Source organism: Streptomyces sp. bgisy159, assembly GCF_057707805.1.
Genome location: NZ_JBYIQX010000004.1, coordinates 1 through 54791, shown reverse-complemented (window position 1 = coordinate 54791; position 54791 = coordinate 1). Strand labels below are relative to the sequence as shown.

Annotated in this window: 59 protein-coding genes (1 of these 59 running past the window's edge); 29 read left to right on the top strand and 30 right to left on the bottom strand. The window is 72.7% G+C overall.

The window, feature by feature from the left end:
• Positions 1 to 277 carry the 5' portion of a helix-turn-helix domain-containing protein gene (locus tag AC3ET3_RS05860; RefSeq protein ID WP_435611820.1) on the bottom strand. The gene continues 503 nt to the left of window position 1, outside the view, so only the first 277 of its 780 coding nucleotides appear in the window; it begins with the start codon at positions 275 to 277; the stop codon falls past the left edge of the window.
• 102 nt (positions 278 to 379) lie between these two features.
• Between AC3ET3_RS05860 and AC3ET3_RS05855 the strand changes: the two genes are divergently transcribed.
• Together AC3ET3_RS05855 and AC3ET3_RS05850 are read left to right on the top strand one after the other, a co-directional pair.
• Positions 380 to 775: a hypothetical protein gene (locus AC3ET3_RS05855; protein WP_432135087.1), complete on the top strand. Its 396-nt coding sequence runs from the start codon at positions 380 to 382 to the stop codon at positions 773 to 775.
• A gap of 335 nt (positions 776 to 1110) precedes the next feature.
• The gene (locus AC3ET3_RS05850) at positions 1111 to 1851 is read left to right on the top strand and encodes an NUDIX hydrolase (RefSeq protein ID WP_432135086.1); all 741 of its coding nucleotides are present in this window, start codon (positions 1111 to 1113) and stop codon (positions 1849 to 1851) included.
• A gap of 12 nt (positions 1852 to 1863) precedes the next feature.
• Here AC3ET3_RS05850 and AC3ET3_RS05845 read toward each other — a convergent pair whose 3' ends face one another.
• A complete protein-coding gene (locus AC3ET3_RS05845) occupies positions 1864 to 3240 on the bottom strand; it encodes an NsdA family TPR-like regulatory protein (RefSeq protein WP_432135085.1) in 1377 nt (458 codons plus the stop codon).
• A 183-nt stretch (positions 3241 to 3423) separates the two neighbouring features.
• Here AC3ET3_RS05845 and AC3ET3_RS05840 point away from each other — a divergent pair, with 183 nt between their 5' ends.
• The 7 genes from AC3ET3_RS05840 to AC3ET3_RS05810 all read left to right on the top strand — a co-directional run bounded on the left by AC3ET3_RS05840 (position 3424) and on the right by AC3ET3_RS05810 (position 9106).
• Positions 3424 to 4215, top strand: a complete 792-nt coding sequence (locus AC3ET3_RS05840) for a 2-keto-4-pentenoate hydratase (RefSeq protein WP_432135084.1) — start codon at positions 3424 to 3426, stop codon at positions 4213 to 4215.
• 85 nt (positions 4216 to 4300) lie between these two features.
• A complete protein-coding gene (locus AC3ET3_RS05835; protein WP_432135083.1) occupies positions 4301 to 5170 on the top strand; it encodes an acetaldehyde dehydrogenase (acetylating) in 870 nt (289 codons plus the stop codon).
• 13 nt (positions 5171 to 5183) lie between these two features.
• Complete coding sequence (gene dmpG / locus AC3ET3_RS05830; protein WP_435611737.1) at positions 5184 to 6203, top strand: 4-hydroxy-2-oxovalerate aldolase; 1020 nt, start codon at positions 5184 to 5186, stop codon at positions 6201 to 6203.
• Between the two features lie 108 nt (positions 6204 to 6311).
• On the top strand, positions 6312 to 6542 hold the full coding sequence (locus AC3ET3_RS05825) for an acyl carrier protein (protein WP_432135081.1): 231 nt from the start codon (positions 6312 to 6314) through the stop codon (positions 6540 to 6542).
• Between the two features lie 8 nt (positions 6543 to 6550).
• Positions 6551 to 7399 (top strand): HpcH/HpaI aldolase/citrate lyase family protein, encoded by an 849-nt coding sequence (locus tag AC3ET3_RS05820; RefSeq protein WP_432135080.1) that lies wholly within the window; start codon positions 6551 to 6553, stop codon positions 7397 to 7399.
• Positions 7396 to 7926 carry a MaoC family dehydratase gene (locus AC3ET3_RS05815; RefSeq protein WP_432135079.1) on the top strand — a complete coding sequence of 177 codons (531 nt, stop codon included), beginning with the start codon at positions 7396 to 7398 and terminating at the stop codon, positions 7924 to 7926. Before AC3ET3_RS05820 ends, AC3ET3_RS05815 begins: the two co-directional genes overlap by 4 nt.
• A 10-nt stretch (positions 7927 to 7936) precedes the next feature.
• The gene (locus AC3ET3_RS05810) at positions 7937 to 9106 is read left to right on the top strand and encodes a GNAT family N-acetyltransferase (protein WP_432135078.1); all 1170 of its coding nucleotides are present in this window, start codon (positions 7937 to 7939) and stop codon (positions 9104 to 9106) included.
• A 43-nt stretch (positions 9107 to 9149) separates the two neighbouring features.
• Here AC3ET3_RS05810 and AC3ET3_RS05805 read toward each other — a convergent pair whose 3' ends face one another.
• The 4 genes from AC3ET3_RS05805 to AC3ET3_RS05790 form a co-directional block, all read right to left on the bottom strand.
• Positions 9150 to 9326 carry a hypothetical protein gene (locus AC3ET3_RS05805; RefSeq protein WP_432135077.1) on the bottom strand — a complete coding sequence of 59 codons (177 nt, stop codon included), beginning with the start codon at positions 9324 to 9326 and terminating at the stop codon, positions 9150 to 9152.
• A complete protein-coding gene (locus tag AC3ET3_RS05800; protein WP_432135076.1) occupies positions 9323 to 9988 on the bottom strand; it encodes a DUF5063 domain-containing protein in 666 nt (221 codons plus the stop codon). Before AC3ET3_RS05800 ends, AC3ET3_RS05805 begins: the two co-directional genes overlap by 4 nt.
• On the bottom strand, positions 9981 to 10580 hold the full coding sequence (gene recR / locus AC3ET3_RS05795; RefSeq protein WP_131563726.1) for a recombination mediator RecR: 600 nt from the start codon (positions 10578 to 10580) through the stop codon (positions 9981 to 9983). The genes AC3ET3_RS05800 and recR overlap by 8 nt, the downstream gene beginning before the upstream one ends.
• An 81-nt stretch (positions 10581 to 10661) precedes the next feature.
• Complete coding sequence (locus AC3ET3_RS05790) at positions 10662 to 11006, bottom strand: YbaB/EbfC family nucleoid-associated protein (protein WP_432135075.1); 345 nt, start codon at positions 11004 to 11006, stop codon at positions 10662 to 10664.
• A gap of 273 nt (positions 11007 to 11279) precedes the next feature.
• On the opposite strand from AC3ET3_RS05790, the gene AC3ET3_RS05785 reads away from it, so the two are divergent.
• Positions 11280 to 12026: an SLATT domain-containing protein gene (locus AC3ET3_RS05785; protein WP_432135074.1), complete on the top strand. Its 747-nt coding sequence runs from the start codon at positions 11280 to 11282 to the stop codon at positions 12024 to 12026.
• Positions 12027 to 12118: 92 nt separating this feature from the next.
• Here the strand turns inward: AC3ET3_RS05785 and AC3ET3_RS05780 are convergent, their stop codons facing one another.
• Complete coding sequence (locus AC3ET3_RS05780) at positions 12119 to 13990, bottom strand: serine/threonine-protein kinase (RefSeq protein ID WP_435611736.1); 1872 nt, start codon at positions 13988 to 13990, stop codon at positions 12119 to 12121.
• A gap of 454 nt (positions 13991 to 14444) precedes the next feature.
• Between AC3ET3_RS05780 and AC3ET3_RS05775 the strand changes: the two genes are divergently transcribed.
• The 6 genes from AC3ET3_RS05775 (at position 14445) to AC3ET3_RS05750 (ending at position 22383) form a co-directional block, all read left to right on the top strand.
• On the top strand, positions 14445 to 15800 hold the full coding sequence (locus AC3ET3_RS05775) for an aspartate aminotransferase family protein (RefSeq protein WP_435611735.1): 1356 nt from the start codon (positions 14445 to 14447) through the stop codon (positions 15798 to 15800).
• Positions 15801 to 15927: 127 nt separating this feature from the next.
• Positions 15928 to 16629: a GntR family transcriptional regulator gene (locus AC3ET3_RS05770; protein ID WP_432135071.1), complete on the top strand. Its 702-nt coding sequence runs from the start codon at positions 15928 to 15930 to the stop codon at positions 16627 to 16629.
• Positions 16626 to 19100: a dolichyl-phosphate beta-glucosyltransferase gene (locus AC3ET3_RS05765; RefSeq protein WP_435611734.1), complete on the top strand. Its 2475-nt coding sequence runs from the start codon at positions 16626 to 16628 to the stop codon at positions 19098 to 19100. The genes AC3ET3_RS05770 and AC3ET3_RS05765 overlap by 4 nt, the downstream gene beginning before the upstream one ends.
• Before the next feature lie 88 nt (positions 19101 to 19188).
• Positions 19189 to 19839, top strand: a complete 651-nt coding sequence (locus tag AC3ET3_RS05760) for a hypothetical protein (RefSeq protein WP_432135069.1) — start codon at positions 19189 to 19191, stop codon at positions 19837 to 19839.
• A 79-nt stretch (positions 19840 to 19918) separates the two neighbouring features.
• Positions 19919 to 21421 (top strand): M48 family metallopeptidase, encoded by a 1503-nt coding sequence (locus AC3ET3_RS05755; protein ID WP_432155932.1) that lies wholly within the window; start codon positions 19919 to 19921, stop codon positions 21419 to 21421.
• Complete coding sequence (locus tag AC3ET3_RS05750) at positions 21418 to 22383, top strand: hypothetical protein (RefSeq protein WP_432155931.1); 966 nt, start codon at positions 21418 to 21420, stop codon at positions 22381 to 22383. The genes AC3ET3_RS05755 and AC3ET3_RS05750 overlap by 4 nt, the downstream gene beginning before the upstream one ends.
• Here AC3ET3_RS05750 and AC3ET3_RS05745 read toward each other — a convergent pair whose 3' ends face one another.
• Both AC3ET3_RS05745 and AC3ET3_RS05740 read right to left on the bottom strand, forming a co-directional pair.
• Positions 22384 to 22575 (bottom strand): DUF397 domain-containing protein, encoded by a 192-nt coding sequence (locus tag AC3ET3_RS05745; RefSeq protein ID WP_432135066.1) that lies wholly within the window; start codon positions 22573 to 22575, stop codon positions 22384 to 22386. It abuts the gene before it with no gap.
• Positions 22572 to 23417: a helix-turn-helix domain-containing protein gene (locus tag AC3ET3_RS05740; RefSeq protein WP_432135065.1), complete on the bottom strand. Its 846-nt coding sequence runs from the start codon at positions 23415 to 23417 to the stop codon at positions 22572 to 22574. The genes AC3ET3_RS05745 and AC3ET3_RS05740 overlap by 4 nt, the downstream gene beginning before the upstream one ends.
• Positions 23418 to 23532: 115 nt before the next feature.
• Between AC3ET3_RS05740 and AC3ET3_RS05735 the strand changes: the two genes are divergently transcribed.
• The 4 genes from AC3ET3_RS05735 to AC3ET3_RS05720 all read left to right on the top strand — a co-directional run bounded on the left by AC3ET3_RS05735 (position 23533) and on the right by AC3ET3_RS05720 (position 25411).
• A complete protein-coding gene (locus tag AC3ET3_RS05735; protein WP_432135064.1) occupies positions 23533 to 23928 on the top strand; it encodes a hypothetical protein in 396 nt (131 codons plus the stop codon).
• A gap of 126 nt (positions 23929 to 24054) precedes the next feature.
• Complete coding sequence (locus tag AC3ET3_RS05730) at positions 24055 to 24621, top strand: hypothetical protein (protein ID WP_432135063.1); 567 nt, start codon at positions 24055 to 24057, stop codon at positions 24619 to 24621.
• Positions 24622 to 24737: 116 nt separating this feature from the next.
• Positions 24738 to 25001, top strand: coding sequence for a hypothetical protein (locus tag AC3ET3_RS05725; RefSeq protein WP_435611733.1), 264 nt, complete (start codon positions 24738 to 24740; stop codon positions 24999 to 25001).
• Positions 24998 to 25411, top strand: a complete 414-nt coding sequence (locus AC3ET3_RS05720) for a PIN domain-containing protein (RefSeq protein WP_435611732.1) — start codon at positions 24998 to 25000, stop codon at positions 25409 to 25411. Before AC3ET3_RS05725 ends, AC3ET3_RS05720 begins: the two co-directional genes overlap by 4 nt.
• 69 nt (positions 25412 to 25480) lie before the next feature.
• Here AC3ET3_RS05720 and AC3ET3_RS05715 read toward each other — a convergent pair whose 3' ends face one another.
• Positions 25481 to 26764 carry an adenylosuccinate synthase gene (locus AC3ET3_RS05715; RefSeq protein WP_432135060.1) on the bottom strand — a complete coding sequence of 428 codons (1284 nt, stop codon included), beginning with the start codon at positions 26762 to 26764 and terminating at the stop codon, positions 25481 to 25483.
• A gap of 194 nt (positions 26765 to 26958) precedes the next feature.
• Here AC3ET3_RS05715 and AC3ET3_RS05710 point away from each other — a divergent pair, with 194 nt between their 5' ends.
• Positions 26959 to 27915, top strand: a complete 957-nt coding sequence (locus AC3ET3_RS05710) for a diacylglycerol kinase (RefSeq protein WP_435611731.1) — start codon at positions 26959 to 26961, stop codon at positions 27913 to 27915.
• Between the two features lie 25 nt (positions 27916 to 27940).
• Here the strand turns inward: AC3ET3_RS05710 and AC3ET3_RS05705 are convergent, their stop codons facing one another.
• Positions 27941 to 28456, bottom strand: coding sequence for a GbsR/MarR family transcriptional regulator (locus AC3ET3_RS05705; protein ID WP_432155929.1), 516 nt, complete (start codon positions 28454 to 28456; stop codon positions 27941 to 27943).
• Positions 28457 to 28530: 74 nt separating this feature from the next.
• Here AC3ET3_RS05705 and AC3ET3_RS05700 point away from each other — a divergent pair, with 74 nt between their 5' ends.
• Together AC3ET3_RS05700 and AC3ET3_RS05695 are read left to right on the top strand one after the other, a co-directional pair.
• Positions 28531 to 29478, top strand: coding sequence for an ABC transporter ATP-binding protein (locus AC3ET3_RS05700; RefSeq protein ID WP_432155928.1), 948 nt, complete (start codon positions 28531 to 28533; stop codon positions 29476 to 29478).
• A complete protein-coding gene (locus AC3ET3_RS05695; RefSeq protein WP_435611730.1) occupies positions 29475 to 31043 on the top strand; it encodes an ABC transporter permease in 1569 nt (522 codons plus the stop codon). Before AC3ET3_RS05700 ends, AC3ET3_RS05695 begins: the two co-directional genes overlap by 4 nt.
• Before the next feature lie 5 nt (positions 31044 to 31048).
• On the opposite strand, the gene AC3ET3_RS05690 is transcribed toward AC3ET3_RS05695, so the two are convergent.
• The 14 genes from AC3ET3_RS05690 to AC3ET3_RS05625 all read right to left on the bottom strand — a co-directional run bounded on the left by AC3ET3_RS05690 (position 31049) and on the right by AC3ET3_RS05625 (position 45146).
• Positions 31049 to 31642 carry a Uma2 family endonuclease gene (locus tag AC3ET3_RS05690; protein WP_432135055.1) on the bottom strand — a complete coding sequence of 198 codons (594 nt, stop codon included), beginning with the start codon at positions 31640 to 31642 and terminating at the stop codon, positions 31049 to 31051.
• An 87-nt stretch (positions 31643 to 31729) separates the two neighbouring features.
• The gene (locus AC3ET3_RS05685; protein WP_432135054.1) at positions 31730 to 32935 is read right to left on the bottom strand and encodes a cytochrome P450; all 1206 of its coding nucleotides are present in this window, start codon (positions 32933 to 32935) and stop codon (positions 31730 to 31732) included.
• Between the two features lie 121 nt (positions 32936 to 33056).
• Complete coding sequence (locus AC3ET3_RS05680; protein WP_435611729.1) at positions 33057 to 33944, bottom strand: alpha/beta hydrolase; 888 nt, start codon at positions 33942 to 33944, stop codon at positions 33057 to 33059.
• A gap of 368 nt (positions 33945 to 34312) precedes the next feature.
• Positions 34313 to 35524 (bottom strand): kynureninase, encoded by a 1212-nt coding sequence (gene kynU, locus AC3ET3_RS05675; protein ID WP_432135052.1) that lies wholly within the window; start codon positions 35522 to 35524, stop codon positions 34313 to 34315.
• Positions 35517 to 36356, bottom strand: a complete 840-nt coding sequence (locus tag AC3ET3_RS05670; protein ID WP_432135051.1) for a tryptophan 2,3-dioxygenase family protein — start codon at positions 36354 to 36356, stop codon at positions 35517 to 35519. The genes kynU and AC3ET3_RS05670 overlap by 8 nt, the downstream gene beginning before the upstream one ends.
• A gap of 174 nt (positions 36357 to 36530) precedes the next feature.
• Positions 36531 to 36944 (bottom strand): DUF3151 domain-containing protein, encoded by a 414-nt coding sequence (locus AC3ET3_RS05665; protein WP_432135050.1) that lies wholly within the window; start codon positions 36942 to 36944, stop codon positions 36531 to 36533.
• Between the two features lie 17 nt (positions 36945 to 36961).
• A complete protein-coding gene (locus tag AC3ET3_RS05660) occupies positions 36962 to 38473 on the bottom strand; it encodes an MFS transporter (RefSeq protein ID WP_435611728.1) in 1512 nt (503 codons plus the stop codon).
• A gap of 120 nt (positions 38474 to 38593) precedes the next feature.
• On the bottom strand, positions 38594 to 39616 hold the full coding sequence (fbaA, locus tag AC3ET3_RS05655; protein ID WP_432135048.1) for a class II fructose-bisphosphate aldolase: 1023 nt from the start codon (positions 39614 to 39616) through the stop codon (positions 38594 to 38596).
• Between the two features lie 144 nt (positions 39617 to 39760).
• Positions 39761 to 40309, bottom strand: coding sequence for an orotate phosphoribosyltransferase (gene pyrE / locus AC3ET3_RS05650; RefSeq protein ID WP_432135047.1), 549 nt, complete (start codon positions 40307 to 40309; stop codon positions 39761 to 39763).
• A 10-nt stretch (positions 40310 to 40319) separates the two neighbouring features.
• On the bottom strand, positions 40320 to 41108 hold the full coding sequence (locus AC3ET3_RS05645; RefSeq protein ID WP_435611727.1) for an aldose epimerase family protein: 789 nt from the start codon (positions 41106 to 41108) through the stop codon (positions 40320 to 40322).
• 32 nt (positions 41109 to 41140) lie between these two features.
• The gene (locus AC3ET3_RS05640; protein WP_435611726.1) at positions 41141 to 42037 is read right to left on the bottom strand and encodes an SRPBCC family protein; all 897 of its coding nucleotides are present in this window, start codon (positions 42035 to 42037) and stop codon (positions 41141 to 41143) included.
• A 52-nt stretch (positions 42038 to 42089) separates the two neighbouring features.
• A complete protein-coding gene (locus AC3ET3_RS05635) occupies positions 42090 to 43772 on the bottom strand; it encodes a polyamine aminopropyltransferase (protein WP_435611725.1) in 1683 nt (560 codons plus the stop codon).
• A gap of 62 nt (positions 43773 to 43834) precedes the next feature.
• On the bottom strand, positions 43835 to 44371 hold the full coding sequence (locus tag AC3ET3_RS05630; RefSeq protein WP_435611724.1) for a DUF2617 family protein: 537 nt from the start codon (positions 44369 to 44371) through the stop codon (positions 43835 to 43837).
• Positions 44372 to 44723: 352 nt separating this feature from the next.
• On the bottom strand, positions 44724 to 45146 hold the full coding sequence (locus AC3ET3_RS05625) for a hypothetical protein (protein ID WP_432135042.1): 423 nt from the start codon (positions 45144 to 45146) through the stop codon (positions 44724 to 44726).
• Positions 45147 to 45347: 201 nt separating this feature from the next.
• Here AC3ET3_RS05625 and AC3ET3_RS05620 point away from each other — a divergent pair, with 201 nt between their 5' ends.
• The 5 genes from AC3ET3_RS05620 to AC3ET3_RS05600 all read left to right on the top strand — a co-directional run bounded on the left by AC3ET3_RS05620 (position 45348) and on the right by AC3ET3_RS05600 (position 48249).
• Complete coding sequence (locus tag AC3ET3_RS05620) at positions 45348 to 45671, top strand: aminotransferase class I/II-fold pyridoxal phosphate-dependent enzyme (RefSeq protein WP_435611723.1); 324 nt, start codon at positions 45348 to 45350, stop codon at positions 45669 to 45671.
• 71 nt (positions 45672 to 45742) lie between these two features.
• Entirely contained in the window at positions 45743 to 46909 is a 1167-nt protein-coding gene (locus AC3ET3_RS05615) for a pyridoxal phosphate-dependent aminotransferase (RefSeq protein ID WP_435611722.1), read from the top strand.
• A gap of 131 nt (positions 46910 to 47040) precedes the next feature.
• On the top strand, positions 47041 to 47355 hold the full coding sequence (locus AC3ET3_RS05610; protein ID WP_435611721.1) for a type I restriction enzyme endonuclease domain-containing protein: 315 nt from the start codon (positions 47041 to 47043) through the stop codon (positions 47353 to 47355).
• A gap of 55 nt (positions 47356 to 47410) precedes the next feature.
• Positions 47411 to 47827, top strand: coding sequence for a prevent-host-death protein (locus AC3ET3_RS05605; protein WP_386019102.1), 417 nt, complete (start codon positions 47411 to 47413; stop codon positions 47825 to 47827).
• A gap of 116 nt (positions 47828 to 47943) precedes the next feature.
• Complete coding sequence (locus AC3ET3_RS05600; protein ID WP_435611720.1) at positions 47944 to 48249, top strand: cytotoxic translational repressor of toxin-antitoxin stability system; 306 nt, start codon at positions 47944 to 47946, stop codon at positions 48247 to 48249.
• A gap of 104 nt (positions 48250 to 48353) precedes the next feature.
• Here the strand turns inward: AC3ET3_RS05600 and AC3ET3_RS05595 are convergent, their stop codons facing one another.
• The 5 genes from AC3ET3_RS05595 to clpB form a co-directional block, all read right to left on the bottom strand.
• Positions 48354 to 48704: a hypothetical protein gene (locus AC3ET3_RS05595; protein WP_435611719.1), complete on the bottom strand. Its 351-nt coding sequence runs from the start codon at positions 48702 to 48704 to the stop codon at positions 48354 to 48356.
• On the bottom strand, positions 48701 to 49186 hold the full coding sequence (locus tag AC3ET3_RS05590) for a prevent-host-death family protein (RefSeq protein WP_432155920.1): 486 nt from the start codon (positions 49184 to 49186) through the stop codon (positions 48701 to 48703). The genes AC3ET3_RS05595 and AC3ET3_RS05590 overlap by 4 nt, the downstream gene beginning before the upstream one ends.
• Positions 49187 to 49426: 240 nt before the next feature.
• Positions 49427 to 50338 (bottom strand): hypothetical protein, encoded by a 912-nt coding sequence (locus AC3ET3_RS05585; RefSeq protein WP_432135036.1) that lies wholly within the window; start codon positions 50336 to 50338, stop codon positions 49427 to 49429.
• 563 nt (positions 50339 to 50901) lie between these two features.
• Entirely contained in the window at positions 50902 to 51438 is a 537-nt protein-coding gene (locus AC3ET3_RS05580; protein WP_432135035.1) for a type III secretion system chaperone family protein, read from the bottom strand.
• A 149-nt stretch (positions 51439 to 51587) separates the two neighbouring features.
• A complete protein-coding gene (gene clpB / locus AC3ET3_RS05575) occupies positions 51588 to 54185 on the bottom strand; it encodes an ATP-dependent chaperone ClpB (protein WP_435611718.1) in 2598 nt (865 codons plus the stop codon).
• 119 nt (positions 54186 to 54304) lie between these two features.
• Here clpB and AC3ET3_RS05570 point away from each other — a divergent pair, with 119 nt between their 5' ends.
• Positions 54305 to 54718: a pyridoxamine 5'-phosphate oxidase family protein gene (locus AC3ET3_RS05570; protein WP_432135033.1), complete on the top strand. Its 414-nt coding sequence runs from the start codon at positions 54305 to 54307 to the stop codon at positions 54716 to 54718.
• Positions 54719 to 54791 lie beyond the last annotated feature (73 nt).

Sequence of the window (54791 nt, the reverse complement as noted above, 5' to 3'; positions counted from 1 at the left end):
ACCAGAGACTGATGGCCTCCTTCTCCCGTTCCATGAACTCCTGCGCCCTCGGCGGAAACTTCTCCCTGCTCAAGTAGTCCTTAGCCGCCCTCAGCAACCCCTCCGCCCCGCACAACTCGTCCGCCACGTCCAGCACTCGGGGCGTCGGCATGCGCGCCCCCTGCTCCATTGCCTTGATCGTGTCCGGGGAGTAGTTGGAGGCGGCGGCCAACTCCTCCCGGGAAACGTTGGCCTTCGTCCGCCAGCGCTTCAACTGGTTGCCGCTGAAGCGCCACATGGGGGGCGACTGGGTCACGGACCGCACCTCCGACCGGTACACCGCGCTGTGTATCACCTGGGTCACTACCGAGCGTAGCCGCGCGACGGCGATCGTGTGACCATGACGAGCACAATGCACCGCCCCGACTGGGTCCCGGCGGCCGGCCACCAACTCCGTCTGGTCGGCGTGTACTTCGACGCGGTACGGGTCGAGGGCCGCAGGGGTGAGGCCGTCGCCGAGTGGCTGGTCGAGCGGTCGGACGGGGACGCGGGCCCGATCGTGTGCGAGGCGGGCGGGAGCCGCTGGGTGTACTTCCTGCTCCCACCCGGCATGTCCCAGGGCTACGACTGGCCCCTGGGCGTGCAGCGGCTCGGCGGCCGGGGCGAGCACACCGTCACCTACCTCGGCATCCCGGCCCTCGACGGCGACACCTGGCCCCTGCGCTGGTACAGCGAGCCGACCCGCACGGCTCCGTACGTCGACCCGCCGGCGCTGCACGCCACCCTGACTCGCTGAGTAACCGTGGGGACCACTTGCTCCTCGGTCGCTGTCGTGATTCGCCGACCCGTGCCAGGGCCGATCTCGCTTCGGTCAGGCAAGCTGGCAGAGGGTCCGAGCGGCGCCCGAGATGTCGATCCACGCCGTCGCCGAGTCCGCGCTCGGAGCTGCGCGTCCGCGCGCCGTGCTGTACACGGTCGGAGGCTCGGTTGTCGGGCGCCGCAGAAGCCGGCGGAAGACTGTACGAGCGAAGCTTCGGAGTCGCGGTTGCCGCGTCGTCGTGTGCCACTCCGCGATGCCGTCCGACGAGAGCTGTCCCCGGCCGGTTGGGCGGCGAGTCCTACGATGAGCCGGTGACCGAGACGCTGCCCCCTGCGGGGGCTGACCTCATCGACGCCGATCAGCTTCAGTTGATCGAGTCCGCGGAGCCGCCGCTGTCTCCGCGGGACGCAGCGGCCCGGGACCGGGTGTGGGATGCGGCGGCCCGGGCCAATCCCGGCCTCTTCGACGGTCCCGTGGTGGCCTGCGGGGGGCTGGAGTGGGCGGGTACGCGCGTCCTCCGCCTGACCTGGGTGCGGGTGACCTACCGGCATTACGCACTGCGCCGGGTTCCGGGCACGACCGCGTTGCCCTCCCTGTTCGTGAACGTCGTACAGCCGACCACTGATGGCCGTGTGCTGGCGGTGAGGATGTCCTCCTCCACGGCGGCCCCGGGCCGCTGGCAGCTCCCGGGAGGGTCTGTGGAGCCTCCCCAGGACGGGGAGGTCCTGGACGAGTCAGCCCTGGCCGGGCAGGGCGCGCGGGAGCTGCTGGAGGAAGTGGGGATCGGCGCGGCTGCCGAGCACCTGAAGCTGTGGGTGGTCACCCGGGGCGAGAACGACAGTGTCGGCCTGACCTATCTGGCTCCCGCCTTGCCCGAGACGGTGCTTCGCGCGGGATTCGCCGCAGCTGCGGACGCCGACCGTGCCCAGGGCCGTACTCCTGAACTCGACGATATGGCCCTGGTGCGCGCCCCGGGTGAGCTGGCCGGCCTGGCCGGTCCACACGCGGACTACCTGGAGCCGATCGTCCGCCGCTACTTCGGGCATCGCTGAGGGTGGGCTGCTTCAGCCGTTGGCGAGGAAGTCGCGTCCACGTTCGTCGAGTTCGTTCACGCACCGCAGGCCACGGGCTCGGAAGCGTGCCAGGTCGCTGCGCATGCGGGCCACGGCCTTGCGGGTGCGGACGGATCGGACGCCGCTCATGTGGTCCATGGCCCGGTGCCAGATGGCGCACGCCTGCTCGATGCTGCCGCGCTTGAGGTGCATCTCCGCACCGGCGACCATGTCCAGGGCGACGATCCGCGCGTAGGTGTCGGCCGGGCGGGCCGTGGCGGCCAGCGCGTAGTGCTCGGCTGCGGACCGATGGTCGCCGAGAGTCTCGTAGACCTTGGCGGCGCGGGAGTGCACGGAGGCGGCCGGCGGTCCCCAGGTCAGTGCCCAGAACTGTGGCTCGTCGCCGGGCGCATCGGTCAGCAGGCCGCGGGCGTGCTCGGTCTCGGCCAGTGCCGCGCGGCGCTTGCCGCTCTTGGCCAGGGTGTGGGCGTGGACGACGCGGAAGAGGGCTTCCGTCTGGGCATCCACGTGCCCTTTGGCCCGGTTCAGGCCGGTCTCGGCAAGGCCCAGGCAGTGCTCGGGGCGGTGGAGCTTGAGGCCCTGCATCGCCATGGTGCGCATGACGAAGCCGTCGTGTCCGCGCAGGCCGGACTCGGCGGCCAGGGCGTAGGACTGGAGGTAGTAGCGCTGGGCCAGTCCCTGTTGTCCGGCGTCGTACGACTTCCAGCCCAGTAGGTGGACGCCGCGGCTGGCGGCGGAGAGCATCTGCCGGCGGACGTCGTCGGTGCTGAACCGGGCCCGGCACAGCGGGGCGACGTCGTCACGGAGGTAGGCGACCAGGGCGCTGCGGCCATGCTGTCCGCCATGGCGCTCGTCCATCTCGGAGAACGCGGTGATCATGTCTCGGACGGCGGCGACCTCGGCCGTGCCGACGGTGTGGCCGGTGCGGGTGACGGCGGTGGTGCGGGCTGCGATGTCCTGGAGGTGATGGAGGGGCAGGGCTGCGGCTGCTACGGAGTAGGCGGAGGCCGTCAGGAGGCTGCGGCGGTCCAACTCGTACCTCCACATCGGCAGCAGGGCGTCCAGCGGGTCACTCGCGAGCGACAGCCCGGTGGCGTCACTTCCAGTGTCCGCCGACGAGGGCAGGCCGAGGTCGGCGGGGGTCAGGATGCGGCCCAGGCGCCGGGAGAGCGCGACCGCGAGGAATACGGGCGTGTGCCCGCGAGGGACAGAGCCGCGGCACCAGTGTTCGATGTTGGACTTGTTGGTGCGTAAGCGCGTGCCGCATTCGGCTGCGACCGCGCAGACCTGCTTGGCCAGCGCCTCGTAAGTGAGACCGGACTCGGCGACAAGAGCCCTGAGCCGGACGTTCGGCGTGCGCGTGGTCATGAGCACCTGCCCCGTATACGCGATATACCGCTTGGTCTGCCCGCCACCGTACCGCCGTGCGGCCTAAGTCGGTTGACTCTTCATCAGGCCCGATGCACGGCGGCGGGCAGCGCCGCCCGGATCTGCTCCCGTGCCCACGACTGCTCCCCGAACAGATGCCGCACGTCCCAGGGAGGGATTGCCATGGATGCCGAGGATGACCGCTGGATCGCCAGTACGGCATCAGCTCTGCTGGCGGCCGAGTACGAGCGAGTCCCGATCGACGCGCTGACTGTCCGACAGCCGGGCCTGGCGTTGGAAGCCGCCTACCGGGTGCAGGCTGCGGTGATCGCACGGCGGGTCGCCGCCGGTGCCCGCGTTGTCGGTCACAAGGCCGGTGTGACCTCGAAGGCCATGCAGGAACAGATGGGCGTCGGCGAGCCGGACTCCGGTGTCCTGCTCGACGACATGGTGCTGCCCACCGGAGGCGTCCTGGAGCGTTCCGTGCTGATGCGGCCACGGGTGGAGGCGGAGATCGCGTTTCGTCTCGGCTGCGACCTCGGGGGGCCGAGAGTAGGCCTGGAGGAGGCCCGGGCGGCGGTTAAGGAGGTGTTCCTCGCCCTGGAGGTGATCGACACCCGGTTCACCGGCTGGCGGATGACGGTCGCGGACAGCATCGCCGACAACGCTTCCTGCGCGCGGGTCGTCACCGGCCACCCGGTGCCGCTGGACACGGGTATGGACCTGGCCGCCGAGCCCCTGGTCGTCAGCGTCGGCGGCGCCGCTGTCGTCACCGGGGAGGGCCGCGCTGTCCTCGGCGATCCGCTTCGAGCCCTGGTCTGGCTCGCCGGACGGCTGCACCGCGTCGGCGGCGGCCTGCGCGCCGGCCAGCTTGCCCTGGCCGGAGCCGTTCACGCCAGCCTCCCCCTGGAGGCCCCGAGCACGGTGCATGCCCGCTCGCAGCATCTGCCGTCGGTGGAGTTGCACGTGCGCTAGCTGTCCTTCGCCCCGCGTCACGTTCGCAGGGCGCCGCACCTCCTACTCAATCTACCTTTCCGTCACCTTGCGAAAGGAGCGGCCGATGGCCGCTGATGAACAGCGTCTGCGTGTCGCCGTACTCGGCGCGGGCCTGATCGGAACAGACCTCGTCGACAAGATCTGCCGGACGGCGAAGCTGGAACTGGCCCTCGTGGCCGGCCGCGACCGGGACAGCCTGGGACTGCGCCGGGCGGCCGAGATGGGTCATCCGACCACCGCGGGCGGAGTCCGTGCCCTGCTGGACTCCGGTCCCTTCGACGTGGTCTTCGACGCTACGAACGCCGAGAATCACGCCGAGCACTGGGCGGCTCTTCGCCCGACCGGCGCAACCCTGGTCGATCTCACCCCCACCGGCTCCGGCACGATCCTCGTGCCCGGCATCAGCGACCACCGCCCGGGAGCCCACCGGCACTTCAACCTGATCAGCTGCGGCGGGCAGGCGGCCATCCCGGTCCTGCACGCCATCGCCCAGCGCTGCACCCCCACCTACATCGAGGTGGTCTCCACCGCAGCGAGCGCGAGCGCCGGCCGAGCCACCCGCCTGAACCTGGACCAGTACATCGCCGCCACCGCCGCCGCCATCCACGCATTCACCGGGACCCGGCAGGTGAAGGTGCTGGTCAATCTCAGCCCCGCGCGGCCCGCCCCGCCGTTCCGGGTGGCCATGACCGTCCTCGCCGACGGCATGAGCCCGGCATCGGTGCGCACCGGCATCGCGGCCGCCGCCGACACCGTGCGCACCTATGCACCCGGGTACCAGGTGACCTCCCTCGCCGTGGAGCCGGGCCGCATCTCGGTCGCGGTGGAGGTGACCGCCTCCGGCCGCCGCCTGCCCCGCCACGCCGGAAGCGTCGACATCATCAACGCCGCCGCCGTCCTGCTCGCCGAACAGTCGGCCGCCGCCCCGCGATGAAAGGACACACCCCATGAACAGCCCCGAGCGGCCCCGGATCCTCCTGCACGACCCGACACTGCGCGACGGCCACCACGCCGTCGGCCACCAGTTGGACACAGACCAGCTCCGCGCCTACGCCACCGCCGCGAACGCCGCGAAGGTGCCCGTGGTGGAAGTCGGCCACGGCAACGGCCTGGGCGCCTCCAGCCTCCAGATCGGCCGCGCCAGGCTCGACGACGCCACGATGCTCACCACCGTCCGTGCGGCCCTCACCTCGTCCCGGATGGGCGTGTTCATGGCCCCGGGCTGGGGTACCTCCGGTGACCTGACGGCCGCTGTCCGCCACGGCGCCGACATCGTGCGCATCGCCGCGCACTGCACGGAAGCCGACGTCACCGAACGCCACCTCGGCGTCGTCCGCGACCTCGGCGCCGAAGCCCAGGGCGTTCTGCTCATGAGCCACATGGCCGGCCCCGGCGAACTCGCCGAGCAGTGCGCCCTGATGGTGGAGTTCGGCGCCCAGGCCGTCGGCATCATGGACTCCGCGGGCCACTACCTCCCTGCCGACGTCACCGAGCGCGTGCAGGCCATCGTCGCCGCCGTCGACGTACCGGTGATCTTCCACGGCCACAACAACCTGGGGCTGGCGGTGGCCAACTCGCTGGCCGCCGTCGATGCCGGCGCATCGGTCATCGACGCGACCGCACGCGGATTCGGCGCCGGAGCCGGCAACACGCAGCTCGAAGTCCTCGTGGCCGTCCTCGAACGCCGCGGCATGGACACCGGGATCGGGCTCCGCGAGATCCTGGCCGCCGCCGACGTCGCCGACGATCGCCTGATGAAGGGCCCGCCGGTCACCGACTCGATCGCCGTCGTCAGCGGGCTGGCCGGGGTGTTCTCCGGCTTCAAGCGGCCGGTCCTGGAGATCGCGCGCACCGAAGGTGTCGACCCCCTCGACCTGTTCCTCGCCCTCGGCGAGCGTCAGGTCGTCGCCGGCCAGGAAGACCTCATCGGCGAGGTCGCCCGACGGCTGAAGACGACCAGCCGATAGCCCGCGTCAGCGCGCCGGCGACGGCCGTCTCCAGCCCGGCCGGACCGCCCCAGGGCGGCCGTCGCCCTGTCCGGCCTCTTCCCTCCACTGCCTCCGAGAGGACCGATCGTGAACGAGGACCTCACCCGCATCCTGCTCGACGACCTCAACCTTCCGGCTGACCGGCTCACCGGCGAAGCCGGCCTCGACCACGCAGGACTCGACTCGCTCGCCGTCGTCGAACTCTCCGTCCTGCTCGCCGAGCGCTACGGCATCGACGTCAGTTACCGGGAGATCGAACACACCGCCACCCTCAAGGAGCTGGACCAGCTCATCACCGCCAAGCGAAGCACGAGGTGACCACCCGCATGACCAGCGTCAGCACCAGCCGCCGCCCCGGACGGGCCTGGATCATCACACCCGGCCTGCGCCGAGACCGCTTCGCCGGCGCACGCACATCCGGCGCCGCGGTCGCCCTCGTCGACATCGAGGACTCCGTCGCCCTCCACGACAAGCAGGACGCCCGCACCGCCGCGGAAGACTTCTTCGTCACCGGCCCTCCGTGCACCCTCGGTATCCGGATCAACGGCCTCACGACGATCGAGGGCATGAAGGACCTGGCGGCCCTCGCCGGCTACACCGCCCGGCCCGGCCTCATCGTGATCCCCAAGGTCGAATCCCCCCGCGACATCGAACTCGTCGCCGCCGCGCTCGACGCCGACGGCTACACCCCCGACATCTGGGCGCTGATCGAAAGCCCCCGGGCCTTCGACACCCTCCCGTCGATCATGCAGGCGCCCCGGCTCGGCGGCGTGATCTTCGGCTCCGCCGACTACGCCGCCTCCGTCCGCTGCGGCCTGAGCTGGGACGCCCTCCACTACGCCCGCTCGGCTCTCATCAATGCCGCCTGCGCCGCGAGCATCCCCGCCATCGACGCCCCCACCTGGGAACTCAACGACCCCGACACCTTGCGCCGCGACGCCGAGCGCGCCAAGGACCTGGGATTCTCCGGGAAAGGCTGCGTCCACCCCCGCCACGTGCAGGTGATCAACGACGTCTTCACACCCACCGCCGAGGAGATCGCTCAGGCCCGGGTCGTCGTCGCGGCCGCCGATGCCAGCGGCGGAACGGTGACCACCGTGAGCGGGCAGATGCGCGGCACCCCCTTCTTCAACGCCGCCCGCGCGGTCGTCGCCGAAGCGGACCACACGCCGTGAGCGCCGGCCTGCCCCACGGCTACCGCCGGATCGGCGAGGCTCGCGTACGGGAGAACGTCGGCCTCTCCTACGAAGAACTCGTCCCCGGCCTGGTCATCGAGCACCGGCCCGGCCGGACCATCCTCGAAGCCGACAACCTCATCGGCACCGCTCTGAGCGGCAACGTCGCCCCCCTCCACACCGACGCCCACTACAGCGGCCGGACCCGGTGGGGCCGCATCCTGGTCTGCTCCGGCGTCACCCTCAATCTCGTCGGCGGTATGACCGTCCGCAGCGTCAGCGGCATGACCAGCGCCAACCTCGCCATCGACCAGGTGCGGTTCACCGCCCCCGTCCACATCGGCGACACCCTGTACGCCGAGACGGAGATCCTCACCCGCAGGGTCTCGGAGCGCCGTCCCGACACCGGGGTCATCACCTGCCACACCACCGCCCACAACCAGGCGGGCACCAGCGTCCTCGCCTTCACCCGTGCCTTCCTCGTGCCCTTGGACGCCGACGCCGCCCGCAACGCCACCCGCTACTGAAGGCCGGCTCATGAACAAGATCCTCACCTTCACCCCCGCCGACGAGGGACTGTGGGAGCAGTACGACCAGCTCGCCGCACGCGCCTACGGTCATCCGGTCGGCGACATCACCCACCTGCGCGAGCACGCCGATCTTCGAGTCGCCGTTCGCGGCGGCCGGGTCGTCGCCGGCGGCCTCGGCCTCTTCGTCGACCAGTTCTTCGGCGGTGCCCCCGTCCCCAGCGCCTGCCTCGGCGCCGGCTGCGTGGCCCCCGAGGAGCGCGGCGACCGCCTCGCAGCCGACATGACGGCCGCACGACTGCAACCCCTGATCGAGCGAGGCGCGGTCGTCTCCGCGATCACCACGTCCTCAACCGGTTACGCCCGCCGCCTCGGATGGGAAGCCCCCACCGACGTCCTCGCCTGGGAAGTGGCCACCGACGACCTCAAACGCGCCTACACGCTCGGGAACTTCGAGGTCGACCACGGACTCACAGACGAAGCCGAAGCCCTCCAGCGGGACCTCGCCCGCGAATGGAACGGGCCGATCGACCGCCCCTCCTGGTGGGCCCGGTGGAAGCAGGCCAAGAGCGACCTCATCACCTACCGCTTCGCCCTGCCCGGCCACCCCACAACCGGTCTCCTCAACCTCACGACCACACGGCATCAGCGCCACGGCATGAACCTGGTCGTCCACGACTTCTGGGCCGCCAACCAGCCCACCGCCGCCTCCATGCTGGCCTTCCTCGGCCGCCACGACACCCGCGCCCGCGCTATCACGTTCCGCCGTGGCGCCCTCCCGCCCTACCCGACCCTTCTGCACGGCCTGCACCATCACCGCACGAACGCCGAAGCCTGGCACCCCTGGATGCTGCGCATCCTCGACGCCCCCAAAGCCATCCAGCTCCGCGGCTGGCCTGCCGACCTCACCACCGTCGTGCCGATCGAGATCGAGAACGAGACCGGTGAGCAGGACAGGTGGATGCTCCGGATCGAGGCGGGAGCGGCCGAGATCACCCCCACACTCATCGAGGGACACGCCACCTTCACCCGCCACCAGCTCGCGGTCTGGTACGCCGGCGGTTACCGGTCGACCGCCTCGGCTCGTATGGCCGGAGTCCGCGCCGTATCAGAGCAAGGGCTCACAACTCTGATCCGTAGCACGACACAGCTCGAACCCTGGCTGCCCGATCACTTCTAGCCGCCCCGCCCGAAGCTCCCGAAGCGCTCCGCCCATTCGGTTGTCACGGTGCGTCAGGCACCGGATCAATGCCCTGTTCGATCCGGTGGTGGGCGACGATCGACATCTCGGTCGTCTTGCGGGCCGCCTGCTCGCGGGCCTTCCAGTCGGCGTCGGACACACCGGGCTGGCTCGCCCGGATCCTGCGCTTGGCCTCGGCCCAGGTCCGGTACTCGGTCATCCTCGCTGCCCCGGCTGCATCCCCAGCGGTCCCGCGATCTCCTGGGCCATGACGCGGCCCGCCTCGAACTCCAGGGTGTCGTCGCCCATGCCCTGGTCGGTGTCCAGGCCGTCGAGTTCTTCGAGGGGCTGGTCCAGGCGGATGTGGGCGAGGACGGAGTGCAGGGCGCGCAGGGTGGCGGAGGCCGTGGAGCCCCAGTTGGAGAAGTAGGAGAACTGCCACCACCACAGGGCCTCGGTGGTCCGGCCCGCGCGGTAGTGGACCATGCCGTGGCGCAGGTCGGTGATCACGTCGGCGAGGTCGTCGGAGATGCGGGCGGGCACGGGTGCCTTGCGCGGCTCGTAGGGGTCGAAGACCTCGGAGTAGATGTCGATCGGGTCGAGCAGGCGGGCAAGGTTCTCGCGGAGGCCGTCCACGTCCGGCTCCGGGCCCGGGTCGGGCTCGTAGCGCTCGTCGGGGACGATGTCCTCGTGGGCGCCCAGCCGGCCGCCGGCCAGCAGGAGCTGGGAGACCTCCAGGAGGAGGAAGGGGACCGCCGAGCCCGGCTCGTCACCCTTCGCGACCTCCGTGACGGCCACCAGGAAGCTCTCCACCTGGTCCGCGATCTGGACCGCGAAGTCGTCCGGGTCGTGCTCGGTCGCGTGCAGCGTGGCGTCAGACATCTAGGAGTCGTCTCCCCTCGAAGGCGCGGCCGAGGGTGACCTCGTCCGCGTATTCCAGGTCGCCGCCCACCGGGAGGCCGCTGGCCAGGCGGGTGACCTTCAGGCCCATGGGTTTGATCATGCGGGCGAGGTACGTGGCCGTGGCCTCGCCTTCCAGATTCGGGTCCGTGGCAAGGATCAGCTCCGTGACCGTCCCGTCGGCCAACCGCGCGAGAAGTTCTCGTATACGCAGGTCGTCGGGTCCGACGCCCTCGATGGGGCTGATCGCGCCGCCGAGGACGTGGTAGCGGCCCCGGAACTCGCGGGTCCGCTCGATCGCGACGACGTCCTTCGGCTCCTCGACGACGCAGATGACGGCAGGGTCGCGGCGGGCGTCGCGGCAGATGCCGCACAGCTCCTCCTGCGCCACGTTGCCGCAGGTGGCGCAGAAGCGGACCTTCGCCTTGACCTCCATCAGGGCCTGCGCGAGACGGCGTACGTCCGTCGGCTCGGCCTGCAGGATGTGGAAGGCGATCCGCTGCGCGCTCTTGGGACCGACGCCGGGCAACCGCCCCAGTTCGTCGATGAGGTCCTGGACCACGCCTTCGTACAACGGACTGCCGTCCTTTCCTGTCTTTGCTGTACGTACGGTAATCGGCCCCGGGTGTCTGAGAAAGACACCCCGGTCATCCGGTCAGAACGGCAGGCCGGGGATGCCGGTGCCGCCGCCCAGGCCCTGGGCCAGCGGGCCGAGCTTCTGCTGCTGGAGGGCCTGCGCGTTCTCGTTGGCCGCCTGGACGGCCGCGACGACCAGGTCCGCGAGGGTCTCGGTGTCCTCGGGGTCCACGGCCTTCGGGTCGATCTTCAGGGCCCGCAGCTCGCCGGAGCCCGTGACGGTGGCCGTCACCAGGCCGCCGCCGGCCTGCCCGTCGACCTCCGTGTTCGCCAGTTCCTCCTGGGCCCTGGCCAGGTCCTGCTGCATCTTCTGGGCCTGCTGGAGCAGCTGCTGCATGTTGGGCTGGCCACCACCGGGGATCACGATCAGCTCCCTTGCGTCCTGACGTCGGCGTCCGTGCGGGTTTTCCCGCTCGGCACGAGCCTACGTGGTCCGGGTGACGCTCGCCCCGGCACTCTTTCGAGTGAGTTGGCTGCCCGGTCTATACCTGATCAAGGGCTCCTTCCGGGCGGCAAAGGCACCAAAGCCGCCCCACCGCCACCCGTTGGGGGGTAGGAAGGGGGCGGCACAGGAGCATCCAGGAGCATCAGTCAGCGCGGCCAGCGCGGTCAGGACGAAGTCAGTAGGGAGTGCCGGGTGGGTCAGCCGGAGATGCAGCCCGAAGGTCTGCCTCAGGACGGGCGGGGCGAGGGCCCGGCCGGGCTGCGGCCGGGCGACCTGACCGGGCGGGCGTTTCCGCTCGGCGACTGGGGGGAGCCCGCCCAGCGGCTGGACGAGCTGTACCGGTGGGTGGAGCGCGGGGCGCTGGAGACGGCGGCCTGGTACCTGGCCGACCGGGTGTGGAAGCGGCGGGGCGCGCGGGCGCTGCGGGCCGGCGCCGCGGCCGGCGCGGTGACCGGGGCGGCGCTGCCGCTGCTGGACCTCGCCGGGGTGATGGGCGGGGCGGCGGCCTGGGGGTACCTGGCACTGCTGCTGGCGGTGGCGTGTGTGGGGGTGGACCGGTTCTTCGGGGTGACGTCCGGGTGGATAAGGGACGTCGCCACGGCGCAGGCGGTGCAGCGGCGGTTGCAGGTGCTGCAGTTCGAGTGGGCGTCGGAGAGCGTGCGCGAGGTGCTGGGGCCGGCCGAGGGCACGGCGAGCGAGGCGGCCGAGCGGTGTCTCGGGGTGCTGCGGCGGTTCTCCGAGGACGTGACGGAGCTGGTGCGCACGGAGACGGCCGAGTGGATGGTGGAGTTCCGCACCGGGTCGGCCCCGCTGGGCCTCCAGACGGCGGTGTCCGGGACGAGCAGGGTTCCCGAGCAGGGGGTACCGGGACGGTTTCCGGCTCCGCCGAACGGGGCCCGGCCGAACATGCCGCGCCAGCGGCCGCCCGAGCCGAGGTAGGCGGCGGGACCCGCCCGGACACACCACGCCACCACCCACCCGAACCCAGGCAGGCCACAGGACCCGCCCGATTCCAGGCAGGCGCCCGGCGCTCAGCGGGAGTACGTCAGCTTCTCGCCGGTGGCGGTGTTCACCCGCTCCAGACGGCCGTCCGCCAGGAGCGTGATCTCGGTGGGGTCGCCGGGAGTGCAGGACGTGGCGGGTTCGCCCGTGGTGACCGTGGAGGGGCCGATGCGCAGGGGGCCGTCCGCGGCGGGGCGCCGGCTCAGGGGGGCCGCGAACTCGCAGTGGTAGCCGGCGCCGTCGGCGATCAACTTCAGCACCGTGTCCCCCACCTCGCCCTGGGTGAGCGTGAGCCTGCGGCTGTCGGAGCCCGACGCGCTGTCGATCGTCGTCGTCCAGGTGCCTAGGTACGCCTGGGGGACCGCGCCGTCGGCCGAGGCAGAGGGCGACGGGGAGGGGGACGGCGAGGCCGTCGGGCTCGGCCGCGTGGGGCTCTGCGCGGGGGTCGTCGGCGCGGCCGTCGGGGTCGGGTCCGCGTCGGCGCGGGTGTCGTCGCCGTCGTTCAGGTACGCGTACACCGAGCCGCCGGCCGCGAGGGCGACGACCAGCGCGATGCCGACCAGCAGTGCCGTCCCGCGCCGGCCGCGCCGGGGCGGCTCCGGTTCCGGGTGGTCCGGGGTGCCGTCGTAGCCGTACGGGGTGGGCTGCGGGTAGGGCACGGGGGGCGGGGCGGTGGTGTACGTGGGCGACTGGGCGTACGGGTTGCCCGGGACCGGCCCGCCGGGCACTCCGGGCCCGACAGCCGTTGCGGGTCCGCCGGGTCCGCCGTGTCCGCCGCCGGTCGGCGCGCCGACGGCTCCCGGCCAGTGCCCCGCGGCCGGATATCCGTAGGCCGGCTGCGGATGCTGCTGCGCCGGAGCCCCGTACGCCGGATGGCCGACCGTGGGCGCGGTCCGCCCGGCCGCCGGCCAGGGGCCGGGTGCGGGGGCGGCCCCGGCGCCGTCCCGGCCCGCGTGTTCGGTCGCCGCCTGCGGGTCCTCCGCGTCGAGGAGGCGCACGGCGTGCCGGCCCAGCTGGGCGACGAGCGTGCCGGGGAGCCAGGGCTCGCGGGAGCGGCCCTCGGAGACCGTGTCCTCGGCACCGGTGTGTTCGAGAATCCACGCCAGGGACGGCCGGGCCGCCGGGTCCTTGCGCAGGCACGCGCGGACCAGGTCGGCGATGCCCTCGGGCAGTCCGGTGAGGTCGGGTTCCTCCTCGGCGACGCGGAACATCAGCGCGTGCGCCCCGCTGTCCGCGGTGCCGAACGGCAGGGTGCCGGTGGCGGCGTAGGCGAGGACGGAGCCGAGGCAGAAGATGTCGCAGGCGGGCGTGATGCGTTCGCCGCGCACCTGCTCGGGGGCCATGAACCCGGGCGAGCCGATCAGCGCGCCGGTGCGGGTGAGGTCGGCGGCGGCGGGCGATCCTGCCAGCGTCTCCAGGGCCCGGGCGACCCCGAAGTCGATGACCCGGGGGCCCTCTATGGTGACCATGACGTTCGACGGCTTGAGGTCGCGGTGGACGATGCCCGCCGCGTGGATGTTGGTGAGGGCGTGCGCGAGCCCGGCCGCGAGGATGCGGACCGAGCGCTCGGGCAGCGGCCCGTGGTCGCGGCCGACGACCTGCTGCAGGCTCGGCCCGGCGACGTACCCGGTGGCGACCCAGGGCACGGGGGCCTCGGTGTCGGCGTCGAGGACGGGCGCGGTCCAGTAGCCGCCGACCCGCTGGGCGCTGCGTACCTCCTGCCGGAACCGCGCCCGGAACTCGTCGCGGGCCGCCAGTTCCGGCCGGACCAGCTTGACGGCGACCATCCGCCCCCGGTCGGACCGGGCGAGGTAGACCTGTCCCATTCCGCCGGCGCCCAGCCGTCCGAGCAGCCGGTAGCCGCCGATCCGTTGCGGGTCCCCGGGACCGAGCTTCTCCATCGCCGCCCCACCTTCCCCCCACACATGTGAACGGGCCGAGGATAATCCGGCCGTTCCGACAGTCGTGCGGCCCGGGGTCTACGGTTCCGTAACGGGTTGCCCGACCGGCCCCGAACACCCAGGTCCACGCCCGGCGGTCCCGCGCGCCCCGGCCCGCCCCCAGCGGCGCCGCGCGCCCCGGCCCGCGCCCGGCGGCCCCACACGCCCCGGCCCGCGCCCGGCGGCCCCACACGCCCCGGCCCGCGCCCGGCGGCCCCACACACCCCGCCCCGCCCCCAGCGGACCCGAACACCCCGCCCCGCGCCCCGGCGGCCCCACACACCCCGCCCCGTGCCCCGGCCCTCGTAGCCCGGCCCCCGTGCCCCGACCGCCCGACAACCTGTCGCAAAAACCCCCGGTCCGCAGACAGGACGCCGATACCGCTTCCGCATCGCGGACATCTACCCTCGCCCGCATGACCCCTCAGCCGAACCCCCAGGCCGGCGCCGCCGTGAAGGCCGCGGACCGTGCGCACGTCTTCCACTCCTGGTCCGCGCAGGAACTCATCGACCCGCTCGCCGTCGCCGGCGCCGAGGGGTCGTACTTCTGGGACTACGACGGCAACCGCTACCTCGACTTCACCAGCGGCCTCGTCTACACCAACATCGGCTACCAGCACCCGAAGGTCGTCGCCGCGATCCAGGAGCAGGCCGGGCGGATGACCACCTTCGCGCCCGCCTTCGCGGTGGAGGCGCGGTCGGAGGCGGCCCGGCTGATCGCCGAGCGGACCCCGGGCGACCTGGACAGGATCTTCTTCACCAACGGCGGCGCCGACGCCGTCGAGCACGCCGTACGCATGGCCCGGCTGCACACCGGCCGCCCCAAGGTGCTCTCCGCCTACCGCTCGTACCACGGCGGCACCCAGCAGGCCGTCAACCTCACCGGCGACCCGCGCCGCTGGCCCAGCGACAGCGCCACCAACGGCGTGGTCCACTTCTGGGCGCCCTTCCTCTACCGCTCCCGCTTCTACGCGGAGACGGAGGAGCAGGAGTGCGCGCGGGCGCTGGAGCACCTGGAGACGACGATCGCCTTCGAGGGCCCGGGCACCGTCGCGGCGATCGTCCTGGAGACCGTCCCCGGCACCGCGGGGATCATGGTCCCGCCGGCCGGCTACCTCGCCGGGGTCCGGGAGATCTGCGACAGGCACGGGATCGTGTTCGTGCTGGACGAGGTCATGGCCGGGTTCGGCCGGACCGGCACCTGGTTCGCGGCCGGCCTGTTCGACGTCGTGCCGGACCTGATGACCTTCGCCAAGGGCGTCAACAGCGGGTACGTGCCGCTCGGCGGCGTCGCCATATCCGAGCGCATCGCGCGGACCTTCGCCACCCGGCCCTACCCCGGCGGCCTGACGTACTCGGGGCACCCGCTGGCCTGCGCCGCGGCCGTCGCCACGATCAACGTGATGACCGAGGAGGGCGTCGTGGAGAACGCCGCCCGGCTCGGCGAGTCGCTGGTGGGCCCGGCGCTGCGCGAGCTGGCCGCGCGCCACCCCAGCGTCGGCGAGGTGCGCGGCACCGGCATGTTCTGGGCCCTGGAGCTGGTGAGGAACCGCGAGACCCGCGAGCCGCTGGTGCCGTACAACGCGTCCGGTGAGGCGAACGCGCCGATGGCGGCCTTCGCGACGGCCGCCAAGCAGCACGGCCTGTGGCCGTTCGTGAACATGAACCGCACGCACGTCGTCCCGCCCTGCAACGTCAGCGAGGCCGAGCTGAAGGAGGGCCTGGCGGCGCTCGACGCGGCCCTGTCGGTGGCCGACACCTTCACGGACTGACCATGGCCGGGATACGGCCCCTCACATAGGGTTCCTCCGGATTCGAACGCGTAAGGTGACGTGCCCGTAGAAAGGGGCGAGCACGTCACCGCACGCTCGTACGCGACGACGAGGAGAAGCCCGACCCATGCCCGCCAGCAGCGGCAACGGCGCAGTGACCCGCAGCACCCTGCGGCAGCAGATCGCCGACGCGCTCCGCGACGAGGTGCTCGCGGGGCGGCTGCAGCCGGGCCAGGAGTTCACCGTCAAGGAGATCGCCGAGCAGTACGGCGTGTCCGCGACCCCCGTCCGCGAGGCCCTGGTCGACCTGTCCGCGCAGGGCCTGCTGGAAGCGGTCCAGCACCGCGGCTTCCGGGTCCCGGAGTACTCGGCGCAGGACTACCGGGGCATGGTCGAGGCGCGCAGCCTCGTCATCGAGGCCATGCTGCTCGCCCTGGAGGAGGGCCGCCGGGACTACGACGATCTGGCCGACCCCCGGATCGCCCCCACCGTGGCGGCGGTGCGGCGGCGCGGCGAGGAGGCCCAGCGGGCGGCGGCCGCCGGTGACCTCACCGTGCTGATCGGCTACGACCTGCGGTTCTGGCGCGAGCTGAGCGCCCTGTTCGGCAACCCCTACCTCGCCGACTTCCTGCACCGGCTGCGGGTGCGGTCCTGGGTGTGCACGGTGCAGCACCTGCGCCGCCTCACCGACCTGCGCGGGCAACTGTGGTCGCGCCACACGGAACTGGTCGACGCCCTGTACCGGCGCGACATACGGGCCGCCCGTGACCTGCTCGCCGCGTACAACGCGCACGCCCTCGCGCTGATCGAGCGACTGGCGGCGGAGTGACCCCACCCGACCTCTCCGTCGTCATCCCCGCCTACGACGAGGAGCGGCGGCTCGGCCGCACCCTCGACGCCGTCCTGCGGTACCTGCGGGACGCCGGCGGCAGCTGGGAGGTCGTGGTCGCCGACGACGGGTCCACGGACGGCACGCCCGCACTGGTCGCCGCCCGCCCGGAGGTGCGGCTGGTGTCCGGCGGGCGGCACCGCGGCAAGGGCCACGCCCTGCGGCTCGGCGTCGCCGCCACCACCGGCCGCCGGATACTGCTCACCGACGCCGATCTCGCCGCGCCCATGGAGGAGCTGGCGGTCCTGGAGAAGGCGCTCGCGGACGGCCACGCGGCGGCCGTCGGCTCCCGTGCCCTGCCGGGCGCCGCCCTCGGCCGCCGCCAGCACCGGGTCCGCGAACTCCTCGGCGGGGCGGGCAACCTGCTCATCCGCGCCACCGCCGTCCCCGGCATCCGCGACACCCAGTGCGGCTTCAAACTCCTCGACGGCGACAAGGCGCGCGCCGCGTTCGCCGCGAGCCGGGTGGACGGCTGGGCCATCGACGTGGAGGTGCTGCGCCACTTCCACCGCTCGGGCTGGCCGGTGGCGGAGGTCCCGGTGCGCTGGTCGCACCAGCCCGGCTCGAAGATACGGCCGTCGGACTACGCCCGCTTCCTGCGCGACCTGGTCCGTCTGCGCGTGCGCCCGGCCCACGACCGGGACCGCCCCCGCATCCGCCCCACCCACGACCGGGACCGCCCCCGCATCCGCCCCGCCCCCGCCGACGCCCTCTTCCTGCTGCTCTCCCTCGCCCTCTACTCCGGCCGCCTCCTCGCCCCGGACCGCCGCTACCTCACCGACTCCCTCCAGGACCAGTACCAGTGGGAGTGGTTCTTCGCGGTGACCGCCGACAACGTGGCCCACCTGCGCAACCCCCTCTTCACCGACCTCCAGGGCTACCCGGACGGCGTCAACCTGATGGCCAACACGGTCATGCCGGGCCTGTCGGTGCCGCTCACGCCCCTGACGCTGCTGCTGGGCCCGGCGCTCACCCTCGCGCTGGTGATGTGGCTCGGCCTGGCCGCGACCGCGTCCGCCTGGTACCGCCTGGTCCTGCGCCGGCTCACCCCGGGCCGCCCGGCCGCGGCCACCGTCGGCGCCCTGCTCGCCGCGTTCGCCCCGCCGATGGTCGGCCACGCCAACGCGCACCCCAACTTCACCCTCCTGTTCATGGTCCCGCCGATCATCGAACGCGTCCTGCGCCTCGCCGAGGGCACGGACCGGCCGGCCCGCACGGCGGTGACCCTCGGCCTGATGACCGCCTACCAGCTCTTCCTCGGCGAGGAGGCGCTGCTGCTGACCGCCCTGGGCCTGCTGCTCTTCGCCGCCGCGTACACCGCCGTACGGCCGGACGCCGCCCGCAGCGCCCTGCGCGGGCTGCCCCGCGGACTGGCGGTCGCCGCGGCCGTCTGCCTCCCCCTCGTCCTCTATCCGCTGACCTGGCAGTTCTCCGGCCCGCAGTCCTACACCGGCCTCCCCCACGACCCGGCCGGCGCGAACTCCCCGCTCGCCCTGCTCTCCTTCGCCGAACGCTCCCTGATCGCGGGCGACGCCGCCCGCGCGAACGCCCTCTCCGTCAACCCGACCGAGCAGAACGCCTTCTACGGCTGGCCGCTCGCCCTGCTGGCCTGCGCGGTCACGGCGGCGCTGTGGCGGCGCCGCCCGGCCGTGCGCGCCCTGGCGGCGACGGCGGCCGGGGCCGCGCTGCTGTCGCTGGGCCCGCGCGTCCCCGTCCCGTTCACGGACACCGTCCTGCCCGGCCCCTGGGGCCTGCTGGACGGCCTGCCCCTGCTGGACTCCGTGCTGGTGGGGCGACTCGCCCTGATCTGCGCACCGGTCCTGGGCATGCTGCTCGCCCTGGCGGTGGCCGACCTTTCGGCGGCGGGACGGCGAGCGGGCGTCCGGTACGCGGGCCTCGCGGCCGTCGCGCTCGCCCTGCTCCCCCTCGTCCCCGCCCCCCTGCGCTCCGAGCCGCGCCCCGAGGTGCCCGCCTTCTTCACCTCCGGCGCCTGGCGGTCGTACGTCCGCGACGGCGAGTCCCTGGTACCGGTCCCCCTCCCCGATCCGACGGACGCGCGGGCCCTGCGCTGGCAGATCGCGGCCCGCTTCGGCTTCCGCCTGCCCGGCGGCTACTTCAACCGCCCGTACGGCGACGGCGACCGCACCGGCGTCTATGGCGTCCCGCTGCGCTACACGGCGAGCGTGCTGGTGGACGTGCGGGACTTCGGTGCGGTGCCGGAGATCGACGCGGCGGGCCGGGAGCGGGCGCGGCGGGACTTCGCGTACTGGAACGCGGGCGCGGTGGTACTCGGCCCGGGACCGGACGAGCGGCGACTGCGGGCGGCGGTCGAGAAGCTGGTGGGCCGTCCCGGGAGCCGGGTGGGCGGGGTGTGGGTATGGGACCTGCACAATGACTCTGCTATGCCGTGACCGGACGCCTTGATGAACGCCCTGATGAACGCCCCGACGACGACGCGTGCCGCCGGCGCCCGTCGACGCACTGACTGAGGAGCCCTCTTTGGCCTGTGACCTGTGGCTGGTACCGCTCGTCGACGTGTTGTGCCACACCCCCGACAACCCGTTCGCCGAGGAACTCGCGCAGTACAACGCGGTACTGGCCGACAACGGGCTCCCCCCGGTGCCGGTGTACCAGTACATGCCGGGCCTGTCCGGCGAGGTCGCCCCGGTGGCCGGCTTCGACTACGACGCCCTGCACTTCCTGCGCCGGGTGTACCTGCTCCAGGTGTGCGGCCTGCCGGTGACGCCGGTCGACGAACTGGGCGGCGACTACGAGCAGTTGCTGGAGATGTTCGAGTCGACGGCCCAGCAGTCCCACCTGGTCTGGCACTACGACCACGCGGGCGCCTACGTCCCGGTGGACTTCGCCCACCCCCTCTCCAACGAGGAACTGCTCGCCGGCGGCGGCCCGTTGGGCTCCTCCCAGGCCCTGCTGCGGGAGCTGGAGTACGTCGCCCCGTCCATCGGCATCGACCCGGCGAACCCCCCGGCCGCGCCCCAGCCGCCGTCGGCCCCCACCGAACTGGAGGAGCCCGCCGTCCCGGCCCCCTACGACCCCAGCCCCTTCGCCCGCGAACGCCACGTCTGGCTGGGCCTGCACGCGGCGGCGACCCGCAGCCTGGCCCAGGGCTCGATGATCGTCTTCAGCTGACCCCGGCGGGCGGACGGCCGTGGACAACCGGCCGTGCGTCCGGAGAAGATCCCCTCGCACACACGGGAGGGGAACGCTTATGCGGACGCGGTCGCCGGGGGGCGGCGCGGCCCGGGCCGTACGGGAATGGCTGCTCATCGCCGCCATGCTCGCGGTCGCCTGGTCGCCGGTGGTCATGGCGGTGCCACCGCTTCTCCTCGCCCTGGTCTGGGATCAGGAGTGGCTGTTCGGCCCGGTCGCTCTGGTGGTACTGGCTCTCGCCCGGGGCACCGCTGAGGACGGGCACCTGCCCGGGCGTGCGGTACGGCCCGACGAGGAGCCCGAACTTGCAGCGCTGGTACGGGAGATCGCGGACCGACTCGCCTTCCGCGAGCCCCTGCTCGTGCGGATCGTCCCCGACCCGGACGCCGCCGTGGCACGCCTCCGGGTCCGCGGTGTGCGCACGTACGTCATGGTCCTCGGCCTGCCCCTGCTGCGCGGGCTCACCGAGGCCCAGCTGGCGTCGGTGATCGCGCACGAGCTGGCCCACGAGCAGCATGTGCGCGACCGCCGCACGGACTGGCTGGGCCGCTCCCGCGCCCTGCTCGACGCCCGCCTCGGCACCGCCTTCCGCCCGCTGTTCGCCCCGCTCGCCGCGCCCCTGCTGCGCGCCTCCCAGCCGGCCGCCTGGCGGGCGGAGACGGCCGCCGACGCCGGCGCGGCCCGGGTCGCGGGCACCGCGGCCACCCGTGAGGCGCTGGCGCGCACCGGTGCCCTCGCCGCCGCCTTCCACGGCCTCGGCGGCCAGTGGTGCTCCGCGCTGGAGGCGGACGGGGCGTATCCGGCCGACTTCTACACCGCCCTCGACACCGCCCTGCGCGATCCGTACGTCGCCCGCCTCGCCGCCCGGGAGGCCGCCGAGGACGAGGCCGTCGACCCCTACGCCTCCGACGGCCACCCGCCGACCGCCGTACGGGCGGCGGCGTTGCCCGACGTGGAGCCGCCGCCCGGCCTGCGCTTCCGTGACGTGCCGCTCCGGCTGGCGCACGCGTCCGCGATCGAGCGGTGGTGCGTCGCCCGGCTCGTCGAACCGGAGGGCCCGGCGTCCCCGGCCGGCGCGGGGGACGCACCGGCGGTGGAGCCGGGCGCGCTGCGGCCGGCCCGCCTCCTCGACACCGACCCCGACCGGCTGCGCGACCTCGCCGACCGGGCCGCCGACGGCACCGGCCCGCTCCCCCTGCTGACCGCCACCGAACGGACCTCACCCGCCGACGCGCTGTCCGCCGCGCTGGACGCCGTCGCCGACGGCAGCTGGCCGCTCCTCGCCCGGCGCCTGGAACCGGGGCTGCGCAAGCTGCCCCCCGCGGTCCGGGAGGCCGCCGGACGCGCCGTGCTCGGCAGCGCCGTCTGCCGCGTGCTGGAGCGGACCCTGCGCGAGGCGGGCTGGACGTACACCGTGCGCTGGCTGACCACCGTACTGACCGCGCCCGACGGCACCGTCCTCGACCTGCGCGCCCTCCTGACGGAGGCTCTGGAGACAGGGGACCCGGCCCCGGTGCGCGCGCTCCTGGCGGCCCCCGACCCGAAGGAAGTGGCCCTGTGAGCCGCCCGACGGCCTCCCGCCCGGCCCTGCGCGTCGCCGTGTTCGGCGTCCTCGCCACCGTCCTCGGCTACGCCCTGTTCGCCACCTGGCTCGGCTGGCACGAGCACCGGTACCGCGAGGCCCGCGCCGACGCCACGGCCACCGCCGACGGCCTGGTCGTCGAGGACGGGATCGGCGACGACGGCGACATCCGGGTGCGCTGGACGGACACCGCCGGCCTCCCCCACGTACAGCGCTTCACCGTCTACGACACCGGCCGCTACACCGAGGGCGAGCACTTCGGCGTCGCCTACGACCCCACCCGGCCGGACCCGCGGGGCTTCCCCGCCGACCCGGAGGAGACCTCGGCCGAGGACGACCTGGAAGTGCCGGCCATGCTCGCCGCTCCCGTCGCCGCGGCCCTGTGTGCCGTGTGGGCGTGGCGCGGCCTGCGCTTCCGCCGGACGGCACGGCTTGACCCGGCCCACCCGATGACGGCCACCGTGCACCAGGGCGACCGCGCGGTCCGCGTGTGGCGCGGTACGACGACCTGGCTCTCCCTGACCGAGCCCGGCGACACCCGCTCTTCGTGGCAGCGCGTCATGTGGCACCCCGCGCTGGACGACTGCACCGGCGAGACCCCGGTGACGGTACGACGATCCCGCCGGGCCGTGGTCCAACTCCCCGACGGCACACGCCTCGTCCCCCTCGGCCGACTGCGCGGCCGTCCCTCCGGGGACGTCCTCCTGGACGACTGGGCGGCGGCCCGCGCCGACCTGCGCGACGCCTTCGTCCTCCCCGACCGCCTGCGCGCCGCCCCCTGGTGGCTCCCCGGCGCCCGCGTCGCGGCCGTGGGCGCCGCCCTGGGCGTCCTGATGGGCTGCCTGACGGGCGGGGGCACCCTCACGGCGACGGTCGGCTTCGCACTCGCCGTGTCGACGCTGCTCACCGCTCTGTGGGCCCTGGCGGCGCCGCAGCCCTGATCAGAGCGACGTGAGGAAATCGGCCCAGGCGGCTCCGGAGACGGTGAGTATGGGACCGGTCTCGGGGTCGCGGTGCTTGGAGTCGCGGATGTGGGTGGTGTGGGGGGCTTGGTGGGCTACTTCGACGCAGTTTCCGCCACCGCTGTCGCTGTAGCTGGACTTGAACCACCGTAGGCTTCCGGTGCTGGTCATCGCTGCTCTCCTGCCAACCGGTCGATGAGGCTCAGCGAGTCATCGGGACTCAGTGCCTGTGCGCGGATCTTCGCATAGCGGTGTGTCAGTTGGGATACGTCGGGAGGATCGCTGACCAGAATGCCTTGATCCTCGACTTCCATGAAGACAACGTGCTCGTGGTCCCTCGTCGTCACAAGCTTCATGGGGCCACGATCGCCCGCGTACGTGCCACGCAGCCCCCGGTCGAGCGGCAGCACCTGCACGCAGACGTTGTCCCTCCGCGCATCGTCAGCAAGCGACCGCAACTGATCACGAAGGATCTCCCAGCTGCCGAACGGCCTCCGCAGCACACTCTCTTCGAGAATCAGCTCGACGTACGGCTCGGGTTCCCGGTCGAAGAGTCGCCGCCGAGCCAGCCTCGCCTCGACCAGTTCCTCCCGCTTCTGCTCGGAGACTGGCGGGAAGCCGCCACCGATCAACGCCCGCGCGTAGTCCTCCGTCTGGAACAGACCGTCGACGACGTGCGTCTCGTACGAAGAGATCGCCACCGCCCCGGCCTCCATCTCCGAGAACCCCCGGAACCGCGCCGGGTACTTCTCCAGCAGCATCCAGCGCCGCGCCTCCTCGAAGACCCCCAGCCCGCCCCCGATCACCTCCTCCAGGTTCATGAGCATCTTGTCGCTGGCGGGCTGCGCGCACGTCTCCATCGCGCTGACCGCCGACCCCGTGTAGCCGATCTTCTTGCCCAACTCCTCCTGCGTCAGTTCCTGTTGCTCACGCAAAGCCTTCGCCAGCGCGGCCACGAGGTGCGCCGTACCGCCCGACTCCACTTTGTTCTCGGCCCGCGCCATCGCGGTCACCCCCGAACTCAACCGAACTCAACCGGTCACAACCGAGCCCCGCCGATTTCCGACCGTTCCCAGTGGTCGACGGAGAGTGATGGAAACGGTAGCCGGGACCGCGAAAACTGGTCCCATGAACGCCCGAACTGACCTGAACTGGATCCCGGCCTCCGGCATCCAACTCCACCGGGCCGGCGTCCGGTTCGACGCGATCCGCGTGGACGGCGAGCGCGGACGGGACCTCGCCGACCGCCTCGCCCACCTGACCGGCGGCACCCCCGGCCCGATCATCGAGGCGGCGAGCGGGAGGCGTGCGGTGTACTTCCTGGTCGGGGCGGGCAGTACGACCCACCGCGCCTGGCAGCCGGACGTCACCCGCCTCACCTCGGGCCCGGACCACGTGTCGTTCATCCCGGTCCCGGCCCTCGACGGGCTTACGTGGCCGCTGAGTTGGCGCTACCGCCCGACGCATCCCGGCGACCGGGTCCACACCCTGCTTCTGCGCACCGTCCTTCACTCACCCGAGTGAAATGAGCGACCTCAGCTTGCACTTGTTACTTTGCGTGGCCATAGAGTCGCGCCGACACGGACAGAAAAATGCCCCCGCGGTGCGGCAACACCCGGGGGCTCGGCACCCGTCAGAGATGGAAACCAGATGCGCGTCTATCGTAAGGCGCCCGCGCGCGCCTTTTCAGGCTTCTCGCCCGCTCTCCTCCGCGACCGCGGCATCTCCTGGTGCGCGGCAGGCGTACTGATGTACCTGCTGAGCCTCCCGGACGGCACCCGCGTCAGCGTCCGAGCGGTCGCCCGGGAGCTCCAGGAGGGGCGGGCGCGGGTCGTGCGCGCCCTGCGTGAGCTGGAGGAATCGCGGCATCTGCGGCGGACGGCGCAACTCCGCACCGCCTACGAGGTGTTCGAGACGCCGTACGAATCCGCGCCCCTCGCGGGTGATTCCGAAAAAGTCCGGTCCCGCGAACGTACGGCGCGCGCCGCGCGGCTGCTCGGGTCGCTCGGGATCGTGGACCGGCGCCTGCTTCTGGGTGCCTCCGAGGTGTGGCGGCTGGCGCCGCTGGTGGTGGCGTGGTGGGACGCGGGGGCGAGTGACGCGCAGGTGCGGGCCGCGCTGACCGCCGAGTTGCCGCCGTGCGTGTACGCGCCGCGCACCCTCGTGGAGACCCGCCTCCGCCACGGCCGTCCGGCCCGGGTGACCGCGCCCGCATAGACGTCACAGAATTCCCGGCCTCAGCCCTGCGGCCGGGACACTCCAACCGAAGGAACGCGATGACCGCATTGCTCAAAAGGCCGGAGACGGCGGTATACCGTCAGTATACTGTTGTCATGGCTGACACCACCGTCAAGGTCGACCCCGCTGTCCGTGACCGCCTCATGGTGCTCGCCCGCGAGCGCGGGATGACCATGCGGGATCTGATCGCCGAGCTGGCCGGGGCCACACCCACGCGGGAGGAGCTGCGCAAGCGGTACGAGGAGACCAAGGCGTACTGCGAGACCCACTTCGGCGTGACGCTCACGGACGAGGACCACGACAGGGTGGAGAAGGTCTGGCAGGACCTGGAGGCCGGCCGGCCGGTGGACAGCCTGTGAGCGCCACGAGGAACGGATCGACGGGCGTCGTGTTCGACGAGTCGGCACTGCTGGCGCTGGGCTCCGGCAACTCTCTCGCCTCGCAGTTCGTCGCGAACACCGAGCACGGCCCCACCCGGCACGTGTATGTGCCGGCGCTCTGCCTGGCCGCCGCCGACGGCATGCGCAAGGGGCTCGCCGAGCACGTGGGCGCGTTGCCCGCCATCGAGGTCGTCGAGCTGGACTTCGCGGGCGCCTCCGCCGTGGGCGCCCTGCTGCGCGACGGCGTGGAGTGGCGGCTCGGCCAGGCGATCCACCTGTCCCGGCCCACTCCGGACTGGCCGGACGGCCGGCACGTCGTGACCGTCGACCCCGACCAGTACGCCGGCATGCCGCTGGTACGGACGATCAGGCTCCCGCGCCAGCGGTGAGCCGAAGGGGGAGGGCGCCCCCGGCGCCCTCCCCCACACGTTCTCCCCGGGCCCGCAGGGCCCCAGGGCCTACAGGAACGAGTTGATCTCGATCGTCTCGTCCCGGCCCGGACCCACGCCGATCGCGGAGATCGGCGCGCCGGACATCTCCTCCAGCGCCCTGACGTACGCCTGCGCGTTCTTCGGCAGGTCGGAGAAGGACTTGGCCTTGCTGATGTCCTCCGACCAGCCCGGCAGCATCTCGTACACCGGCTTCGCGTGGTGGAAGTCGGTCTGCGAGTACGGCAGCTCCTCGACGCGCCGGCCGTCGATCTCGTAGGCGACGCAGACCGGGATCTGCTCCCAGCCGGTGAGGACGTCCAGCTTGGTGAGGAAGAAGTCGGTCAGGCCGTTGACCCGCGTCGCGTAGCGGGCGATGACCGCGTCGAACCAGCCGCAGCGCCGGTCACGGCCCGTGGTCACGCCGCGCTCGCCGCCGATGCGGCGCAGCGCCTCGCCGTCCTCGTCGAACAGCTCCGTCGGGAACGGTCCGGCGCCGACGCGGGTCGTGTACGCCTTGAGGATGCCGATGACCCGGCTGATCTTCGTCGGGCCGACGCCGGCGCCGGTGCAGGCGCCGCCGGCCGTCGGGTTGGACGAGGTGACGAAGGGGTACGTGCCGTGGTCGATGTCGAGCAGGGTGCCCTGCCCGCCCTCGAAGAGGACCACCTTGTCCTGCTCCAGCGCCTGGTTCAGGACCAGCACGGTGTCGGCGACGTACGGCCTGATCTGCTCGGCGTAGCCCAGCAGCTCCTCGACCACCTGCTCGGCGGCGATGGCGCGCCGGTTGTAGAGCTTGGTGAGCACCTGGTTCTTGACGTCGAGGGCGGCCTCCACCTTCTGGTGCAGGATCGACTCGTCGTACAGGTCCTGGACCCGGATCCCGACGCGGTTGATCTTGTCGGCGTAGGTCGGGCCGATGCCGCGCCCGGTCGTGCCGATCTTCCGCTTGCCGAGGAAACGCTCCGTCACCTTGTCGACCGTCACGTTGTACGGCGTGATGATGTGCGCGTTTCCGCTGATCAGGAGCTTGGACGTGTCGACGCCTCGCTCGTTCAGCCCGCTCAGCTCGGAGAGCAGGACCGACGGGTCGACAACGACACCGTTACCGATGACCGGCGTACAGCCGGGGGACAGGATTCCGGAAGGGAGGAGGTGCAGTGCGTACTTCTGGTCGCCGACGACGACGGTGTGACCCGCGTTGTTGCCACCCTGGTACCGCACGACATAATCCACCGAGCCACCGAGCAGGTCGGTCGCCTTTCCCTTGCCTTCGTCACCCCACTGAGCACCGAGCAGCACAAGTGCGGGCACGCGCGTACACCCCTTCCGGGCGGGGCATGTCCAAGGTCAGGGGCGTACGCGTAAGGTTCCGCCGCGTACACCGCGGCCGTCGTTGGCCGCACAACCGTCGGACCGGGTGCCCCGGAATAGACGAAGCCCCTGGCGCAATAGCGCAAGGGGCTCTTGCACAAAGATGCTACCCGAGGAAGCGAGGCAGGACCGAGGTGGCGACTTTCGCGACGTCCGAACAGCTGCTGGTGGTCATCGATCCGCTGGCCCGGCAGGCGGACGGCGAGTCCGTCCGGATCGCGAAAGACGTGCTCAGCGCGGGTGCGGCGACCAAGGTGTGCCTCCCGGAGGGTCCGCAGGAGTTCGCCCGGGCGCTGGCCCGGCGCGGCGCGCGGCGGCCGGTGGTGGTGGGCGACGACCAGGCTCTGGTCCGCGCGGTGGGCCTGCTGCACCGGCAGCGGGAGCTGGCCGGATGTGCGCTGTCGATGGTGCCGGTCGGGGGCGTGCTGTCGCTGGCCGGGGCGCTCGGGGTGCCGACGGGGGCGGTGGCGGCTGCCCGGGCCGTGCTGGAGGGGGCGGAACGGCGGCTGGACCTGCTGGTCGACGACAGCGACGGGGTGGTGCTCGGGGGGCTGCGCATCCCGCCGGTCGGCTTCCCCGAGGCCGGAGCCTCGCCGGCCGGGGCCACGGCGGTCGGGGCCACGGCGGTCGGGGCCACGGCGGTCGGACCGGGTGGCTCGGCCGGCCCTCCCGGCGACGGCGACGACGACACCGACGACTCCGGCGACCTCGGTGGCGTTTCCCGGCCCTGGCTGCGCACCTGCCGGTCGCTGGTCCGCACCCTGGTGCCGGGGCGGCCGGCCCGCGCCGCGACCGCGCCGGGGCCGTCCCGGCTGCGGGTGGAGGTCGACGGGGAGACGCTGGTCGATCTGGACCAGCCGCTGGAGGCGGTCTCGGTGACACCCGGCGGCTCCGGGCTGGTCCGGGTGGAGGTACAGCCGGTGTCCGTCGGCGCGGAAGCGGTCCCGCTGCTGGCCCGGGGCCACCGCGTCACCGTCTCCGGCGCCGACTTCCGCTACCGCGCGGACTCCGGCGTGACGGGCCCGGTACGCCGCCGCACCTGGACGGTCCGGGAATCGGCCCTGGGGCTGGTGCTGCCGCCGACGGCGTGAGTCACGGCCGGTCACCGCTCACCGGTCAGCGCCCGAAGCGCTCTTCCCGGTACGCCCGCCACCGCTCCATCATCTCGGCGACGTCCCGTTCGACGAACTCGAAGAAGGCCAGGGTCTCGGCGAGGCGGCGGCCGGCGAGCGTGTCGGGGCCGAGGCTGGTGACCCCCTCGCGCAGGGCGTCCTCCCAGCGCTTGATGATGGCTTCCCGGTTGGTGAGCGCCTCGTACCACTGGTCGCTGTGGACGCGGTAGCGCTCCCGCCGGGACCCCGGTTCGCGCTCCCGCGAGACCAGGTGCACCTGGGACAGGTAGCGCACGGCGCCGGAGACGGCCGCCGGGCTGATCTTCAGCCGCTCGCCCAGCTCGGCCGAGGTCAGCACGCCGGTGTCGGAGGCCAGCAGCGCCGAGAAGACGCGGGCCGGCATACGCGGCACCCCCGCCTCGACGAGCTGCGCCGCGAAGTTCTCGACGAACCGCGCCACGGCGTCCGCGTCCCGCCCGGGCTCGCGCTCCCCACGCTCTCCACCAGGTGCTTCGCTCATGGCGGCCATCCTAACGACGGTTCACTCACTTCCTTATCTTCACAAATTTCTGAAGTAAGTGTACGTTCCGAAACATGACCACAGCAATCGCGGTGTCGGGCCTGCACAAGGCGTTCGGCGCCACCCGCGCCCTCGACGGGCTCGACCTGGACGTCCGCGCCGGCGAGGTGCACGGCTTCCTCGGGCCCAACGGGGCCGGCAAGTCCACCGCCATCCGGGTCCTGCTCGGCCTGCTGCGCGCCGACGCCGGCACCGCGCGGGTGCTCGGCGGCGACCCCTGGCGGGACGCGGTGGAGCTGCACCGCCGTATCGCGTACGTCCCCGGCGACGTCACCCTGTGGCGCAACCTCTCCGGCGGCGAGGTCATCGACCTGTACGGCAGGCTGCGCGGGGGCCTGGACGAGCGGCGGCGCGCCGAGCTGATCGACCGCTTCGAGCTGGACCCGACGAAGAAGGGCCGCACCTACTCCAAGGGCAACCGCCAGAAGGTCGCCCTGGTCGCCGCGTTCGCCTCGGACGTCGACCTGCTGGTCCTGGACGAGCCGACCTCCGGTCTGGACCCGCTGATGGAGGCGGTGTTCCAGCGCTGTGTGGCCGAGGAGCGCGAGCGCGGCCGTACCGTCCTGCTCTCCTCGCACATCCTCAGCGAGGTGGAGGAGCTGTGCGACCGGGTCAGCATCATCCGCCGGGGCCGCACGGTCGAGTCGGGCTCCCTCGCCGACCTGCGCCACCTGACCCGGACCAGCGTGTCGGCCGAACTCGCCGGACCGCCGAACGGGTTGGCGCACCTGCCCGGGGTGCACGACCTCGACATCCAGGGCCACCGGGTCCGCCTTCAGGTGGACACCGGCGAACTGGACGCCGTCCTACGCCAGTTGAGCCGGTCCGGCGTACGGTCCCTGACCTCGACGCCACCCACGCTGGAGGAACTGTTCCTGCGCCACTACCGGGACGAGCGGGACGGACCCGAGGGGCAGGACGGGCAGAACGGGCGCGACGAGCGGGACGAGGTCGCGCGATGACCCAGCTCACCGCCACCGGCACCCTCCTGCGGTTCGCGCTGCGCCGCGACCGGGTGATGATCCCGGCCTGGGTGGCGGTCACCGCCGCCATGGTGCTGACCATGCCGAGCACCCTGCGCGGCGTGTACGCCACCCCGGCCGACCGCGCCGACCTGCTGCGGCAGGTGGCGGCCAACTCCTCCTTCCGCGCCCTGATCGGCCCGGTCTTCGACGACTCGCTGGGCGCGCTGACGGCCTGGCGGGTCGGCGTGTACGCGGGCCTGCTGGCGGCGGCGGCCGGTCTGCTGGTCGTCGTACGGCACACCCGGGACGAGGAGGAGAGCGGGCGGCAGGAGCTGATCGCGTCCGGGGCGGTCGGCCGGCGGGCGGCGCTGACGGCGGCCCTGCTGGCGGCGGCCGTGCCGAACGCGGCGCTGGCGGTGCTGGTGACGGCCGGCCTCGCCGGTCAGGGAGCCTCCGGGGCGCTGGCGCTCGGGCTCGGGCTGGCCGCCGTGGGGATGCTCTTCGCCACGGCGGCGGCGGTCCTCGCGCAGCTCACGGAGAGCGCCCGGCTGGCCCGCGGCCTGACGGCGGCGCTGCTGGGCCTGGCGTTCGCGCTGCGCGCGGCGGGCGACGCGGCCACGGACGACGGCTCGTCGCCGCTGACCTGGCTGTCACCGCTGGGCTGGCTGGCGAACCTGCGGGCCTTCGCCGGCGAGCGCTGGTGGGTGCTGGGGCTGTTCGCGGCGGCGATCGCCGCGCAGGGCGCGGTGGCGTACGCGCTGGCGGGGCGGCGGGACGTCGGCATGAGCTTCCTGCCGACCCGGCCGGGCCCGGCGACCGGACGCCTCGGCACGGCGGGCGCGCTGGCCTGGCGGCTGCAGCGCGGGGCGGTGCTCGGCTGGTCGGTGGGTTTCCTCGCCGCGGGGGTGGTGTACGGCGGGCTGGCGGACGGCGTGGCCGACCTCGTCGGCGACAACGAGCGCACCCGGGAGATCTTCGAGCGGATGGGCGGGCAGAGCGGGCTGGAGGACGCGTTCCTCGCGTCGATGGCCGGGATGCTGGGTCTGGTCGCCGCCCTGTACATCGTGTCGTCGGTGCTGCGGCTGCACGCGGAGGAGACGTCGGGGCGGGCCGAGCCGGTCCTCGCCAACGCGGTCGGGCGGCTGCCGTGGGCGGCGGGGCATCTGGCGGTGGCGTTCGGCGGCGCGGCCTGGATCATGCTGCTGGCCGGGCTGGGACTCGCGGCCGGCCACGGCGGGCGGACCGGCCCGCTGCTGGCGGCCTGCCTGGTCCAGCTCCCCGCCGTCTGGCTGATCGGCGCCGTCGCGGTCCTCCTGCACGGCCTCGCCCCGCGCCTGTCGCCCGCCGCGTGGGCCGTCGCCGGGGCGGTGCTCCTGCTGGGCTGGATCGGCCCGGCCCTGAATCTTCCCCGGAGGGTCCTCGACCTCTCGCCCTTCGGTCACCTGCCCAAGCTGCCGGGCGGCGAGATGGCGTGGGGCCCGGTGGCGGTGCTCCTGGGTCTGACGGCACTGCTGCTGGCCGCCGGGCTGGCGGGGCTGGGGCGGCGGGATGTGGGGGTCTGAGGGGCTCAGTCGACGTACTTTCCGAGCCCCTCGGTGTCGAGTGTGATGTCGACCGGCTCGGGCAGTTTGATCCTGCCGCCGATCGCCACCGTGTGGATGTCCCGGTATCGCCCCTCCGAAGACGGATCACTGTGCACGAGTACCGCGCGGTTGTCCCGGTCGACGAGCAGGTACACCGGGATTCGCGCCTGCGCGTAGGCGCGAGGCTTCTCCACGCGGTCACGGTTGTGCGTGTCCGAATCGTGCGACGTGATCTCGACCGCCATGAGAACTCCGTCGGGGTTGGCCCAGTTGCCTTGGCCAACGAAGTGGTCGACGGGGGCGAGCACAGCGTCAGGCCTCGCTCGGCCATTGCGATAGGCCTCGGCCTTGAGCCCCTGTGTGGGATTCAGGTCGAACTCGGGCCGGGCCTGCATGCACTGGCGGATCAGCCACATGACGATCGCACCGTGATTACTGTCAGTCACCTTCTTGAGGCCGATCCGTCCGTCGATGAACTCCAACCTGACGGTCTCGTCCTCGTGCTCGGTGAATTCTGCGATCCGCTCGAACGTGTCTACCGACAACTGAGACGACGCGCACTCTGCCATAACCGTCATGGTGCCTCCCTCCGCAGGCAGGCACCAGCTTGCCGGGCCATCTGCGGCCCGCAGCGGAATCGACCGGACGAGCCACCGAACGGGTGATCACACCACCACGACCCGCAGCCCCTCCAGCCCGCGGATCACGAAGTTCGGCTTGCGGTCCGGTTCCGTCACCAGGGACAGGGTCGGGGCCTTGCGCAGCAGCGCGTTCATCGACGCCGTCAGCTCCATGCGGGCCAGAGGCGCGCCGAGGCAGTAGTGGATGCCGGCGGAGAAGGAGATGTGCGGGTTGTCCTCGCGGGCGAGGTCGAGGCGCCCCGGTTCCCGGAACACGGCGGGGTCGTGGTTGGCGGAGCCGAAGAGCAGGGCGACCTCGGCGCCGCGCGGGACGACGGTCCCGTCGATCTCGATGTCGTCCAGCACCCAGCGCTCGAAGAGCTGCAGCGGGGTGTCGTAGCGCATCAGCTCCTCGACCGCCGTCGGGATCAGGGAGTGGTCGGCGCGCAGGGCGGCCAGCTGCCCGGGGTTGCGGAAGAGGGCGTACCAGCCGTTGACGGTGGCGTTCACGGTGGCCTCGTGCCCGGCGTTCAGGAGCAGCACGGCCGTGGAGATCATCTCCTGCTCGGTCAGCCGGTCCTCGTCGTCGTGCGCCGCGATGAGCCCGGAGATCAGGTCGTCGCCGGGCTCCGTGCGCCGGGCGGCGATCAGTTCCCGCAGGTAGGCGGTGAACTCGACCGAGGCTCGCACCGCCCGGTCGGCGGTCTCCGGTGACGGGTTCAGCTCGTACATGCCGCAGATGTCGGCCGACCAGGGCCGCAGCAGCGGCCGGTCCGCCTCCGGGACCCCGAGCATCTCGGCGATCACGGCGACCGGCAGCGGCTCGGCGACATCGGTGAGCAGGTCGCCCCCGCCCGCCGTCACCAGCCGGTCGACCAGCTCACCGGCCAGCCGCTCCACGTACGGCTTGAGCCGTTCCACCGTGCGCGGCGTGAACGCCTTGGAGACCAGGCGCCGGATCCGGGTGTGGTCCGGCGGCTCCAGGTCGAGCATCCCGTGGTCGTTGAGGGTGTGGAACGGCTCGTGCGCCGGGGGCGGCGCCGTCCGGCCGAACTCCTCGTGGGTGAACCGGTGCCGGTAGGTCCGGCCGAGCCGACGGTCCCGCAGCAGCGCGGAGACGTCCGCGTGGTGCGGTACGAGCCACTGGTCGGTGGGCTCGTAGTGGATCACCCGGCCCCGGGCGCGCAGTTCGGCGTAGGCGGGGCACGGGTCGGCGAGGAACGCCGGGTCCCAGGGGTCGAAGGCTGCCATGGCCGGACGCTAGCCGGGCGAGGAGCCGTTGACCAGGGGGGACCACCGGCGAGCCGGTCCAGCCGTCGGGCGGTCTGGTCCAGCAAGGTCCACGGGGCCCCGGGCGCCTGCCCCTTCGGGCTCACCAGGCCAGCTGGGCGATCTCCTCCGCGACCACAGCGCAGGCGTCCGCCGCCGGGTCGATCAGCGGGAAGTGGCCGACGTCCTCCAGCAGCGTCAGCCCGACCACCTCGCCCGCCTTCGCCGCGGCCTCGGCGTACGACTCGGCGACGGCCTGCGGGACGTCGAGGTCGGCGCGGCCCTGGACCAGGGTGGTGGCGATGCCGGTCGGCAGCAGCAGCGCGGGGTCGGCGTAGGGCCGCCGGTCGTCGAACTCCGCCTGCTGCCCGATGAGTTGGCGGACGGCACCGCCGCACACGTCGAGCTTGTCGGCCACGGTCAGGTCGGCGATCGGCGCGAGCGCGACCACGCCGCGCAGCTCGGCCGGGCCGTCGGTGCGCCAGGGCGCGTCGGCGGGCAGGACGTGCCGGGCGGCCGCCCAGAGCGCGAGGTGGCCGCCGGCCGAGTGCCCGGTGAGGACCGTGCGGCGCGGGTCGGCCTGCGGGATAACCCGGCCTGCCAGCGCGGGCAGCGCGTCGAGGGCGGCGGCCACGTCGTCGAAGGTCTCCGGCCACCGGCCCGCGACGGGGGCCGCGCCCGCGGCTCCCTCGCCGCCGCGCCGGTACTCCACGTTGGCCACGGCGTAGCCGCGCCGGGCCAGGTAGTCGGCGAACGGAGTCACGTGACGCCGGTCGTACGGCGCCCGCCAGGCACCACCGTGCAGGACGACGACCAGCGGCGCGACGGCGGCGGGCCCGCCCCGGCCGGTCTCGGCGCGCGGGGCGTAGAAGTCGACGACCTGGTCGGGGTGGTCGCCGTAGGCGGCGGTGGCGTCGGGGGCGACGGGCGGGTGCGAGAAGGCCGACTGCTCCTCGGCGGCGGCCCGGGCTGCGGCGGCGTCGTCCGGCATGCTCCAACCTCTCAACGACACAACATGATTGACGGACGGAAGGGGGAACGGACCTGCGGATGATCGGGCCGTTGGCCGGACGCTATCAGGCTGGTGACGTGCGCGGACACGGGGATGTCACGCTCGGTGAGGGTGGAACGGTTCTGCGGTTTCGCTACGCCGCCTGGGGTGCTACAGGGTGTAACCCGCCCGTGTACGCGCGGGTGCAACCCGCCCGTACACGCGACGAACGCCCGGAGGGGCCGTCATGCCCCCTGCGCCACCCCGGGACGGCCTCCAGGGGCGCGGGGAACCACGCGACCAGCCCCCGCACCCCCGCAGACGGCAGACGGCAGACGGCAGACGGCAGACGGCAGACGACCGGTGCCCTACGCCGCCAGCACCTCCCCCAGCGTCCAGGCCGCCCGCTCCACGTCCGCGTAGCCCACGTACAACGGCGCGAACCCGAACCGCAGCACGTCGGGGCGGCGGAAGTCGCCCACCACACCCCGTTCGACCAGCCGCCGCATCACGGACCCGGCGTCGGCGCACCGCAGCGCCACCTGGCTGCCCCGCTCCGCGTGCCGCACCGGCGTGAGGGACTCGACCCGCCCGTCGGGCACGTACTGCCCGACGCACTCCAGGAAGAAGTCCGTCAGCGCCAGCGACTTGGCGCGCACGGCGTCGACGCGGACTCCGTCCCACACCCCGAGCGCCGCCTCCAGCGCGAGCATGGACAGGATGTCCGGCGTGCCGACCCGCCCCCGCACCGCCCCGGCGGCCGGTTCGTACCCGGGCCGCATCCCGAACGGCTCGGCGTGCGAGTTCCAGCCGGGCAGCGGGGAGTCGAAGCGGTCCTGCAGCTCCTCGCGGACGTAGAGGTACGCCGGTGAACCGGGCCCGCCGTTGAGGTACTTGTAGGTGCAGCCGACCGCCAGGTCCACCCCGTGCTCGTCGAGCCCGACCGGCAGGGCGCCCGCGCTGTGGCACAGGTCCCAGATCGCCAGTGCCCCCGCCGCGTGCACGGCGGCCGTCAGCGACGGCAGGTCGTGCAGCCGCCCGGTGCGGTAGTCGACGTGGTTGAGCAGTACCGCCGCCGTCCGCCCGGACAACGCCCCGGGCACCTCGGCCGGGGTCACCGGCCGCACCGCGCACCCGGTCAGCCGGGCCGCCGACTCGGCGATGTAGCCGTCGGTGGGGAAGGTCGTGGCGTCGACGAGGATCTCGTCCCGGCGCCGTCCGGACGCCGGCTCCCCGGCCATCCGGACCGCCGCCACGACCGCCTTGAAGACGTTCACACTGGTCGAGTCGCCCACGACGATCCGGCCCGGTGCCGCGCCCACCAGCGGCGCGATCCGGTCGCCGATCCGCTCCGGCGCGGTCCACCAGCCGCTCTCCTCCCACGAGCGGATGCGCAGCTCGCCCCACTGCCGGCGCACCACGTCCGCCACGGCCGCCGGGACGGCCGCCGGGAGCGCGCCCAGCGAGTTGCCGTCCAGGTACACGGTGTCGTCGAGCACGAACTCGGCGCGCTTGCCCGCCAGTTCGTCGCCCGCGTCCAGCTTCTCGGCCTTCAGCGCGAGTTGTGTCGGCTCAGACATACGACCGCGCCGTCCACAGCTCGGGGAACACGTTCTTCCGGGCCCGCTTCTCCAGCCAGGCCACGCCGGCGGAACCGCCCGTGCCGGCCTTGGCGCCCATCGCGCGGCGGGTGGCGACGAGGTGGTCGTTGCGCCAGCGCCACACCAGCTCGGCGACGTCCGTCAGCGCCTCGCCGAGGCGTGCCGCCTCGGCGTCCGGGTCGCCGGAGTAGACCGCCGCCCAGGCGGCCTCCACCTCCGGCACCGGCTCGTAGCGGCGGCTGACGTCGCGCCGCAGCACCGCCTCGGGGATGGCGTGGCCGCGCCGGGCCAGCAGCCGCAGCACCTCGTCGTAGAGGCTCGGCTCGTGCAGGGCCTTCTCCAGCTCCGCGTGGACGCGGGGGGCGCCGCGGTGCGGGACGAGCATGGACGCGGACTTGTCGCCGAGCAGGAACTCCATGCGGCGGTACATCGCCGACTGGAAGCCGGAGCCCTCGCCGAGGGCCGAGCGGTAGCTGTTGAACTGGGCCGGGGTGAGCTGGCCCAGCGGCTTCCAGGAGGCGTTCAGCGCCTCCAGTTCGCGGACGGAGCGCTTCAGCGCGTCGATCGCCACCGGCACCCGGTCCTGCCGCAGCGCACCGGCCGCGGTCTCCCATTCGTGCACGATGACGGTGAACCACAGCTCCATGACCTGGGTGGTGACCAGGAAGACCATCTCTCCGGGATCGTCGGAGAGGGTGTGCTGGAGGTGGGTGAGCACGTCCGCCTTGACATAGTCCTCGTAGGGCGTCGTGCCGGCGAAGTCGAGATGCGGAGTCGCGGGCTCTTCGGCCTCGTGAGCATCGTGGGACATCGCTGTCTCCTGTTGTTACTCCGGGTAGCGGTCCGCCCCTGCCGATGCCGGCACGGGGGCCCCGGTCCCCAGGGGCATCCTCCGCAATGACCCCGGGGTGCCGCAAGGTCCGTCCTCGGGCGGACGGACCTCACGGCGCGGACGGGCCGGGGCCCGTCCGCGACGGCAGGCCCGCTAGCCCAGCGTCTGGGCGGCGGTCGGCGAGGAGTCCTTCAGGAACTGCGAGCAGCGCTCGTACTCCTCCTGCTCGCCGATCGCCTGTGCGGCGCGGGCGAGGGCGTGCAGGGCGCGCAGGAAGCCGCGGTTCGGCTCGTGCTCCCAGGGCACCGGGCCGTGCCCCTTCCATCCGTTGCGCCGCAGGGCGTCCAGGCCCCGGTGGTATCCCGTACGGGCGTAGGCGTACGACTCCACGACGCTGCCCCGGCCGAACGCGTCGTCGGCCAGCTGGGCCCAGGCCAGCGAGGACGTCGGGTGCTTCGCGGCCACGTCGGCGGGCGTGGTGCCGCTGGCGAGCAGCTCACGGGGCTCCGGGTCGTCGGGCAGGTGGGTCGGGGGCGGGCCCCCGAGAAGGTTTTCGTGAATGGCCATGCGCCCAGTGTGGTGGCTCACCACCCCTCGGGGCGAGCCGGGTCCCCGCCCCCCGCGGCCCGGCCGTCGTCGTCCACCGGCCGCTCCCCGTTCTCCAGCGGCGGTGCCGTCACCCAGCAGTGGCTGCGGCACTCGGGGTGGAGGCAGTCGGGCGCGGGCCTGCGGACCGTCGTGAAGGCGACGGCGGAGCCCAGCACCAGCACGGCGGCGCACCACAGCATCGCCCGGCCGAACGCGGCGTCGAAGGCGGCGGGCACGCGGTACGCCTCCGGGCCCATCCCGGTCAGCAGGGGCAGCGCGGCCACCGCCACCAGACCGGCCGCGCGGGCCGCCGCGTTGTTGATGCCGCTGGCCAGCCCGGCGCGCGCGGTGTCCACGGAGGCCAGCACGGTCGCGGTCAGCGGCGCCACCAACGTGACCATGCCGAGGCCGAGCACCAGCAGCGCGGGCAGCACGTCGGCGGCGTAGGAGGCGTCCGGGCCGACGCGCAGCATCAGCAGCATGCCCGCCGCGCACAGCAGCGGCCCCACGGTCAGCGGGACGCGGGGGCCGATCCGCTCCCCCAGCTGCCCGGAGCGGGCCGACAGCAGCAGCATCAGGACGGTCGTCGGCAGCAGCGCCGCGCCCGCGCCGAGCGCCGAGTAGCCGACCACCACCTGCAGCTGCACCGCCGTGAGGAAGAAGAAGCCGCCGAAGGCGGCGTACACGCACAGCGTCACCAGGTTCACCGCCGTGAACTGGCGGGAGGCGAACACGTCGAGCGGCATCATCGGGTCCGGCCGGCGCCGCTCCACGGCCACGAACGCCACCCCGGCCACCACCCCGGCCGCCGCCGTCACCGCCGCGACCGCGGGGGCGTCCCCCGCGTCGATCAGCGCGTACGTCACCAGGGCCAGCGCCAGCGCCCCGAGCACCGCGCCCGGCACGTCGAACCGGCCGCGCTCCCCGTCGCCGCCGGACTCCGGAACGTGCCGCAGCGCCACCGGTACGCACACCAGCGCCAGCGGCACGTTCAGCAGGAACACCCAGCGCCAGCCCGGGCCGTCCACCAGCCAGCCGCCGACGAACGGCCCCACGGCCGCCCCGATGCCGCCGAACCCCGACCACAGGCCGACCGCCCGCCCCCGGTCGTCGGCGTGGAAGGACGCCTGGATCAGGGCGAGCGAGCCCGGCGTGAGCAGCGCGCCCCCGACGCCCTGCAGCGCCCGCGAGGCCACCAGCATCCCGGCGTTCGGCGCCAGCCCGCACAGCAGCGAGGCCGTCGCGAACCACACCACTCCCACGACGAAGACCTTCCGGCGGCCGTAGCGGTCGCCGAGGGAGCCGCCGAGCAGGATCAGCCCGGCCAGCGTCACCATGTACGCGTTGACGGTCCACTGCAGGGCCGCCAGGTCGGCGTCCAGGTCCCGGCCGATCCTCGGCAGGGCCACGTTGACGACCGTCGAGTCCAGCAGGGCCATGCTGGAGCCGAGGATCGTGGTGAACAGGATCCACCTGCCCTGCGCGGAGCCGATCCTGACATCGGGCATGCCCCAGGTATACAGCGAGCCCGGCGCCGTCGACAGTGGACGGACGCCGGGCTCGCGAGGACCGCGGGGCGGTCGCCCGATCGGCTACTCGATCAGTTACCCGATGGGTTGCCCGATCCGTTACTTGATCCTGGTGCCCGCCGAGCGCAGGTTCCGCGTGGCCTCGACGACCCGCGCGGCCATGCTCGCCTCGGCCAGCTTGCCCCAGGTGCGCGGGTCGTAGGTCTTCTTGTCGCCGACCTCGCCGTCGACCTTGAGGACGCCGTCGTAGTTGCGGAACATGTGGTCGGCGACCGGACGGGTGAAGGCGTACTGCGTGTCCGTGTCGATGTTCATCTTGACCACGCCGTTCTCCAGCGCGGTCGCGATCTCCTGCTCGGTGGAGCCGGAGCCGCCGTGGAAGACGAAGTCGAACGGGGACTGCTTGCCGTACTTGGCGGCGACGCCCTCGTTCAGCTCCTTCAGCAGCTCGGGGCGGAGCACCACGTTGCCCGGCTTGTACACGCCGTGCACGTTGCCGAAGGACGCGGCCAGCAGGTAGCGGCCCTTCTCGCCCAGGCCCAGCGCCTCCACAGTGCGGATGGCGTCGTCGACCGTGGTGTACAGCGAGTCGTTGATCTCGTGGCTGACGCCGTCCTCCTCGCCGCCGGTCGGGGTGATCTCCACCTCAAGGATGATCTTGGCGGCGCGGGCGCGCTCCAGCAGCTCCTGCGCGATGGAGAGGTTGTCGGCGAGGGTCTCCGCCGAGCCGTCCCACATGTGCGACTGGAACAGCGGGTTGCGGCCGGCCCGCACGCGCTCCTCGGAGATCGCGAGCAGCGGGCGGACGTACCCGTCGAGCTTGTCCTTCGGGCAGTGGTCGGTGTGCAGGGCCACGGTGACCGGGTACTTCTCGGCGACGATGTGCGCGAACTCGGCGAGGGCGACCGCGCCCGACACCATGTCCTTGCTGTACTGGCCGCCCAGGAACTCGGCGCCACCCGTGGAGATCTGGATGATGCCGTCGCTCTCCGCCTCCGCGAAGCCGCGCAGTGCCGCGTGCAGGGTCTGGGTCGAGGTGACGTTGATGGCCGGGTAGGCGAACTTGCCTGCCTTCGCCCGGTCGAGCATCTCGTTGTAGACCTCGGGGGTTGCGATGGGCATCTGTCCGCTCCTTGTATGTGCGGTTGGCGTACTACGTGCTTACAGCCCTGACCTGGACCTTGCGTGCGACGTCGTCGTCGGGCCCATCTTCCCAGACCCGGGCGGATGGTCCACGCGCCGGACATTCCAGGGCACGGCGGCCCGTCAGTCCAGACCCAGTTCATCCTTCGAGAAGGCGAAGAGATAGGGCACACCGGCCCCGTCCCGGATCTTTTCGGCCGCACCGGTCGCCCGGTCGACGATGGTGGCGACGGCGACGACCTCGGCACCGGCCTCCCGCACGGCCTCCACGGCGGTCAGCGGGGAGCCGCCGGTGGTGGAGGTGTCCTCGACGACGAGGACGCGGCGGCCCGTGATGTCCGGCCCCTCGACGCGGCGCTGCAGCCCGTGCGCCTTGGCGGCCTTGCGGACGACGAAGGCGTCGAGCCGCTTGCCGCGCGCGGCGGCCGCGTGCAGCATCGCGGCGGCCACCGGGTCGGCGCCCATGGTGAGCCCGCCGACCGCGTCGAACTCCAGGTCGGCGGTCAGGTCCAGCAGCACCTGCCCGACCAGCGGCGCGGCCTGGCCGTCGAGGGTGACGCGCCGGAGGTCGACGTAGTAGTCCGCCTCCAGACCCGACGAAAGGGTCACCTTGCCGTGCACCACGGCCTTGTCCTTGATCTGCTGCAGCAGCGCGCCGCGAACGTCCGTCATGCCAGTCAGCTTAAAGGCGGCGCCAGCGCCAGGTGGTCGTGGCCTCCAGCGGCTCCAGCGGGGTGACCAGGCGCGGGTGGGTGTTCAGCCCGTTGGGCGGCCCGGTCTGCGGTTCGACGCAGACGGCGGCCTCCTGCTCGTCGTAGACCACCACCCACTTCTCGGGGCTGGTCACCTTCAGCTCCAGGCGCCCCGGCCAGGTGAGGGTGACGTCGACGCCGCCGGGCATCCCGAAGCAGTCGTCCCACGGTCCGGGCTTCGGGTCTACGCGGTTGCCGGTCGGCAGGTGGTCGTCCCCGCGTTCCTCCTGCCAGGCGGGGTCGAAGTCCAGCCGGACGGCCTCGCCGCCGACCTCGCGGTTGAACCACGGGTGCCAGCCGATCTGCGCGGGGAAGGAGTCGTCGTACGTCTCGACGGCCGTCGTCAGCGTCAGCGCGGACCCGGACAGCGACACCACCTGGGTGACCCGGCCGGGGTACGGCCACGGATCCGCCAGGTCGTACGTCAGCACCGCCTCGTCCGCCGCACGCCGGGCGACGCGCCAGGCGCCGTCGCGCGCCGTGCCGTGGATGGCGTGCGGCGGGGCGTTCAGCGGCATCTGCTGCACGACGGCCCCGTCCCGGAAGCGGCCGTCCCGGATCCGGCCGCACCACGGCACCATCGGGAAGCACCCGAACCGCTCCCCGCGCCTCAGCAGGTCCAGCCCGCCGACGCGCAGGGCGCCGACCCGCCCGCCGTTGCCCGCCTCCACTACGGCCTCCGCGTCACCCGCGGTCAACGTGATGTCTTCGTTACTCACAGGACGACCCTACTGGGGTGATCAAGGGCGCCTCACGGCCGACGGCGCCGCAGCGCCCGGCCCACCACGATCGCCGAGGCCACGACCAGGGCGGCGGCCGGGGCGGCCCAGCGCAGGGTGGAGTGGGGGGCGACCGTCTGCGGTGCGGGGACCGGCGCGTAGCGGCCGCGCGGCGGGGCGTGGTCGACCTCCTCCGCGCTGCGCCCGATCATCGTGCGGCGCGCGTGCGCGGCCTCGGCGGGCGGCTCCTCCAGCGGGTCGAACCCGTCCTCCTCTTCCGACGGACCGAGGGAGGGCGGCGGCACCTCGGCCTCGAACACGGACCCGTCGGCCTGCGGCTCGTCGGCCTCCGCCTGCGCTTCATCGGACTCCGCTTGCGCTTCATCGGCGTCGGCCTGCGCCGGGGTCTCCGGTCCCGGCCCGGTCTCCCCGCCCGGCCGCGGTTCCGCCGTCGCCGGGCGCTCCTCTTCCGGCCGGCGGTCCGCGCCCGTCTCCCCCGCCTCCGCCGCCACCTCGGTCAGGTTCTCCGCGAACCGGTGGAACAGCCGGGTCGCCGTCGACTCCACGGTGTCGGCCGGCAGCTCGGTGAGACGGCCGTCGGCCGTCGCGGTCCCGGCGAGGTGGAGGGTGGAGCCGCCGTCCGCGGGGGTCACGCGGAGGGTGAGGGCGAGGTGGACGGAGCCGGTGCCGCGGGCCTCGGTGCCGTCGGCCCGGAGGGTGCGGGTGCCGTCGTCGGCGGCGCCGACCCGCAGCTCGCCCCGGTACGTGATGCTGTGGCCGCCGGCCCGGAGCTTGAGCCGCCCGGCGACCGTCCCGTCGGCCCCGGCGTCCTGCTGGAGCCCGGGCACCGCTCGCGCCACCCGCGCGGGATCGGCGAGGGCGGACCTCAGCCGGTCGGGCGGGACCGCTACGAACACCTGTTGCTCCATGGTCGGGGAGCCTACCCAGCGCGCCCGGAAAAGCACCCCGGGAAACGGGCTTTCAGTACCGCGGGTACACCAGTGTGGAGGCCCGTACGCCGCCCGGCCGCGCCGCCTCCGCGTCCTGTCCGCCGGCCGTCAGCTCCTCCTGGGTGAGCGTGCCCGGCGGCGTCTCCCGGATGAGCGGGTCCGTCAGCTCCTCCTGGGTGAGCGTGCCCGGCGGCCGGTCCAGGCGCAGGGCCGGCCGGGCGTCCGCCCCGGCGAGGACGAACCCCCAGTCGCGGGGCGCCCCGAGCCGGTCCGCCGTGCTGCCGGTGCCGGCCGGGGTGCCGTCGTCCCGGCCACCGACCCGGTACGGCCGGGTGCGCAGACCGGCCGCACGCAGGGTCGCCTCGACCGTCCAGAACACGTGCGGCCGGGCGGTGAACGGCCCGGCGTGCACGACGAGCCGCCCGCGCGGGGCGAGGGCGCGGCGGGCGAGGCCGTAGAACTCCTGGGAGTACAGCTTGGTGCTGGCGGTGATCCCGGGGTCGGGCAGGTCGGCGACGACGACGTCGTAGGCCCCGGCGGGGGTGGCCCGCAGCCGGTCGAACGCGTCGGCGATCCGTACCCGCACCCGCGGGTCGGCCAGCGCGTGCCCGTTGAGGCGGGACAGCGCGGGGTCGGTGCGGGCCAGCCGGACGACGGCGGCGTCGCGCTCCACGATGTCCACGTGCCGTACGTCCGGGCGGGTGAGGAGTTCCCGCGCGGCGAGCCCGTCGCCGCCGCCGAGGATCAGCACGCGCGCGTGCGGCCCGGAGAGCGCCGGGCGGACCAGGGCCTCGTGGTAGCGGTGCTCGGTGCGGCCGGCGACGCGCAGCCGCCCGTCGAGGTAGAGGTCGAGGGGCCGGCCGCCGGTGCCGCCGGTCAGCACGATCTCCTGCACGCCGCTGTCCAGGGCGACCCGTACGTCGGTGCCGTAGACCGCCTGCCGGGCGGCCCGCTCGAAGTCGTCGACGAGGACGGCGGCGGCGGCCAGCACGCAGAGCGCGGTGACGTTGGCGGTGATCAGCAGCCAGCGGGCCCGGTGGCTGAGGCCGCGGCGGAACAGGCCGAGGACCAGGGCGCCGCCGGCGACGACGTTGACCGCGCCGGTCAGCAGGGAGCTGGTGAGCTGGCCGAGCAGGGGCAGCAGCAGGAAGGGGAAGGCGAGCCCGCCGACCAGCGCGCCGACGTAGTCCGCGGCGAACAGGTCGGCGACCGCGCCGCCCGCGTCCTGGCGTCGGATGCGCTGGATGAGCACCATCAGCAGCGGCACCTCGGCGCCGATGAGCAGGCCGATGGCGAGGGAGAAGGCGACGAGCAGCACGCGCGGGCCGTGCGCCCAGGCGCCGCCCCAGTCGGCCGTCCAGGCGAACGCGGCGTAGAGCGCGAGGGCGCTGCAGCCGCCGGTCAGGGCGAGGGCGACCTCGACGACGGCGAAACCGGCCGCGGCGTACCGGCGCAGCGGTTTGGCGGCGAGCGAGCCGACGCCCATCGCGAAGACCATGACGGACACCACGACCGACGCCTGGGTGACCGAGTCGCCCATCAAGTACGAGGCGAGGGCGACGAGTTCCAGCTCGTAGACGAGACCGCAGGCGGCGCACACGAAGACGCAGGCGAGGACCAGGAACCGCCCCGTCGCGGGCCGCACCGGCAGCCAGGCCGGGCCCCGCCAGGAGCGGGGAGCACCGGGCGGGGCGGGGGCGTGCGACTCGATCACGACTGCGACGTTACGTCACGGCACCATGGCGCTCTGTCACCCACACGCGTGAAGCTTGGCCGTCAAACCTCCGCCCCTTCGGCATCGTGGGCCGCGACCCGCACGCCCACCCGGGTGCGCGTCGCGACCAGTTGACCGTCCTGCGGATACGCGTGCCACGTACGCCAGTGCACCTGCGCGCCCTGACGCTGGACCAGGAGCGCGGTGAAGGCGTGCGGGCTGCCCGGGAACACGCCGACCAGGCCGTTGGGGTGGTCGGAGACGAGGGCGAGGAGTTCCTGGGCGCGGCCGGCGAAGGAGTTCGGCGAGAGTCTCTCGACGCGCGCGGCGAACTCGTACTCCCAGTCGCCGACCCGCTTGGCCACGCCGAGCGGAAGGGGGGTGCTGCTGCCGGGGATGCAGGCCACCGTCTCCGAACAACTGCCCCGGTCCTCCTGGAGGAGCACCTGGTGGGACGCGCCGAGGAGTCTCAACTGCACTTTCGCGTCCGACAGTTCGAGATCGAGAGCAGCGAGGGCGGGCAGCGGCTCGCGCCCCAGGGCCCAGGCGAGGTCGGCCGCGCGCGTGTCGGTGTAGGCGGTGTTCAGGGTCGTGAGCATGGATCGGCTCCGCAGGCACACAAGGAGAGGGGTAGGTCCGGCGCTCCCCGGTCGACACCGGGAGTTCGGCCCCGGTCAGCCCGGTCTGGGGAGGGCGTCCGCGCGGGACGTCCGTGGAGTCCGAGAGGATTCCGAGGGGCTGCGTTGGTGACTTAGAGGGAATCATGAACTGTGGCGCCACCACAGCGTTTTTACCCAACTTCGTGGGGTTTCCATCCCTCAGAGGGCTCCTCAGCTCAACTGTTCAAACACGGCGTGCGCCGCGCGGCCCAGGCGCACACCCCGGCGCACGCGACGCCCGCCGCGAGCGGGGCGCGGCGGGCGTCGGCGGACGGAGCTCGGCTGCCCCGCGTCAGCTGCCTCCGCCGCATCCACCGCCGCCCCCGCCGCAGGACGAACCGCCCCCGCAGGACGACGAGGAGCTGCTGCCGCACGACGACGAACCGCCGCCACAGGAGTGGTGGCTCGAACCATGCCCCGAGTGACCCGAGTGACCCGAGTCGCCGGAGTGACCCGAGTGGCCGGAGTGACCCGAGTGTCGGTTGTCGTCGCTCGACGACGAGCCCCCGTCCCCCGCCCACCAGCTGTCGTCGGCCGCCACCACGGCGGCCCCGGCCCCGGCGTCGCCGGACCGGCTCGCGCCGCCGCCGTACCCCCGCCCGCCGGCATACCGGCCGGTGCGCCGCAGCCGGCGCCTGTTGCGGCGCTCGGCGGCGACACCCAGGCCCACCACGAGCACGATCGCCACCACACCCAGGACGATGCCGATGGTCATGGCACCACCCTCCTTCCGATTCCCCCGAAGCGGCCCCCCGTGGGCTCTCGCTCGGTGCGTGGCAAGGAGATGCCCGGCGCCCACACGCTCCAAAGCACACTTGAGGAACTCCAGAGCTTGGCGGCGGAGCGGCCAGACCCGCCCGCACCACCCCGGCGCCGGTCCTGCGCGGCATCTCGGCGACGGCGGCGATACGTCAGGATGGCCCCAGCGACCCGACGGACCGTCGGCGCGACCGAGGCGATCGCGGCGGCCGTGCTCGCGCTGCTGGAGCCCGGGGACGAGGTGATCGCCTTCGAGCCCTTCTACGACCCCTACGCCGTCTGCATCGCCATGGCCGGCGCACGGCGCGTACCGCTCACCCTGATCGCCCCGGACTTCCGCCCGGACCTGGACGAGCTGCGCCAAGAGTGCACGAGCGCACCGGTAACCATCAGCTCGGCCGGCAGGATCTTCTCCTTCACCGGGTGGAAGGTCGGCTGGGTCAAGGCTCTTTCACCTGCCTATTGGACGCTGGCCGCGTGAACGCCTTGCCGGGCATCGGCCAGGATGGTCTCCGAAGGATCGACGGATACCCGGGTGAGGACGGTGGAGACATGAGCGGCAGGCCGCTGCTGAACCGCAGGCTGGACGGACTCGGGACGACGATCTTCGCGGAGATGTCGGCGCTGGCTACAGCGACGGGCGCGATCAACTTGGGCCAGGGCTTCCCGGACACGGACGGGCCGGAGTCAGTACGGGAAGCGGCCGTACGAGCGCTGCGGGACGGGCGCGGCAATCAGTACCCGCCGGGACCGGGCATCCCGGAGCTGCGTCAGGCGATCGCCGACCACCAGCGACGTTTCTACGACCTGAGCCTCGACCCAGACACGGAAGTCCTGGTCACCGCAGGGGCGACCGAGGCGATCGCCGCAGCCATGCTCGCCCTCCTCGAACCGGACGACGAGGTGGTCGCCTTCGAGCCCTTCTACGACTCCTACGCGGCCTGCATCGCGATGGCCGGTGCGAAGCGCGTGCCGCTCACCCTGCGAGCGCCGTCCTTCCGCCCGGACCTGGACGAGCTGCGCGCCAAGATCACCCCGCGGACCCGTCTCCTTCTCCTCAACACCCCGCACAACCCGACCGGGATGGTCCTCACCGCCGACGAGCAGAGCGCCATCGCCGCACTCGCCATCGAGCACGACCTGCTCGTCGTCACCGACGAGGTGTACGAGCACTTGGTCTACGAAGGCACGCACCGCCCCATCGCGGCCCTGCCGGGCATGCGTGAGCGCACCGTTTCCATCTCCTCCGCCGGCAAGACCTTCTCCTTCACCGGTTGGAAGGTCGGCTGGGTCACGGCGAGCGCCCCGCTCGTCTCCGCGGTCCGCACCGCCAAGCAGTACCTGACGTACGTCAGCGCAGGCCCGTTCCAGTACGCGATCGCCGAAGCACTGCGCCTGCCGGACGCGTACTTCGAGGGCTTCCGCGCCGACCTCCGCCGCAAGCGCGACCTGCTCGGCGACGGCCTCCGGGCAGCCGGTTTCGAGGTCTACCAGCCCCAGGGCACGTACTTCATCACCACCGACATCAGCCCCCTCGGCGAGAAGAACGCCCTCGCCTTCTGCCGCGCCCTCCCCGAGCGCTGCGGCGTCGTCGCCATCCCCAACTCCGTGTTCTACGACGATCCTGACGTCGGCCGCAGCCAGGTACGCTTCACCTTCTGCAAGAAGGATGACGTCCTCCACGAGGCCGCCGACCGCCTGCAACGCATGGCGCCGTGAGCTCACGCCCCTTCGCCCGAATGAGGCCGAGGCACGGGAGGTGTCGGCGGAGGCCGGTCGCGGTGAGCAGTTCGACCCGCCGCCGGCCCACGCCGAGCTGGCCTTCTACGACGCGGTCGCACACCGCGACAGTGGCCGAGTTGATGGAGGGCGGCCAGGACACGCTCGCCGGGATCGCCCGAACTCGGGTGAAGGACATCCGGAACACTCTCTCCGTCGACCGGCTCTCCCGCGAACCCGTCCGGGCCGAGCTCCGCGCCCGCATCCGCATCCGCCAGATGCTGGCCATGTTCGACTACCCGCCGGAGGAGGAGGGCGAGGCGGTCGACCTGGTCCTCAAGCAGATGGAGATCGTGGCAGCCCTGTGGGGGCCCGGAGGTTCTGGAGCAGCCCGCCTCCCGCCACCGCATCCGCACCCACGTACGTCAAGTACTTCACGTACTTGACGTACGTGAAGGAGGGGTGCACGCTGGGGAGGCCGGACAATCGAGGAGGCAGGTCATGGCCGCTGTGCACTACGAGAGCTACACCCAGGCGCGCGCACATCTGAAGGACCTCCTCGACGCGGCCGACGAGGGACGGGTAGCGACCGTACGCCGTGACTCCGGCCGCTCGGCAGTCGTGGACGTCGAGCGACTGCGCCACTATCTGTCGCTCGTGTGCCCCTCGAAGGCCGAGGTGGTCGCGGAGGCGGGTGGCTGGTCCGTCTTTCTGCCCGGCCTGCCGCTGGCAGCCGACGGGGCCACGTTCGATGAAGCGATAGGGGAGATGGTCCAGGTCCTGCGTGAGTATGCCGAAGACTGGCAGGACAGGCTGCGGGTCGCCCCCAACCACGCGGAGAACTGGGGTCTGGTACAGCTGATCGCCCTCAGCGAGGACGGACAACTGCGCGACTGGCTGGTGGGTGCTCCACAGTGACCTGGCCCCAGCCTGACCGTGAGAACCACGATCGTTTCTGCCGTGTCGAGAAGTGGGAACGCGTCCGGGATTCCCGCGGGCGCACCGGTACCCATCATGTGACCTACGAACTCACCTTGCACGACGGCAGGATCCTGCGAACGAGAATCTCGCACCCGGTGGACCGCACGGCGTACGGCCCCGCCATGTGGCGGCACATCCTTCGGGACCAACTGGACGTCACCGAGGACGAGTTCTGGGCCTGCGCACAGCAGGGCGAACTGCCTGACCGGGGCGCTCCCGAGCCGCCACGCGAGGCACTTCCCGCCGACCTGGTGCATCTGCTCATTCACCGCGTGGGCGTCGGCGAGGACGCCGTGGCGAGGATGACCAAGGAGGAGGCGGTTGCGAGACTCCAGAGGTACTGGACGGACGGGAGCTGAGCCCGCGCTTCGACGCGAAAGGCGGAACCGATGTTCACCAAGGGAACTCGTCCGCCCTCGCAGGCAGAACGCGTGCGGGAGTGGGGACCTTGAGACCAGGCCCACTATTCGGTGTCCTTCGGGTGTCGCGGGGAGGCATACACCAGGATCACGGTCGCGGTCTCCGGGCTGACCAGGTATCGAACCCGACCGCCGCTGGTGATCTCGTACTCCCACTGCTCCAGCTCGGAGCCCTTCCATTCCCTGGTGGCGTGCCTGCCTCGTAGCTGGTGCTGACGGTTCCAGTTGGCGCGCGACAGCGGGTCTGTACGGAGGGCTTCCAGGCAGCGATGCGCGTTCGGCAACGCGACCCGGCACAGCTCCTCCCAACCGGTCGCCGCCTCCGTCGTCCCATGGATGACGTTCCAGCCACTCAGCGGAGGGACGCTGACCCGATCGCCTTTCTTCGGGCTCACTCGTGCACCTCGACCGGGCCGAGGTCGACGTCACCGAGCGGACGGAGCGCTTCCCTCAGCTGGTCAGGGTCGGCGTTGATGCGGGCGGTGGCCCGCCACGAGACGATCGCTCGGTGCACGGCCTCCCTGGCGCCCAGCTCAGCGGCGTCGGACAGCGCCTCCAGAAGCTCGACAGTGAATTCCCGGACTTCCTCAGCGTCCAGGTGGCGCACCCACGGGAACACCTCGGGGAGCGCGAGCGAAAGCGACTCGGCACCGTCGTCCTGCTTCAACAGTGCAAGGAACAGCCGGGACGCGGTGGTCAGGTTCTCCTCGGCACGTTCTGCGTATATGGCCGTCGTCAACACCATGTCGGGCGCGTCTCGGTGCGTGACACGCAGGCGTCCCAGGGCGGCGGCCTTGGCGGCGACAGCCTTCGGGTTCCGCGACAGGTCGGTGAACGAGACGGACTCCGATTCGAATGCCGAATGCGCGATACTCATGCTCAGACCGTACTCTGATTACACTCTGATTTCTATGCGCGGACAGCAACTGAAAGCCGCACTCCAGCGACAGGGCCCGCCCCCTCCGAGGGCTGCTGCTGCGCCGGCAACGCCCGGCTCTTGCCAGTGCCAGCGCCCCCGGCGCACCGGCCGGGCCTTGGCCACCGCGTACCACCGCCCCTTGACCACCCGGTCCAGGGGTCTCCCACCCGAGGGACGACCGCACACCCGCCCACCGGCTCAGCCGGCCGCACGGAGACGGCCTTCGGCCGAGCGTTCCCGCTTCTCCCGGCAGCCCCGGCACAGGCCGGGTTCCGCCGTGCGGAATCCCCGGTCGCAGCCGTCGCAGTTCCGCATGGGCACGACCGCCCGGCGCACGGGGGGTTCCGCGCCGCGGGCCAGTGCGGGCAGGGGGAGGGGAGTCTCCTTGAGCCGGTAGGCGAGGATGCCGGCCGGTCGGGTCAGGAAGTGGTCCGGGAGACGCGCGGTGAGATGGTCCGTGATCTGCGTAGGCAGGAGACCCGCCGTGAGCCACCGGGTGACGGCCGGGGCGAGGCGGGCGACCTCCCGCGCGGTCAGGACGAGGCGGGGGTCGACCCGGCGCAGGCCGGCGAGTACGGCGACGGCTCGGGGGTCGGCGTCGGCGAGCGGGGCCGGTGCCTCCGCCTCCTCCTTCGCCTGTACGGGCGCCTGCACCGGTTCCCGCACAGCCGAGGACGCGGGTGGGACCGCCGCAGCGGCGGGTTGCCTCCGGGGCCGACGCGGTCCGGGCGGCTCGGGGGGCCCGTCCGGATCCGGGTCGCCGCCGGGTACGTCGTAGAAGTACGTGCGGGTACGGACCTGCCCGGTGGGCGTTCGTTCCCGGCGGCGCTCCAGGTAGCCGGCGTCTTCCAGCTCCCTGAGCGCTCGCGAGATGAGGATCTCGCCCTCGGCGAAGTGCTCGCACAGGGCGGTGATCGTGACGGGGTGGCCGTCGGGCAGGGAGGAGATGTACGCCGCGACGCCGACCGTGACCGCGCTGCCGCGCCGTTGCGCGAGGGCGTTGGAGATCACGGTGAAGTCGGCGGTGAGCCGGGTGCGGACGCGGATCACGCCGGAGGTCGGAGATCCGGCGGCGGCGCGCAGGGGCGCGTTAGACTGCGGGTCAGCCATCGGGAAGCTCTCTTCTTCCTGATCGGTCAGGCCCTCGATCGGGATTGCAGTCCCGGCCGGGGGCCGATGTCTGTGTGCGGTTGTCGCGGCGAACGTAACCGCCCTGATCCCGCGCCTGCAAGCCGGTCACTCGGACGGGTGACGCGGGCCTCGCGGCCGGGGAGGGTGGGTGGGCGGGTAGTTCTTTCCCCCGGTTCTTTGGGGAGGTCAGCGGCCTGCCGGGCCCTCGTGGACAGGGGCCCGGTGAGCCCGGGGCGTGGACGGTGACCAGAGCCCGGCGGGCTCAGTGACGGTGGTCGCCGGCCTTCGACTCGCCTATGAAGGCGGTCCGGGTGGAGGCTGCGAGGCCGGGTGCCGGACCGTGCGCGGTCTTGCTGCCACGGACCGGGACGACGGTCTTCGCGGCACCGGACGCAAGGCTCGACCGCCGCTGGCCGCCCGTACGGCGAAAGCCCGGCCGCGGCGCGTGATCGGCGTGATCACGGCCCTGGCCGGGCTCTCCCGCACGTGCGGCGCCTGCCTGGCGGCAGTCGCGCGCACGCCTCTTCGGGCCGCTGGGGGCCTTACTCGCTGTCGTCGCCCTCGTCGGGCTGCTCCGCGTCGTTGACCTCCTGCTCCAGGCCGAGCTGCTCGACCAGCCAGCGGTCGAACTCGATGGCCGCGCGGACCCAGCTGACCGTGGAGGAGACGAAGAACTCGATGTTGACCCCGGCGCCGATCAACATCTGCGCCTCACCGATCAGACGGACGGTGCCGTCGTCGTGGGTGTGGGTGTAGACCTTGGGCCACAGGGTGCGCCGGTTCCAGTCGTCGATGGACTCCAGGAGCTGCGGCTTCTCGTCGATCTTGTGCGGCCGGTCGTAGAACGTGCGCACCGAGAAGATCGCCTGCTCGTTCTCGCCGCGGAACATGAAGTACGTACGGAACTGCTCCCACGGCGCCGCGAGGTCTCCCTCCTCGTCGACGACATACTTCAGCTCCATCTGGTCGAGGAGCTGCTTCACGAGGTCCTGATCCGGGACGACGGGGCCCGCCGGTCCTTGCGGCTGCGGCTCGGGCTGGCCCCCGAAGTTCGGAATCGAGGACGGGTCGATGGTCACCGTGTTTTTCCCTTCGTACGGATGCTTGCCATCCTCCCCCAGAGGGGGCGGGGGCTGGCAACCCCGACCCGTTCTTTACGGCGGACAGCGGAATCAGGGGCCGCCGCCCCGGCGCGCCACCGGCGCCGGGGGGCCGGTAGCGCGGGGCGCTACAGCGTCTTGCCGGTCGCCGGGCCCACGATCAGGCCGTCGCCGACGCGGTCCACGCGTACCGTGTCGCCGTCCTTGATCTCGCCGGAGAGGATCTCCCTGGCGAGTCGGTCGCCGATGGCGGTCTGGACGAGGCGGCGCAGCGGCCGGGCGCCGTACGCCGGGTCGTTGCCCTCGTCGGCCAGCCAGGCCAGCGCCTGCGGGGTGACCTCCAGGGTGAGCCGCCGCTCGGCGAGCCGCCGGGCGAGCCGCTCGATCTGGAGCTGCGCGATCCGGCTCAGCTCGTCCTTGGTCAGCGCCGAGAAGACGACCAGGTCGTCCAGCCGGTTGAGGAACTCCGGCTTGAAGGAGGCCCGGACGATCTCCAGTACCTGCTCCTTCTTCTCCGCCTCGGTGGAGATCGGGTCGACCAGGAACTGGCTGCCCAGGTTGGACGTCAGGACGAGGATCGTGTTGCGGAAGTCGACCGTGCGGCCCTGGCCGTCCGTCAGCCGGCCGTCGTCCAGGACCTGCAGGAGGATGTCGAAGACCTCGGGGTGCGCCTTCTCCACCTCGTCGAGGAGCACCACACTGTACGGGCGGCGGCGCACCGCCTCCGTCAGCTGGCCGCCCTCCTCGTAGCCGACGTATCCGGGGGGCGCGCCGACCAGCCGGGCCACGCTGTGCTTCTCGCCGTACTCCGACATGTCGATGCGGACCATGGCCCGCTCGTCGTCGAAGAGGAAGTCGGCGAGGGCCTTGGCCAGCTCGGTCTTGCCGACGCCGGTGGGGCCGAGGAACAGGAAGGAGCCGGTGGGGCGGTCCGGGTCGGCGATGCCCGCGCGGGAGCGCCGTACGGCGTCGGAGACCGCCTGCACCGCCTCCCGCTGGCCGATCAGCCGCTTGCCGATCTCCTCCTCCATGCGCAGCAGCTTCCGCGTCTCGCCCTCCAGGAGGCGGCCGGCCGGGATGCCGGTCCAGGAGGCGACGACGTCGGCGATGTCGTCGGAGCCGACCTCCTCCTTGACCATGGTGTCCCGGGCAACCTCTTCCTCGGCCTCGGACGCGGCCTCCAGGTCGCGCTCCAGTGCCGGGATCTCGCCGTACAGCAGCTTGCTCGCGGTGTCGAAGTCGCCGTCGCGCTGGGCGCGTTCGGCCTGGCCGCGCAGGTCGTCCAGCTTCTCCTTCAGCTCGCCGACCCGGTTGAGGGACTGCTTCTCCTTCTCCCAGCGGGCGTTGAGACCACGCAGCTCCTCCTCCTTGTCGGCGAGGTCGCGGCGCAGCCGGTCCAGGCGCTCGCGGGAGGCGGCGTCGGTCTCCTTGTCGAGGGCCAGCTCCTCCATCTTCAACCGGTCGACTGCGCGCTGGAGTTCGTCGATCTCGACGGGCGAGGAGTCGATCTCCATGCGCAGCCGGGAGGCCGCCTCGTCGACGAGGTCGATGGCCTTGTCGGGCAGGAAGCGGGAGGTGATGTAGCGGTCGGAGAGGGTGGCGGCGGCGACCAGCGCGCTGTCCGCGATCTGCACCTTGTGGTGGGCCTCGTAGCGGCCCTTGAGCCCGCGCAGGATGGCGACGGAGTCCTCGACGCTCGGCTCGGCGACCAGCACCTGCTGGAAGCGCCGCTCCAGCGCGGGGTCCTTCTCGATCCGCTCCCGGTACTCGTCCAGCGTGGTCGCGCCGACCATGCGCAGCTCGCCGCGGGCCAGCATCGGCTTGAGCATGTTCCCGGCGTCCATGGCGGAGTCGCCGCCGGCGCCCGCGCCGACGACCGTGTGCAGTTCGTCGATGAACGTGATGATCTGACCGTCGGAGTCCTTGATCTCCGCGAGGACGGTCTTCAGCCGCTCCTCGAACTCGCCGCGGTACTTGGCGCCGGCGACCATCGCGCCGAGGTCCAGCGCGACCAGCCGCTTGTCGCGCAGCGACTCGGGCACGTCGCCCTTGACGATGCGCTGGGCGAGGCCCTCCACGACGGCGGTCTTGCCGACGCCGGGCTCGCCGATGAGCACGGGGTTGTTCTTCGTGCGGCGGGAGAGCACCTGCACGACCCGGCGGATCTCCTGGTCGCGGCCGATGACCGGGTCGAGCTTGCCCTCCCGGGCGGCGGCGGTGAAGTCGGTGCCGAACTTCTCCAGGGCCTTGTACGAGCCCTCCGGGTCGGAGGTGGTCACCCGCCGACCGCCGCGCGCCGCACGGAAGGCGTCGAGCAGCTTCTTCGCGGTGGCGCCCTGTGCCGCCAGCACCTCGCCGGCCTGGCCGCCCTTGGCGGCGGTCCCGATGAGCAGGTGCTCGGTGGACAGGTACTCGTCGCCGAGGTCCCGGGCCCGCGCCTGGGCGTCGGCGATGACGGCCAGCAGCTCCCGGTTGGGCTGCGGCGGCGCGACCGTGGACCCGGTGACGCTGGGCAGCGCGGCCAGCACCTTCTCCGCCCCGGCGCGCACGGCGGCCTGGTCGGCGTCGACGGCCGCGAGCAGGTCGGTGATGTTCTCGTTCTCCCGGCCCTCCAGCAACGCCAGCAGCAGGTGGGCGGGGGTCAGATCGGGGTGCCCCCCGGTCACGGCGCGGTTGCCGGCCGCGTTGATCGCTTCCCGGCTCCGGTTGGTCAGCTCGGCGTCCACGTTCGCTCTCTCCTCCTGGCGTCAGCGTCTCCCAGTACTGACTGGAACAGCGTACACAAAGTTGAGTCTATTCCGCTCAAGGTGGAGATGGGGGCCGTACGGCGGATAAGTTCCCGGCCATGGCCGCATATCCCCAGGATCCGGGCGCGCCGGACGCGCCGTACCTCGCCTTCTGGCAGGAGAGACACCTGTGCACCCTGACCACGCTCCGCCCGGACGGCACCCCACACGTGGTACCCGTCGGGGTGACCTACGACCCCGGGGCACGGCTGGCCCGGGTGATCGCGAACAAGGCGAGCACGAAGGTGGGGAACGTGCGGGCGGCAGGCCCGACCGGGGCACGGGTGGCGGTGTGCCAGGTGGACGGGCGCCGCTGGGCCACGCTGGAGGGGATCGCCCGGGTGGACACCGACCCGGACCGGGTCGCGGAGGCCGAGCGGCGCTACGCGGAGCGGTACGGACGGGTGCCGTCACCCAACCCGGCCCGGGTGGTGATCGAAATCGACCTGACCCGGGCGATGGGGCGGGGATGACCTGATTCACACCGGCGCTTTTCAGCCACCGGGCCGAAGGGGCGATAGCGGGAAATATCCCCGGAAACTGCAG

What these genes read in the sequence shown, in the direction of transcription:
- AC3ET3_RS05855 (WP_432135087.1), top strand. Translation starts at nt 380, where the DNA reads ATGACGAGCACAATGCACCGCCCCGACTGGGTCCCGGCGGCCGGCCAC.
- AC3ET3_RS05845 (WP_432135085.1), bottom strand. Translation starts at nt 3,240, where the DNA reads ATGACCACGCGCACGCCGAACGTCCGGCTCAGGGCTCTTGTCGCCGAG.
- AC3ET3_RS05840 (WP_432135084.1), top strand. Translation starts at nt 3,424, where the DNA reads ATGGATGCCGAGGATGACCGCTGGATCGCCAGTACGGCATCAGCTCTG.
- AC3ET3_RS05835 (WP_432135083.1), top strand. Translation starts at nt 4,301, where the DNA reads ATGGCCGCTGATGAACAGCGTCTGCGTGTCGCCGTACTCGGCGCGGGC.
- dmpG (WP_435611737.1), top strand. Translation starts at nt 5,184, where the DNA reads ATGAACAGCCCCGAGCGGCCCCGGATCCTCCTGCACGACCCGACACTG.
- AC3ET3_RS05820 (WP_432135080.1), top strand. Translation starts at nt 6,551, where the DNA reads ATGACCAGCGTCAGCACCAGCCGCCGCCCCGGACGGGCCTGGATCATC.
- AC3ET3_RS05810 (WP_432135078.1), top strand. Translation starts at nt 7,937, where the DNA reads ATGAACAAGATCCTCACCTTCACCCCCGCCGACGAGGGACTGTGGGAG.
- AC3ET3_RS05805 (WP_432135077.1), bottom strand. Translation starts at nt 9,326, where the DNA reads ATGACCGAGTACCGGACCTGGGCCGAGGCCAAGCGCAGGATCCGGGCG.
- AC3ET3_RS05800 (WP_432135076.1), bottom strand. Translation starts at nt 9,988, where the DNA reads ATGTCTGACGCCACGCTGCACGCGACCGAGCACGACCCGGACGACTTC.
- AC3ET3_RS05780 (WP_435611736.1), bottom strand. Translation starts at nt 13,990, where the DNA reads ATGGAGAAGCTCGGTCCCGGGGACCCGCAACGGATCGGCGGCTACCGG.
- AC3ET3_RS05775 (WP_435611735.1), top strand. Translation starts at nt 14,445, where the DNA reads ATGACCCCTCAGCCGAACCCCCAGGCCGGCGCCGCCGTGAAGGCCGCG.
- AC3ET3_RS05770 (WP_432135071.1), top strand. Translation starts at nt 15,928, where the DNA reads ATGCCCGCCAGCAGCGGCAACGGCGCAGTGACCCGCAGCACCCTGCGG.
- AC3ET3_RS05755 (WP_432155932.1), top strand. Translation starts at nt 19,919, where the DNA reads ATGCGGACGCGGTCGCCGGGGGGCGGCGCGGCCCGGGCCGTACGGGAA.
- AC3ET3_RS05745 (WP_432135066.1), bottom strand. Translation starts at nt 22,575, where the DNA reads ATGACCAGCACCGGAAGCCTACGGTGGTTCAAGTCCAGCTACAGCGAC.
- AC3ET3_RS05735 (WP_432135064.1), top strand. Translation starts at nt 23,533, where the DNA reads ATGAACGCCCGAACTGACCTGAACTGGATCCCGGCCTCCGGCATCCAA.
- AC3ET3_RS05730 (WP_432135063.1), top strand. Translation starts at nt 24,055, where the DNA reads ATGCGCGTCTATCGTAAGGCGCCCGCGCGCGCCTTTTCAGGCTTCTCG.
- AC3ET3_RS05725 (WP_435611733.1), top strand. Translation starts at nt 24,738, where the DNA reads ATGGCTGACACCACCGTCAAGGTCGACCCCGCTGTCCGTGACCGCCTC.
- AC3ET3_RS05705 (WP_432155929.1), bottom strand. Translation starts at nt 28,456, where the DNA reads ATGAGCGAAGCACCTGGTGGAGAGCGTGGGGAGCGCGAGCCCGGGCGG.
- AC3ET3_RS05700 (WP_432155928.1), top strand. Translation starts at nt 28,531, where the DNA reads ATGACCACAGCAATCGCGGTGTCGGGCCTGCACAAGGCGTTCGGCGCC.
- AC3ET3_RS05695 (WP_435611730.1), top strand. Translation starts at nt 29,475, where the DNA reads ATGACCCAGCTCACCGCCACCGGCACCCTCCTGCGGTTCGCGCTGCGC.
- AC3ET3_RS05690 (WP_432135055.1), bottom strand. Translation starts at nt 31,642, where the DNA reads ATGACGGTTATGGCAGAGTGCGCGTCGTCTCAGTTGTCGGTAGACACG.
- AC3ET3_RS05685 (WP_432135054.1), bottom strand. Translation starts at nt 32,935, where the DNA reads ATGGCAGCCTTCGACCCCTGGGACCCGGCGTTCCTCGCCGACCCGTGC.
- AC3ET3_RS05680 (WP_435611729.1), bottom strand. Translation starts at nt 33,944, where the DNA reads ATGCCGGACGACGCCGCCGCAGCCCGGGCCGCCGCCGAGGAGCAGTCG.
- kynU (WP_432135052.1), bottom strand. Translation starts at nt 35,524, where the DNA reads ATGTCTGAGCCGACACAACTCGCGCTGAAGGCCGAGAAGCTGGACGCG.
- AC3ET3_RS05670 (WP_432135051.1), bottom strand. Translation starts at nt 36,356, where the DNA reads ATGTCCCACGATGCTCACGAGGCCGAAGAGCCCGCGACTCCGCATCTC.
- AC3ET3_RS05665 (WP_432135050.1), bottom strand. Translation starts at nt 36,944, where the DNA reads ATGGCCATTCACGAAAACCTTCTCGGGGGCCCGCCCCCGACCCACCTG.
- AC3ET3_RS05660 (WP_435611728.1), bottom strand. Translation starts at nt 38,473, where the DNA reads ATGCCCGATGTCAGGATCGGCTCCGCGCAGGGCAGGTGGATCCTGTTC.
- fbaA (WP_432135048.1), bottom strand. Translation starts at nt 39,616, where the DNA reads ATGCCCATCGCAACCCCCGAGGTCTACAACGAGATGCTCGACCGGGCG.
- pyrE (WP_432135047.1), bottom strand. Translation starts at nt 40,309, where the DNA reads ATGACGGACGTTCGCGGCGCGCTGCTGCAGCAGATCAAGGACAAGGCC.
- AC3ET3_RS05640 (WP_435611726.1), bottom strand. Translation starts at nt 42,037, where the DNA reads ATGGAGCAACAGGTGTTCGTAGCGGTCCCGCCCGACCGGCTGAGGTCC.
- AC3ET3_RS05630 (WP_435611724.1), bottom strand. Translation starts at nt 44,371, where the DNA reads ATGCTCACGACCCTGAACACCGCCTACACCGACACGCGCGCGGCCGAC.
- AC3ET3_RS05625 (WP_432135042.1), bottom strand. Translation starts at nt 45,146, where the DNA reads ATGACCATCGGCATCGTCCTGGGTGTGGTGGCGATCGTGCTCGTGGTG.
- AC3ET3_RS05620 (WP_435611723.1), top strand. Translation starts at nt 45,348, where the DNA reads ATGGCCCCAGCGACCCGACGGACCGTCGGCGCGACCGAGGCGATCGCG.
- AC3ET3_RS05615 (WP_435611722.1), top strand. Translation starts at nt 45,743, where the DNA reads ATGAGCGGCAGGCCGCTGCTGAACCGCAGGCTGGACGGACTCGGGACG.
- AC3ET3_RS05605 (WP_386019102.1), top strand. Translation starts at nt 47,411, where the DNA reads ATGGCCGCTGTGCACTACGAGAGCTACACCCAGGCGCGCGCACATCTG.
- AC3ET3_RS05590 (WP_432155920.1), bottom strand. Translation starts at nt 49,186, where the DNA reads ATGAGTATCGCGCATTCGGCATTCGAATCGGAGTCCGTCTCGTTCACC.
- AC3ET3_RS05585 (WP_432135036.1), bottom strand. Translation starts at nt 50,338, where the DNA reads ATGGCTGACCCGCAGTCTAACGCGCCCCTGCGCGCCGCCGCCGGATCT.
- AC3ET3_RS05570 (WP_432135033.1), top strand. Translation starts at nt 54,305, where the DNA reads ATGGCCGCATATCCCCAGGATCCGGGCGCGCCGGACGCGCCGTACCTC.